This window comes from Duganella sp. Root198D2 (assembly GCF_001428585.1).
Lineage (GTDB): Bacteria > Pseudomonadota > Gammaproteobacteria > Burkholderiales > Burkholderiaceae_D > Rugamonas.
Genome location: NZ_LMIC01000001.1, coordinates 449,540 through 507,210, shown reverse-complemented (window position 1 = coordinate 507,210; position 57,671 = coordinate 449,540). Strand labels below are relative to the sequence as shown.

Sequence of the window (57,671 nt, the reverse complement as noted above, 5' to 3'; positions counted from 1 at the left end):
TAATGCCGCTGCCCACATAGTTGTCGCGCAACTCCCAATATCCGATACGGCTGCTGTCACGCGAAGTGACCGGATTTTTGACGTTCTCGAAATAGTTCGCCTCAATCAGCGAAATGCCATCCATGCGCACATTGATGCCGGACGTTTGCACATCATTGAAATAGTTATTGAAGATGTGCGTCATGCCGAAGCGCTGCAGCGGCAGGCGCGATTTAACGTGCTCAAAGCGATTGTTATGGTAGGTGGTGCGGGCATTCGCATTAGCCGTATCGCTGTCGCTGTAGCCGTTCAGCGCCACCTTCTGGTAGTTGTACACGTGGTTGTAAGACACCGTGATGTGGTGCGCCCCCTTCTTCATGTCGATGCCGCCGTCGAACGACGCATCGCCTGCGCCAGGGCAGGAAGTCAGCGACGCGAAGATGGTGTTGTGGTCGATCCAGATATTGCTTGGCTGGCCGGAGGACATGCCTTCGATCGAAATCGAATCAGCCGCCTCCCCGCCCTGCAGCAGGCCGATCATCATGTTCTGCACGATCACGTTGTGCGCATTGCCTGCAATGTGGATGCCGAAGTTGGCGCTCGAATCGCTGGCGCCGATGAGCGTGATGTTGCTCTTGTTCTTGATTTCCAGCGTCTGCGCCGGTTTTTGCCACTGCGCGCACACGTCGGTGATGGTGTTGTAATCGAATTTGCCGGTGTACCGCAGGACCAGGCCCGAATTATCGGTATAGGCGTTGATTTTCGCCTGGGCTTCGGCCAGCGTGGCGACATTGACCGGCGACTTACTCCCGCCGCCAGTCGTGGCGGCGCCATATCCAATCGGCCCTGCAACTGCAGATGTGGCTGCCGCGACTGCGGCCGCCAGGAAGACTACCTTGAGCTGTGTAACTTTCATGCGCTTGTCTCCTTCGCTTTCTGGTTTGAGGAGCGCACAGGATGCATTTAATTCAATTGATCGTCAATTGGCCGGACCAAAATACAACATTCGGACTTACCGCCTTTGTTTTGGCCGGACCAATATTCAAAAAGCAAACAAACTTTGCACTGTGTTATTGTTGCCGAATGAGAAAAATCTGGATCACCCTCTTCCTGCTGGCCGCCCTGCCCGCGAAAGCCGACCGCAGCGCTGACATTGACCGCCTCGCCGCCCGCTATCACGCCCTCGGCCAGCTGGATGGATCGGTATTGGTCGCCGACCACGGCAAGGTGGTCTACCACCGCGCCTTTGGCCTCGCCAACCGCGAATGGCAGATCCCGCACACCACGGACAGCGCCTTCCGCATTGCCTCCCTGACCAAGCAATTCACCGCCACGCTGATCTTGCAACTGGCCGAGCAAGGCAAGCTGCGGCTGGAAGATCCGATCGGAAAATACGTGCCGGAACTGCGTCCCGAAATTGGCAATCGCGTCACCCTGCACCAATTGCTGAACCATACTTCCGGCATCGTCGACTACGCGAACTACCCGGGTTTCTGGGCTAAGCGACTTGGCGAAAAAGTGTCCAGGGCCGACTTCCTCGCCATCATGAACCACCCATTGGAATTCGAACCGGGCAGCCAGGGCCACTACAGCAGTTCCAGCTACACGCTGCTCGGCTGGGTGATAGAAAAGCAGACCGGCAAGACCTACAGCGAAGCCCTGGACAGCATGATCCTGCGCCCGGCCGGCATGCAGCGCACTGCTTATGACGCGCCGGACCGCATCATTCCACGCAAGGCTTCCGGCTATGTGCGGGCGCTCGGCGAGTATCGCCCTGCCGACCCGCTCTGGATACCCAATATCGGCGCCGGCGGCGGCGTAGCCAGCACCACCGGCGACTTTTTCAAGCTTGATCGCGCACTGGCCGGCGACACCCTGCTCAGGCCAGAATCGAAACGCAGGATGTTCACCGCCTACATCAAGGACGATGTGTGGGGAGACCTGGGTTACGGTTACGGTTGGCTGGTTGGGACGCGCACCATTGCCGGCAAACCGCGCCTGGTGCACGAGCATGGCGGCAACGGTAACGGCTTCCGCACGCTGGTCACACGCTACCCGGAAGACGGCAAGCTGGTCGTCATCCTGCTCAACGAAGGCAATGGCAATAAGGGGCCGGAGATTTACCAGATGCGCCGCGATTTCACCGACGCGCTGTATGGGCAAGCCGTGGCACAGCCCAAACCGGCCCTGCATGACTTGCTGGCGGAAGAAATCCGCCGCACCGGCGCAGATGCGGACGCCGCTTTAGCGCGCTTCGGCGCCTTGCTGAAGCAAAGCGGCAAACCCCAGAATGGCGACGGCCTGAATCGGCTCGCCTACCAGTATGCCGAAGCGGGCCGCCCTGCCATCGGCATCGCGATCCTGCAACGCGCAATCGAGCTGTTCCCGCAAGACGGCAACCTGTACGATTCGATGGGAGAACTGCACCTGGGCCTTGGCGACCAGGCCAAAGCCCTTACCGCCTACCAGCGCGCACTGCAGCTGGATCCAGGCAACACGAATGCTGCCGCAATCCTGAAAAAGCTCGAGTCGGAATAGCGAGGCTCAATACTTGGCCTGGCAAGTCCGATACTTGTTGTCGACGATGTAGGAATTGGTGAGCGTTTTCTTGGCCTTGTTGACGGCCAGGTTGACAAACTCATCACCGCAGCGCGGCGCCAGCGCCACAAACTTCTTCTCCTTTGGCGAGTAGACGTAGACCTGCGAAATCTCATACGTTCCCATCCCGTCATCGGTGTGGGAAATGGCGAAGTCCTTGTAACCATCGAAGTTGTAATCTTCAACCTTGATGCGCAGCTTCTTCTCGGTTTCGACGGCTATCGTTTCAGTCGCCTGCATGCCCTCGCCGTCGAGATTGAGCTGCACCTCCTGCCCCTTCACGGTCAATACGGCCTGCACTCCCTTGGCGGGAGAAAACTCGGTCCGGCCTGGATCTGCCGCTTGAGCGCAGGCATTTGCCGAGCCGGCGGCGGCAGCGATTGCCAGCATGGCGGTAATTGTCTTCATCATTCCTTGCATGTCATGTCCTTGAAAAATTCACAGTGATAGCGTTCTTTGGCGCCGGCAGGGTAATCTGGCGCGTCACGTCGACTGATACGTCTTCCGTCAGGTAGCGCATCAGGTAAGCGGCGTATGCCTGCCGCTCGTAATAGCCATTGCCGCCGCCATTGACCAGGCGATTGACGCGCCCGACAACCGTCGTTGTAAACGCAGCATCGCAGGCCCGGTTGATATTGGTGTGGCCATCGAAGTGCTTGCTGATCCAATAATACCCTCCCGAATCGCAGGCAGAATGCGGATCTTCCCCGATAAAGTCCGGATCAAAACGCGGGCTCCACGTGATCAGCGTACCGCCGTCGTTTGGGTTGGACAGGTAATGCCGGGAAGTCGCCGTAATGCGATGCGACGCAGGCGTAAGGCGCTCGACATACGCCCCCGTATGGTTCGGCAAGGCGCGGAACTCGCCATACTCCTTGTAATTGCCGGCCCAGGTAAGCTGCATGATGCCGCGGCCATAGAAGGCCGTGTAGTACTGCGTGGCCGGATTGGCCGACGAATGCTGCCCGTAATACCACTCATGCATCAGGCGGCACATATTGCCGCCGCTGCGCCATTGCGCCGTCTCCAGCGTGACCTGCGCGATGAAGATTGCCAGGCGCTTGCGGCTGCTGCCGATATAGCGGCGAATACAGACGTTCAATGGCGTCCTGTGCGTCGCCATGCGCGTCGTTGCAGTCTGCCGCGTCAGCGTATAGGTTGCACCGGCAGTGGTAATCGCGGTGCGCGGATTACCCGTGGCGTTGTAGAACATGTGCTTCGGCAGCGTCAGCGCCATTTCGGCTGCGCTCAGCCAACTGCATTGGCGCATGTGCGCGATGAATTCCTGCGGATGGAAATGCCAGTGCGCGCCGCGCAGCGGCACCGGCAAGTCGGCAGCAGGAACAGTCAGTGCACTGACATGCTGCTGGAAGGTCGCCCAGTCTTCGGCGGAAAGGCCGGCATCCGGATCGGTTTGCAGCCAGCCCCAGCGCGCCGCGATGGTGTCGCGGTTCCATTCACTCGGGAATTTGCAAACAGTACGCGACAATGCCTTGCGCACGGCCGGCAGCGACATCTGGCGTATCAACTCGTCGCGCGTCAACCTGCCATCGGCGTTGGCTGCGTCCTCGATGCGCGCTACCAGCAGCGCGGAGTTGCTTTGGCTGTTATCGTCGACGTCGTCATCGATGAATTTCCAGCCGCGCCAATGAGGGAAATCGGCATCGCTGAATTTGAAGACGTGTTCCGCGTTCAGGTTTACCCATCCGCTGCCGCCGGGATAATTGACCTGGCGCCAATGCGGCGTGGTGGCAGGCGTCAGCGCATCGGGACCGATGATACGGCCGAAACGAAGCAAGTCGTAAACGGCACTGATTGTTGGCCGCGCGCCCGTTGCAGGGAAAGCAGCCCTGATGGCTGTAGCGCGTATCAGCAACTCGTATTCAGCATCGGCTACCCTGATCGCCGCTGCGCCAACTGTCGCGCCATCCAGCTTGTAAGTAGTCAACGTCATATCGCCGGGATGGTTGCCATCGCCTTCACCAAAGCGTATGCCGATGATCAAAGGATCGGTCGACGTATATGCGGCCGCCCCGGCTGGCGTAGTTCGGTTTGCCGCGGGCTCATTCTGGAAAAACCCTGTCCCTGCCGGCAGGTAGTAATAAATCTCGCCATAGACCGCGTCGCGCCGTCCATGCGCCGTGACAGCCAGGTCGCCGGTGATGCGCCCGGCAAGACGGCGCAGGGCGACGTCGTCGCACAGGATTTCGACATGGACGTGATCGGCCGCGCCATACACCCTGCCCGCAGCGCCAATTTCGTCCTTGCGCGAGATACGCCTTTGCGCGGGAGTCGCCGTACCATCCGCCACACGTCCGCAGGCTGCGCTGAGCGAAGACAGGTGGGCGATGAGCGAGTAATAGGTCACATCAGTCGCATTGGCGCCATCGCCAATGTCGGTGACGTGGCGGATGATGACCATGCCATTGTCCGTCCATGCCGCGGTCTCGCCGTAAGGATTGTAGTTCTGCGCATGGGCAGCATCCGCATTTGCCGCTGTCGGCCGGCGCGCGAACACAATCTCGCCGTCGGCAATGGCGCGCGCCGGCAGCACTGGCGTGGCGGTCGGCACGTGCACGTGCGTCCCGCCATGCCATCCGAGGTTCAGGCTGACGGGAAAGCTGCCTTCGGAGATCGAGGTTCCGGGGCAATTGGTTGCCGCCACGGGCATCGCGTTTTCAACGTATGTGCGATCCGCAACCGCGGCTGCGCGGGCGGGTAAGAATGGAGGGCTGATCAGCATCGTGTCGCGGCAATCTCTATTGCGGAAATGAATGATTATTTTTCTCGCAACTTTACCGCAAACAACTGTTGGTGGCGCGCACTGTTGAACTTGCGCACCACGTTTCGCACTAGAGCTGGATTTTCAACGTTCCGGTGGCCCGCGGCACCAGGTGGATCTCCTTGCCCTCAACCTGCCAGTCCAGCATGAAGCGCCCGGTTGGCGGGAACCTCAAGAACACCATCCCGCCGCGTTCCAGCATGTTCCGCACATTGTCGGGTAACGGCTTGTCAAGGCTTGCACAGCCGCCGGTATCCACCCTGCCGTCAATCGTGAGGTATTCGACGAAATCAACTCCTACTCCGCCCATGCTCCAGTACGAGCCCGGAACTAACACCTTCAACCCGTACGGCCTGAAATTTTCGTTGAGATTGCAGGCCTTCAAATAAACCGGAAGGTGCGGCAGGGTCCGGCCGCGCGCTTTTTCCTTGGCCGGGAACTGCGCCAATTGTGCTCGTCAACCAGCTCTTTGCAAATGCCTACTTCCAGGCGAGACGGTAGTTAGCAATCAATAATGGTATATAGACCACATACAGCGCGAGAGCCGGCCAGGGTATCTGATAGCCAGGCATCCGGTGCTGCATCACGAACAGAAGGAAATACAGTGCGTTGGAATGCAAAAAGCCCAACCGGTTAAGGCTGGGCTTTTCTATATTCTGGCTCCCCGACCTGGACTCGAACCAGGGACCTGCGGATTAACAGTCCGTCGCTCTACCGACTGAGCTATCAGGGATCATTCTCTGACCGCGTTGCGATCAGAGAGCAGCATATTAAAGTACCTTGGCGATGGCGTCAACTACCACATCAATATTCTTCGAGTTCAGCGCAGCCACGCAAATGCGGCCGGTGTCCACAGCGTAGATCGACTGTTCGCGCAGCTTGCCCACCTGCTCCTTGGTCAGGCCGGAGTACGAGAACATGCCAATCTGCTCACGCACGAAGTCGAAATCGTGGCCCGGAGCCTTGGCTTTCAGTTTCTGCACGAAGGTTTCGCGCATTTCCTTGATGCGCACGCGCATGCCGGCCAGTTCATCTTCCCACATCTGGCGCAGTTCCGGGGTTGCCAGGGCGGTTGCCACGACCTTGCCGCCGTGGACCGGTGGGTTGGAGTAGTTGGTGCGCACTACGCGCTTCAGTTGCGACAGCAAGCGCGAAGCCTCTTCCGCGGAAGCTGCCACCACGCTCAGGGCGCCCACGCGCTCGCCGTACAGCGAGAACGACTTGGAGAAGGAGTTCGACACCAGCAGCGCAACGCCGGTAGCGGCGAAGCGGCGCACTACGGCGCCATCTTCCGCGATGCCAGCGCCGAAGCCCTGGTAAGCCATGTCCAGGAACGGCACCAGGCCGCCGGCGACGACAGCCGCGATCACCTCGTCCCACTGCGACTGGGTCAGGTCGGCGCCGGTCGGGTTGTGGCAGCAGGCGTGCAGCACGACGATGGCGCCGCGCGGCATGGCCTTCAGCGCAGCCAGCATGGCGGCGAAATTCACGCCATGGGTGGTCTCGTCGTAGTAAGCGTAGTTGCTGACCTTGAAGCCGGCGCTTTCGAACAGCGCGCGGTGGTTTTCCCAGCTTGGGTTGCTGATGTAAACCTCGGAATCCGGCGAAAAGCGCTTCAGGAAGTCGGCGCCGATTTTCAGCGCGCCGGTACCGCCCAGTGCCTGCACGGTCACTGCACGTTTCTCTTGAATTACGGCGCTGTCGGCACCAAATACCAGCTCTTGCACAGCCTTGTCGTAGGCCGCCAGGCCTTCGATTGGCAGGTAGGTACGCGGGGCGTGCTGTTCGATCAGGATCGCTTCCGCCTTTTCCACGCACTTCAGCAGCGGCACTTTGCCATTGTCGTCATAATAGACACCTACGCCCAGGTTAATTTTCGCTGGGTTAGTGTCCGCATTAAAGGCTTCGGTGATGCCGAGGATCGGGTCGCGCGGGGCCATCTCGATGGCGCTGAAAACGGAAGAGTTCGTCATGGTCAGATTGGTAACGTTTCGGGGCGGGTCGAAGCAAGAACAAGCCGGCACCCGAAGAATATCCGGTCAGGGCCGCCGACAATCGCATATTCTATCAAAGGTCTGCATTAATGTCTGATTCCCAAAATACAGCCGCTCCGGCAGCGGAAGTTATCACTTTCCCAGATTCGCCGTACCGGCTGCACCAACCCTTCCCTCCGGCCGGCGACCAGCCGACCGCCATTGATGCGCTGTGCGAGGGGATCGACGACGGTTTGTCGTTCCAGACCCTGCTCGGCGTGACCGGTTCCGGCAAGACCTACACCATGGCCAATGTGATTGCGCGCAAGGGGCGCCCGGCCATTGTGTTCGCGCCGAACAAGACCTTGGCCGCACAGTTGTATTCCGAATTCCGTGAGTTCTTCCCGGAGAATGCGGTCGAGTACTTTGTGTCGTACTACGATTACTACCAGCCGGAAGCCTACGTGCCGCAGCGCGACCTGTTCATTGAAAAAGATTCGTCGATCAATGAGCACATCGAGCAGATGCGCCTGTCCTGCACCAAGTCGCTGATGGAACGGCGCGACGTGGTGATCGTGGCCACCGTGTCGGCGATTTACGGTATCGGTAACCCTAACGAATACCACCAGATGATCCTGACGCTGCGCGCCAAGGACCGCGTGTCGCAACGCGACATCATCGCGCGCCTGATCCAGATGCAATACACGCGCAATGAGATGGACTTCGGCCGCGGCACCTTCCGCGTGCGCGGCGATACCATCGACATTTTCCCGGCCGAACACGCCGACCTGGCGGTGCGCCTGGAGATGTTCGACGACGAGCTGGAATCGATCCAGCTGTTCGACCCACTGACCGGCAAGGTCAAGCAGAAGATCCCGCGCTTCACCGTTTATCCTGGCTCGCACTATGTGACGCCGCGCGCCACCGTGCTGCGCGCGATCGAGACCATCAAGGAAGAATTGCGCGACCGCCTGGATTTCTTCCGCCGCGAGAACAAGCTGATTGAAGAGCAGCGCCTGGAACAGCGCACGCGCTTTGACCTGGAGATGATGGCGGAAGTCGGCTTCACCAAAGGCATCGAGAACTATTCGCGCCACCTGTCCGGAGCCAAGCCAGGCGAGCCGCCGCCAACCCTGGTCGACTACCTGCCGCGCGATGCGCTGATGTTCCTGGACGAATCGCACGTACTGATCGGCCAGTTTTCGGCCATGTACAACGGCGACCGTTCACGCAAGACCAACCTGGTCGATTACGGCTTCCGCCTGCCGTCGGCACTGGACAATCGCCCGCTGAAGTTCGAGGAATTCGAATCCAAGATGCGGCAGACCGTGTTCGTTTCCGCCACGCCTGCCGAGTATGAGAAGAAGAATGCCGGCGCCGTGGTCGAGCAGGTGGTGCGCCCGACCGGCCTGGTCGACCCGCTGGTGATCGTACGCCCTGCCCGCACCCAGGTCGACGACCTGCTGGGCGAGATCAACGACCGCATCGAAAAGAACGAACGCGTGCTGGTGACCACGCTGACCAAACGCATGTCGGAGCAACTCACCGAATACCTGGGCGACCACGGCATCAAGGTGCGCTACCTGCACAGCGATGTGGAAACGGTCGAGCGCGTGGAAATCCTGCGCGACCTGCGTATCGGTACCTTCGATGTGCTGGTGGGGATTAACCTGCTGCGCGAGGGCCTGGATTTGCCTGAGGTGTCGCTGGTGGCGATTCTCGACGCCGACAAGGAAGGCTTCCTGCGTTCGGAGCGTTCATTGATCCAGACCATCGGCCGTGCGGCGCGTAACCTGAATGGTGTCGCCCTGCTCTATGCGGACAATATGACCGACTCGATGAAGCGCGCGATCGATGAAACCGAGCGGCGCCGGGCCAAGCAGATTGCCTATAACGAGAAGATGGGCATTGTGCCGCGCGGCGTGAAGAAGATCATCAAGGACATGATCGATGGCGTCTACAGCTCAGCGGCACGCGAGCAGCTGGAAGTTGCCGAGGAAGCGGCGAAGTACGAGGCCATGAGCGAGAAGCAGATCAGCAAAGAGATCAAGCGGCTCGAGAAGCTCATGCTCGACCATGCGAAGAACCTGGAGTTCGAGAAGGCAGCGCAGGTGCGGGATCAATTGCACCACCTCAAAGAGCAACTGTTCGGCGCACCTGGCGCCGACGCACTCTAAATGTCCACTTCGGGGTCAGGAACGAAGGTGGACAATGTCCACTTTCGTTCCTGACCCCAAAAGGGACATTTCTATCAGGAAGGCTGCTTAACGATCCGCAGGTAAGGCTTGGGCGCTTTCCAGCCGCCTGGGAACAGGTTCTTGGCATCATCATCGCTCACCGAGCCGGCGATAATCACATCTTCCCCATCCTTCCAGTTCACCGGCGTAGCCACTTTGTGCTTGGCAGTCAGCTGCATCGAATCCAGCACGCGCAGGATCTCGTCGAAATTACGGCCGGTGGTCATCGGATACGTCAGCATCAGCTTGATCTTCTTGTCCGGGCCGACGATAAACACCGAACGCACGGTTGCATTGGTGGCAGCGGTGCGGCCATCCGAAGAACCTGGCTCCTCGGCCGGCAGCATGTTGTACAGTTTCGCAACCTGCAGGTCCGTGTCGCCGATCATCGGGTAGTTCACCTTGGCGCCCTGGGTCTCTTCAATGTCGCTGGCCCACTTGCTGTGGTTTTCAACCGGGTCGATCGACAGGCCGATAATCCTGGTATTCCGTTTGGTGAATTCCGGCTCGATCTTGGCCATGTAGCCCAGCTCCGTGGTGCAGACAGGCGTGAAATCCTTCGGGTGCGAGAACAGGACGGCCCACTGGTCGCCAATCCACTCATGGAAATCGATCGGACCCTTGGTGGTCTGGGCTTTGAAATTTGGTGCGGTATCGTTGATGCGCAGGGACATGACAGCTCCTTTAATGAATGGCATGGCGGGATCAGTATCGTGCCATGTCGTCATTATCAAAGCAATATGTTTTAGTCCAGCAGCTTCCCCACCAGCGAGAGGCCATCGCCAATCAGATCAATGACATCGAGCCCCGTCGCCATGCCATCGACGACGTCCGCCGCCTTGCTGCCTTCCGCCTGCACGCGCGGAGGCTGGTACTGCGCCAGGCGCGCGCGGTTGGCCTCCAGGCGCACATGTTCTGCATCGCGCTGTGCGACCTGTTCGGGCGCAAGCCTGGCCTCGGCCGGCAAATCCGCGCCGCAGTACAGGCAACGCGCCACACTGCGATTCAATACACCCCGGTCACACCCCGTGCAGCGGAACTTCGGCTCAAGCTGTTTCATGCAGGCATCTTATCATGCACCAGCACTGCCCCGACCAGGTCGCCCTGCGACATCAGCGAGGAACGGCCCTGCGCATCCAGTGCAAACAGGCCGCGGCCATTGCTGTAGACGATGGTGCCGTTTGGCGTGATATCGAAAGAGCTGACATTGCTGGCAACGACGGACTCGGCGCCGGCGCGCGTGCGGCGCACCAGTTGCCACGAGGATGGCACCAGCGAAGGAATCCCGCCAATGCTGGCTTCCTTGCGCAGCGCGCGTTCCGCATCGATACGTTTGCCCTGCAGGACGATGTCCTTCATATCCGCCTGCGTCGGCATGCCGCCCGCACCGGTCAACGGCTTGCGCGAGTACATCAGCGAGAAGAAGTTCAGGTAATGGAACACTGCGCGCAGCAAGCGGAATGGGAAGAACAGCGTATCGAGGGCGACATTTCCCGCGTTGTACTGCGGCAGTTCATATGGGCGGCGTATGAAGAACAGCGCACCATCCGGCGCCACGCGGGGCGACAGGAAATCGTAGCGCGGGTCCTCCAGCACTGGCGTAATGCGGCCGGTCGCAGCATTCAATTCCTGCAGCGTCACATGGCCGGTCGCAGCCCAGCCGCCATGCTGGTCACGTCCGATCGCTGCCGACTGGTAAATCACGGTGGCTTCATCGCCCGGCACCGGCGTCGGCGCCGAGTCGATCGTGTCGCCGCCGGTCAGTTCGCGCAAGCCATCGCCGTTGCTGCGCATGGTGGCGATATGGCTGACGCCACCGCGCCCATGCAGCGTGCACACGATGGTCTCGCCGGACGGCGACAGGCACAAGTCATCAAGCTGCAATTGCTGGCGGTGCAGCAAACGTTCTTCATGGCCGCTGGCGATATCGTAAGAGAACAAGCCACCCATGCCATGGTCGGCCTGAAAGTACAGCAGCTTGCCCTCGCCAATAAACAAGGCCGACGAGATCAGGAAAGGATCGGTATGGCGCTCGAAATCACGGTAGTTGCCCTGCGCGGCGACGCCGAAGGCCGTGTCCTTTTTCCAAGCATTCTTTTCGCGGCTGCGCTCTGCGCGCTCCATCGCCTGCTGCGCGTAGGGGCTGGTAATTTCCTGCACCGTACCGTAGCCGCCCTGTACGAACAGCTTGCCGTTGGACACCCAGCCGATCTGCACCGGCGGCGCGTTGCCGCCCATGGCTTGCGCCGGCGGCGGGCTTTGCGCACCGGCTGGCTGAACGTACTGGTTGGTCGACTTATAGAACAGCACAACCAGCAGCACAACGATTCCCAATATGATCAGGACATGCATGAATCACCTTCACTGAAAAGCCGCAGTACGGCAAATTCCGATGATTATATTGTCATTGCCTGACGGAAAAAGTCACAGAAAATCACGCCGCACCTTATTCCTTCACCGGCAAGCGATAGGGGTTTATCGGCCCCCTGCCCCAGGATCCTTACCTTCAATTCGATGGCGGCCACAATCTTGGCACCGAATTGCTCATCAGTCGACGTTGGGATTGGCTAGCAGCTTTGTCTGATATGCCTGCAATGGCTTTGCGTCCGCCAAGTCGCAGGGCGGTGAAAACTCGATCCTGATCGATGGCCTCAGGGCTTTCGGGAACCTCGTCACCTTGAGCACACGCTTGCCATGGGATTGCAACACCGGGACCAGGGCAGCATCGTCAGGCAAATCAAACCCGGCATGCGTTTCCAGCAAGATGTCATACAGGCGGGGAGACTTCGCCAAAATTGCGAAGTCGATCTGCCGCGTTTCCAACCACAAGCCGGCGCATTCCAGAAGCGGCATGTTGGCGATCCAGGCCAAATCGGTTTGCGTTGCTTGCTCGGCTTCTATAAACAGGTAGCGCAGTTTTTCAAGGGAATGAACCGCGCTGATATCGCGCAGCTTCTTCGCCTCGTCGATTTCGAGGATCTCAAGATTCCTCGCTTGGCCGATTTCCGACACATCTTCAAGTTTCTTCGCGCCCAACAGGCGCAATTCCCTGAGACCGTTCAGTGCTTTGCTGCCCTTCAGACCAGTCAGGACACAGCGGCGCAAACGCATTGCCTCCAGATCCTGCGCCTCCGAGAGGAAGGTGAGATCGGACACTTTCAATCCTTCCAGGTCCAGGTAGCGCAGGCGCGGATGATTCAAGTGCCGTTTATCCAAGCCCGATGCATCCTCACACTGCACGACTTCCAGCGCTGGTAACTGGCGCAAGTCAAATTTTGGCTGAGGCAGCTCGTCCCCGAAGGTAATGCGCCGCACAGCCGTCAACCGCTCAAGGCCCGCCGACGAATCGACGTCAGGGTAGTACAGCCAATGCACCCGGTCAGCGAAATCAGCCAGTGGTTCGAAGCTGCCTAAGGCGCTTTTAGGCTCAACGCCATCGTACTTCCATTGTGCAACAGCCTGGCGGCTTGCGTCATCCCAGTCGAACAATCGCAGGATTACACGACCGGGCTGCCCATTCAATTCACACATCTCAGCGCTCATCTAACCCTCAAATCTTTGGACACATCAATTTTTTGAAGACATTGTAATCGCGCTTCAGTGGATTGTCGGGTCCAATTGCACGGTTCTTGTTCAACAGGTCGTGGCCCGATTTTTCCAGGATATCCATGACCAGCTGTTCAACCTTGAACAATGCTTCCTTTCCGCCCGGGACATTGAAACGCATCAGGATCTTTGCGTTCGCCTTCCAAAGGTTCTTGCCTTTCTTGACCGCTTCGTCGATGTGCTGCTGCAAGCGATTTTCGATGCCAACCGACTGGCCAACATACAGCCCTCCACTCGCCATATCGATCAGGATGTAGATGCCGTAATCAACCGCTTGTTCTGCAATAGCAGCACCCAGGTCACAGCCAAAGCGGGAGAACGCCTGGCGGATCCCGGCGACCGCGCTGTTCTGCATCGAACTCTGGCCGTCCAATGCGGCCATCTGCCCGCCCAGCGTTTCATTTCCGCTCGGGTCAACCATGTTGACCGGATCGTCATTCGCATACGCATACCGATGCAGCGAAATCGGCTGGCTAGGGACACCGGTAAACCGGTCCATGGAAACAAAGCGGCCGCTTTCCAAGTCAACCCAGCGCGCACGGTTGTACTGCAGACCTGCGAGCGTATCGAAGTATTCGCCGGTATAACGGTAAGCAGTATTCGTCGTGCCGCTTTGCTCCAGCACCTGGCCGAAGGCATCGTAGCGGTAGCTCCCTGCTGCTTGTCCGTCGTCGCCGGTCAGGATCCGCACGCTGCCGTGCGGATCAGAGTGGTAGAACGTGCCCTGCCCGCCGCGGACTTCACGAATCAGTTCGGTGCCCCATACATAACGGGTAGACTCTGTGCTGTCTGCCGCAACTTCCGTTTGCTCCAGCACCTGGGCAAACGGGAACGTGGAATCAACCAGGAAGGTGGTCTGCCTGGTCTTTTCACCATTCTCGCCAAACTCGGCCTTCGCTACACGATTGCCATTGCCGTCGTAGGCAAATTGCGCGACCGTCCTGGCCTGGGCCTGGGACGTACCCCGTTTGACTTCAACCAGGCGATTATCGCCATCCCAGCCATAGAAGTTTTGAAGCCCGCCTACCGCTTTGCTCAGAAGGTTGCCGTTAGCGTCCCAGGCATAGGTGGTCTCCATCCGGCTGCTGCCGGTGCTCGTCGTTTCCGATAGCAGCCGGTCGTTGCTGTCGTAGTTGTAGTTCGTGATCGCAGTCACTGCGCCACTTGTACGAGTGCGCTCGATGCGGTTGCCAACCTTGTCATACTTGTATTGCGTATCACTGTCGGCAGCCGGGTTGCGGGCATGGACCTGTTCACGCGTCAGACGACCATAGGCGTCGAACTCAAAATCATTCGTCACGACAGGGTTTGACAGTGTTTCTCCGGCCAGCGTGCTGCCTGCATCGAATTCCGCGATCTGGGTGCGGCGGCCGTTTGCATCAAGCACGTACCGCACGCCGAACACAATGGAATTGTCGCCGCGGGACTGCAGCCCCTGCACCAGGCGGCCATTCGCATCGTAGCTGTAACGCGCTGTGATGCCGTCCGGCGTAGCTACCGTCGCCAGCTTGCCGTCCGCCGCATACTCGTAGGTAGTTGCCTTGCCATCGACATCGGTCACCTTCTCGAGGCGGCGCTGTTTATCGAAGCTATAGCGCACTGTGCCAGCTGCGGTGGAGCGGGCCACGATATTGCCAACCTGGTCGTACTCGTAAGCGATGAAGCCGCCATCCGGATTGGCCTGGCGCGCGAGGCGATCCGCATTATCGTAAGTAAATGTCGTCGTACCAGCAGCCAGCCCCTTGCCTGCCAGCGTCACGGCAGCAGGCTTGCCGGTCGCGGTGTACGTCGTACTGATGGTGCCGCCATCCGGGCGCACTACCATGTCAGTGCGGCCCACAACATCCACAGCGAAACGTGTCACCTTGCCTGCGAAGTCGGTCTTGCCCGTCTGGTTGCCTGCGGCATCGTATTCGAAGCGCTCCAACTTCCCATCCGGCAGCTTGCGTTCAGTCATGCGGGCGTTGCCATCATAGGTCCAGCGCGTGACCCGCCCTTCGGCGTCAGTCTGGCTGGTCTTATTGCCCAGCTCATCGTACTCGAAGACAGTCGCCTGGCCGCTGGCCGCGGCAGTCATGGTAACTTTCTTCAGGCGCCAAGCGCCATCGTACTCGTAGGTCTTTTCATTGCCGGCGTAGTCTTTCTCAGACTGCTTGGTGTTCGCCACAGTCCATACCGTCGTAGCAAACTTCCCATCCGGCAGCGAAGCCTTCACCAGGCGATCCAGGCCGTCGTACTCATACTTCGTTACGCGGCCCGAGGCGTCCGTCATGACGGAGACGTTGCCGTTTTTGTCGTATTCGAACTTGGTCTCTGCGCCACCCGGGGTCTTAAGGCTGGTCAGACGGCCGGCCGCGTCGTAGCCGTTAGCGGTGCGCTGGCCCAACTGGTCGGTCACGCCCACCAGGCGCCCTGCTGCGTCATACTCGCTGTTGATCGTGCCGCCATCCGGGAGAATTGTCTTGGCGCGGCGGTTCAATGCATCGTATTCGTGGCGCGTGACGCGGCCAGCCCGGTCGGTGCTGGCGACAAGGTTGCGCTCCGCGTCGTACTCGTTGAGCTCCGAGGTGCCGTCCGGATAAGTGATCTTGCTGACCTGTCCGCGCACCGTGTAAGCAAAGCTGGTACGGCGGCCAAGCGCGTCGACCTTTGCCAGCACCTGCCCACCGGCGTTATATTCAGTCTTGGTCACGAAGCCCAAGGCATCGGTTTCCTCGATCGCACGACCTTCTGCATCCAGCTTGCGGGTGATGGTGTAAGTCTTGGGCGCACCATCCTGAATGACCGTCCAGCTACGGCTAGTTTCCTGGTTATTGGTGTTATAGCCGTAAGTTATCTTGGTGCCGGCACCGTCGGTCTCTGTGGCCGGGGTGCCCTTGAGGTTATAGGTGAACGTCCTGCTGCGACCAGCCACTCGCACCGAAGTCATATTGCGGGCGCCGTCATACCCGACCGCACTGACCCGCCCCATCGGCTCGGTCACCGACTGCGACCCCATCAAGGAATAACCGAAACTGGTTATATTGCCATTCGGGTCGACGATCTTCTCAACATAAGTGCCGGAAGTGCTGTCGTATTCCCATTTCGTTTCATTGCCGACAGCGTCGGTTTCCGAGGTCTGCTTGCCGGTGCGCTGATTGAATACGCGGGCGGTACGGCCGCCTAATGGATCGGTCAGGGACGATTCATTGCCAAGCGCGTCGTACTCAAAGCTAGTTTTATTTCCAAGCGCATCGATCTTCTCAGTGACATTCCCTTTGGCGTCGTAAGCGTAGACGGTCTTGTTGCCGCGGCGGTCGGTGATCGTTTCGCGGTTGGACGTACCATCATGCTGCAACTGGATTGCCTTGCCTTCTGCGTCGTACGCAGCAACCAGCCTGCCCTCTTCGTCATACACGTAGCGCGCAGCGACATTCCCGTTCGGATCCGTGTACTGCACCAGCCCATGCGCACGGTTATAGGCATAACTCGAGTCGGCATTGACACGGTTGGTGGCTTTCACGAGGTCGCCGGCCGCATCATAGTTGTAGGTGATCGCTTTGCCGGAAGGATCGGTCACCGCCGTTATACGGTTCTGCGCGTCACGGGTGAAGCTGACCGACTGGCCGCCGCTGTGCAGAATGCCATTACGGCCATAGGTCAGCGTATTCCCGGCCGGATCCTTGACCTGTACGATGCCGATGCCTTCTGTGATGTAGTAGCTGAAGTTATCTTCGGTGACAAGCTTGAATTGCTTGGGGTTCCAGGTCTCCAGCGCATCCATGTCGAACAGTTGGCCACCCTGGGCGACCAGGTTCGGCACGTTGACGATTTCGAGCGTGCTGGTGGTGCCCGGCAGCGGAGTGAAGTAGACATCCACTGGTGGAATTGTTCCCATCGCACATTCCTGGCGATTGGCAGCGGTGAAGCGCTCTACTTTGCCGTCAGGAAGGGTAATGTTTATCTTGCGCTTACCAGCCGGCACGATGCACAACAAGAGCTGGGTTGAGCGTGCAATGACGTCCCATTGCAAGCCAATCACCATGTTCTTGCGCACCTGGACGTTCTGGTAGTCGACGCTCCAGCCGTAGCCAAAGTCCAGTTTCTCGTCCTTGCGGCGAGTATCGTAGGTACGCGAGACGCGGATTGGGACGCCGGCAGCTTCCAGGTCAAGGTCGATATACGTCAGTGCGAACTGGCCGATTTTCAGGTCGCGGTAGATATCGACGGTGATCATCTGGGTCTGCTGGCGGCCGTTGGCGTCGACCACGCTCAGCACCAGCTCATAGATGCCGTTTGCCAGCTGGGTCGGATCAAGCTTGCCCAGCACGCCGTTGGTCACTGCGCTGGTACCGCGCGCAATCTCGCTCCAAGCGCTGCCGCCGGAAGGGCGCAGCAGCAGCTGGTAGTAGGCCAGGCTGGCAGCCGTGGCGGTACCGGTCACGTTGACTGGTGCCGTCACTTCGGCGTCATCCACCGGGGCGGTAATCTGCGCCACTGGCGTGCTGCTGTCTGCCGGGTCACGCACGCTGTAGGTGCCAACGCGGGTGATGGTGCCCTGGCTGTCGGCGACCCTGGCGGTGATCTGGTGCGCGCCAATGGCGGCACCGGTCACGACCGCATGGCCTTCGACCGTCAGCGGCACGTTCTGGCCGTCGATGGACAGGGTGCGCGTGACGTTGCCGCTGCCGCCGGTGCTCAGCACGTCAACGGTCACGGTTTCGCCCAGGTTGATGACCTGTGGCGCAATACGCAGGCTGGCGTCGAGCGGGACTTCCTGGCCGACAGTCAGCTGGTAGCGCTGTTCTGCGTAAGCGCGGCCGTTGTCGGCGCGCACGGTGACGTTCCAGGTGCCCGACACCGGCTTGCTCCAGCTGATCACGCCATCGGCGGAAATCGCCATGCCGGTCGGCGCGTCGCGCAATGTGTACACCAGTGCCGCGCCCTTCGGATCGGTGGCCAGCACGGCATAGTTATACAGCTGGTTGGCGCCGCCGCTGATGACCGGGGCGCTGGTAATGACCGGGGCGCCGGTGACGGCGCCGGCATCGAAGCCACCGCTGGTGTCCAGTCCCGCGGCGATGGTGCCGGCCAGGATGTCGCAAGCACTGCTGCCCTGCACTGAGGCCAGGCGTGCCAGGAACAGGCCGCTGGCCACGTCGGCCTGGCCCGCATAGAAACTCCAGCGGGTGGTGCTGCCGGCCTCGCCCAGCACACTGGCCAGCGTATCGTTGACCGGTTGCGCGGCTTGCGCGGCTGGTACCGCGGCGGCGGCGCCTTGCAGCGGGCTGGCCAGCGCCAGCCAGGTGGTGCCATTCGGCAGGTACAGGGCGGAAGTGGCATAGCCGGTCTCGCCATTCAGGCGATAGCTGCCGGCGCCGCTGGCATCTTGCATTGCCAGGCCGTGACCGTTCCAGTTGCCGATATTGACCGGACCTTGTGCCACCAGCACGCGGCTGCCCGCTGCGGCGGCATTGCTGATGTCGGCGGCTGCGGTAGCGGCAATGTCTACCTGCGGCAGGATCGCCGCTGCGTTGGCGCCGGTCACGGCAAACACTTTGCTGCCTGCGCTTGCGGCGGCATTCAGTGCTTTAACCGGCGACGCTGCCTGGCCTGGCGTTTGTGCGCTGGTGAACAGCTTGGCCAGCACCAGGTGGCCGTATGCGGCATTGCGCTCGTTGGCTTGCTTGATATATGCCGATGGCGCCAGGCCGCCGCTGTTCTGCGCTACGGCGCTGTCCAGGCGATCGATGTCCAGCACTACGCCTGGGAAGCGCACCTTGTTGACAATGCCCATCACCATTTCGGGCTGGGCCTGCGCAACCGCGCGGCCGTACGACGGCTGGCGTACATCCACCACGCGCGCTGCGCGCTGGAACACGCCGGCATTGGCGTCCACCGTGGCGAAGTAGCCCAGTGCAGCGTGGTACAGCAGGTCGCCGCTGACGTCGTCGCGCGCCAGGCTGGCGCCCTGCCCGCCTGCCAGCTTGGCCTGGGTGGCGTTCAGGCGCGCCTTGACGGCGGCAAGTTGGCCGGCCGAGATGCCTTGCGCATCCACCGCGATGGCGTGGTAGTCGCCGGCGTGCGCGCCGAACGACGACTCGTTCCAGTCGCCGCTGGAGGGGTCGAAGCTGGCGATGCTGCCAGCCAGCTCGCTGCCCAGCACGAAGCTGCCGCCGCTGGCGACGACTGCGCCGTCAGCACGGATTTCCGCTTTCACGCGCACCAGGTAGCCCGGTACTTCGAGCGGCAATTCGTTCGGCTGGATCGGGCTGCCGTCGGCGTGCGGCTTTGGCATATAGGACGCCAGCACATCGGCATCGGCCTGGCTGGCCGGCACGAAACTCAGGGTCAGGCGTTTGTTGGCAACCGAAGCCAGGCTGCCGCTGTAGCTGACGGCTGGGCTATTGGCGGCCTGCTGCGCAGCCCCCGCAAACAGTTGCAGGCGCAGCTGCCAGCGCAGGTTGTCGGGCAGCGTGTTGACAATGGTGCCTTGCGCCACCTTGGTGTACGGCAGGCTGCCCAGCAGGATGCTGTAGTTGCGGGCGGCGATGCTGCGGTTGCCCAGCACATCGCCTACCGTCAGGTCGGCACCCTTCTGGCCCAGGTAGTTGTTCAGGCGCGATTTATAGTCGGTATAACCGGCTTGCAGGTTTGCCAGGTTCAGGTTCTGCGCATAGTCCGCGGTACAGACGGCGCCCTGGCGCACTTGGCCAAGCAGTCCGGTCTCATTCAGGCTGACGGCATTGACCAGGTCCAGGCCCGGCTTGCTGTCCATTTGCTTGAAGCTGGCGTCCAGTGGCACCCAGGCGCCCGGCGCCTTGTTGACGCCACCGCGGCTTGGCGAGAAGTCGACAAACGCTTCCACCCACACGTGCTCAAGCTGGATGGCGCCCACCTGGCCGGCCTGGCTCACGGCGCGATTCGGGATGCCGGCCTGCGCCAGCAATGCCTGCGCGGCGGCGGCATTGTCTACGCCCAGCCAGTTATTGACTTTCGCGACCGGGACTTCAATGGTGCCATATACATAGCGCGAGGCGATGCCGGCGGCGCGGTTGAGCGCGATCAACAGGCTGGCGGTGTCGGTGGCGCTGCCGCGGCGCGCCAGCAGCGTGGCGTCCGCGTCCTGCCTGGCGCCGAAGCCCGGCGCATAAGCGACGTTGTTGCGTACCCAGTTGTAGATGGCGACCGGATTGTTGCCCAGCTGTGCCGCCAGCGCCCGCACGGCCGGCGACAGCACGACTTCACCCTGCTCGGCCAGGTCGCCCGGCTGCACGGCTTGCGGCAGGATCGCATCCGGCAGCGTAATGCCGCTCAGCGAACCGGCGGCGGCCAGCAGCACGGAGCGCGGGAAGCGCTTCTCGTGCTGGCGCTCGGTCATCGCAACATCCGGCGGCGCCTTTTTCTTCTTGCCCCATGCATGGCCCTTGCCCTGCTCACCCCGCCCCGGCAGGCTGGAATGGCGTTTCATCAGCCTGGCCAGGTCGGCCAGCGCAGTTTGCACCGCGCCCTTGCCGCCTGCTGCCGCATCGAGGGCAGCCATTGCAGTTTTCAGTTCCGCATTGCGGGCGCCGAATTCCTGCATCGCCGCCTGGTGGCGCGCCAGGATTTCGCCGCTGGCCAGGCCTGCCGCGCGCAGGTGCGCTTCGGTGGCGGCAAAGGACTGCGCCATCACCGCCTCTTCCTTCCTCAGGCGCAGGTACTGCGCGCGCAGTGCATTGACCTGCGCCAGCGCATCGGCGCCGCGGCCGGCTGCCAGGTCGGCATCCGATTTATTGGCCATCTCTTCCATCTGCGACAGCGCAAAGCCATAGGTCTGCGTCGGCGCGGCCACGGGAGCTGCCTTGGCTGCGGTGGCTGCGGCGAGACGCCGCCAGCCTTTGCCGGTGGGGATGCCGTTGCTGTCCACGCCGGGCTGGCTGCCGCCCGTTGCGCCGGCCAGCGGCTGCAGTGTGAAGGGAGCTGGGGTCTGAGCAAAAGCGACTACCGGCGCTACCGTGCTGCTGGCAAAAGTGGCCAGCAGGGCGGAGGCAATGATGCGTTGCATGGTGCTGTTACGGAACATGGTCTTTTCCTGGCTATCTTCGTTCGTGTTTTCTTATTGCTGCGGCTGCAAGCGGCTCCAGCGCCATTCGGCTTCACGCAGGACGCAATCGATTTGCTGGCGGATCGCTGCCGTGTCGTTCGGCAGCGCCAGCAGGTTGTCGCTCGCGTCCAGCAGCGAGGCGATCGCTGCCGCGTAACCGGCCTGGGTACCGGCACTGAAGTAGCCCATGCCCGCCCGCACTGCATTGGCAGCGTTGTCGCGCGGCTTGCGGTACTTCGGATGGGTTACCGTCAGCTTGTCGATCGCACCCAGCGCCGCGTTGCCGTACAGGCTGGCGCTGTTGACGGTCACGCCGCGTTGCAGCTTGTCGCCGTACTGCACGGCGCTGCCTTTATCCAGCCAGCTCACCGTGGTCTCCAGCAGGTACTGGCCGGCCGTCTCCGGCGCCCTCACTTGCAGGTCCAGGTTGGCCGCCTGGCCGGCCGGCAGCGCCAGCGTCCAGTGTACGGTGTTGCTGGCCTGGTCGAATACAGCCTCCGGTGCCGACGACTGGTAGCTTGCGCCAGCCGGCAGCTTGACCGTCACTTCCAGTTCCACCGCTTCGGACTGGTTGCTGATTGTCGTGCGCATCGGCACCAGGGCGCCGCCCATCGGCACTTCGGCCACATTCGGCATGACTGCGGCCAGCGCCGAGCGCAGTACCGGCAGCCAGCCCTGCTCCCCGGCCAGGCTGCTGGCCAGGTCGAAGGCAAACAGCATCGAATGGCCGTTGCCATACGCATTGCTGAACACCGCAGGTCCGGCGTTCTGCGGCAGGACTGCGTCGAAGTCGGCCTGCGCCGTGCTGCCGTTCGCAATCGGCTTCAGTGCCCGGCCTACGGAAACCAGGCGCTGGTTCTCGAACAGCGGACCATTGAAGCGCACCGCCAGCCCGGTCTGGCCGATCTTGCCGCGGTACAGGATGCCGGTCACGCTGTCGAACACCTTGTTGCGGTTGTCGTGCACGCCGTCCACGATCAGGCCTTCGCCGCCGTTGATGCGTTCGCGCAGTTCGGCTACCTGCTGGGCATTCATCTTGTCCTCCTTGCCGGAGATCCAGTAGGTGTTGAACATGCCGCTGCGCAGCTTGGCCTGGAATGCTGCAGGGCTGGTCACCACCAGGTGCGGCACTTCCAGCTCGCTCAGCGCGGCATCGATCGCGTGCATGCGTTCGGTCTCGCAGACCGGCGGCTTGCCGTCATTGCCCGGCGCATCGTTCTCGTCGTCGTTGCAGGACACCAGGGCCAGCACGCGGTTGCCTGCCACCAGGTGCTGCTCGATGCCCAGCTTGACGTCAGGCCTGGACTTCGGCAGCAGCTGGAAGGCATCCTGGGCCAGCGTCATCTGCTTGCCACCGACAGTTGCACCCAGCTTGGCCACGTAGTTGCGCCCTGCTTCGCCGTCGGCCAGCCAGTTGCCGGCGCCGTTGTAGACGCCGCCCACGGCCACGCTGGCGCTGTACGGGAATTCCGCCCGCACTTGCTGCGCCACCGGATCGAGCAGGCTGACGGTCAGCGGCAGGTTATCCAGCGCGCTGTTGCCGTTGTTGACCACCTGGAAGGTGAAGGCCAGGCTGTCGCCGATCGGAACCATCTTGGGCATGGCGGTAATGCTGCCGCCCAGGCCGTAGCCGGTTTCCGCGCTCGAGCTGACGGCATAGGATGCGCTGCGGCGGTCGAGCACGCGGCCCGCGCTGTCGCGCAGCTGCTGCTCGACGCGGTAGGTGCCCGGCAGCGCATTCACCATGCGGAACGGCGAAGCGAAGTCCAGTTTTGTCCCAGGCGCCAGTTGCACGATGGCGTGCGCCTTGCCGAAGACCTGGGCATTGGACTGGTCGTAGACCTGGATCGCCAGCGTCAGGTTTTCCATCGTCACGTTGGCCGACTGGCCGATCACGCGCGAGGCGATGGCCACGCGGTCGGTTGGAGCGTAGTTCTGCTTGTCCACTGCCAGCGTGGACACGGCAGCCGCCTGCGACAGGTCGGCCAGCACGCGGAAGTCGACGCTGGCGCTGGCCACAGCCTGGCCGTTTTCGCTCAGCATGGCGCGCGCTGTATAGATGCCCGGCTGCAGCTGGCCGGCTGCATAGGCGCCGTTGACCTGCAGCGTGCCGCCGGCCGGAATGCCGACAGCCTGCTGCGTCACCGTGTTCACCAGTTCGCCGCGCGCATCGTAGACATCCACGCGCAGGTCGCCGTTGGCCACTTCGGTATTGGCGTTGCCCAGCGAGGTGGTGAGCAGGGCGCTCTCCCCTGCCAGGTATTCAGGCTTGTCGGTGGTGGCGCCGATATTGACCACGTTGGTCGCGCGCACCATCGGCACTTTCAGCGGCACGGTGACGTCGCCGGCTGCGAAAGTATTCTGGAAGCTGATGAAGCCCGAATCAAGGGTGGCGCGTACTTCGCCCAGCTTCATGCCATCCTGGTTGGCAGAGAAGCAGACCTGGGATCCCTGCGCAGTCACGTCGCGCAGGTTCCAGACGTACTCGGTGCGTCCATCAGGCAGCGGCACTACCGCGCTCGGCGGCTTGCTGGCGCCGGTCAGCTGCTGGCTTGGCTTGGCCACCAGGTGGGCTTGCACGCCGATCGCGCCGCAAGTCACCGGCACCTGCCAGATCGACTGGTCGTTGTCGTTCCACATCAGGATGCGGTTGTTGAAGCGGTCGAACGCCAGGTAATCGATGTCGGCCAGGTTCGGTGCGATGGTGCGGGCATCGAACAGGCGCGCGATCTGGCCAGTGCGCGGCACCACCTGGGCCAGCGAGTATTCCTCGCCGCTCTGGCCGATGCGCGACCACTGGTATGGCGCGATATAGAAATTGTCGGCGCAGTCGGCCGCGATGTTCGGGTAGCCGTCGCCTTCGAAGTATGGATGGTCGTTGCCGTCGGCCTTGCTGAAGATCGCCACCGAGCTGCCGTCCGGCTTGACCATCGACACCGAGTGGTTCTCGTTTTGCACGTACACGTTGTCGCGGCCGTCGACCGCAATGCCGCGCGGGCTCGGGAAGCCGCTGGTGGCAACTGTCGACACCACGCCCTGCTGGGTGACCTTGAGCAGCTTGCCCACGGTACCGACCAGCACCTCGTCGCGGCTGTTGACCTGCACACCGGCGGCGTTATTCACGCCCAGGTCGGCCACTACCGTCTTCACGCCCTCGCGGGTGATGCGCAGCACCTCGTAGCGGCTGGTGCTGTTATTGCGCGAAGCGACGTAGAAGTTTTCCTGCGAGTCGCTGGCCAGGCCGAACGCCAGGTTCATGCCGCTGGCGACCACGGTGCTGCTGCCCGAGGCGTCGGTGCGGTACAACTGGCTGGAATCGGTCACATACAGCTTGCCGGAACGGTCGCTGGCCATGCCACGCGGGGTCAGGCTCTTGCTGACGGTACGCACCTGGCCCATCTCGACGCGCGAGATGGTGGTGTAGTCGGCGCCCTTCAGGTCCAGGCACATCTGCAGTGCGCTGTCGCCCGGCGGCAGTTCGCTGCGCGCGGCGGTCAGCTGGCTCTGGGCGTTCGGGCCCACGTGCAGGAAGTTCTGCATGGCGCCGTCGATGCCGCTGCGGCTCATCTCGATGCGGAAGTCGCCGCCGTACGGCGGCACCCAGGTGCCAAAGTTCAGCTTCTGGTAGCTGCCGTCGATGCCCAGCTCCGCCATCGGCACAGTGGACTCGAATACCACGCTGCCGACGGCAGGCGGCTGCGCCGGTGCGCTTTGCGTCATCGCATACAGCACACCGACCGAGCTGTCGTTCTGCGCCACCAGGTAGGACTGGCTGTCGCTGGCCACGGCCACGCCGTTCAGTTGCCAGCGGTTGACCAGGTTGTTCACCAGCAGGTCCGAACCCACGCCATCGGTGCCGACGCGCACCACCGCACCATTGCTGCCGACGGCCAGCATGCTGCCGTCCGGCGCCAGGTCGAAGGCCGACATGCCGGAAGGGACATTGGCCAGGTGGTCCACCTTGCCGTCCTGGAAGCTGACGATGGTGTTGTTATTGATGTTCAGCATCAGCGTCGCACCGCCAGGGGTCTGGCGCAGCGCGACCGGGTTGGACAGGCCGGAGGCAAATACCTCGGCCACCCAGCCCGCAGGCTGGCTGCGCAGCTTCGTCAGCTGGCTGGTGCTGCGGTTGGCCATCAGCAGCTGGCCGCCCTCCGCCAGCAGGCCGTTGATGCCGCCCATGTCGGACAGGTTGCTGACGATGCCGGCGGTGCTGATGCGGTCCACGCCGCTGGTGCGCGAGACAAACAGTTCGCCCGCGCTGTTGAACGCCAGGCCGACCGGAGATGTCAAGCGCGCGTAGATGCTGCCCGCCGGGCCGGCCGCCGGGTCGAAGCGCAGCACCATATTGTTGGAGTTGCTGGCCGCGTACAGCTTGCCGCTGGCGTCAAAGGCCAGGCCCTGCGGCGCGCGCAGGCCGGCAAAGTCGAGTTCCACCGTCTTGCCAGGCGACAGGACGACAACGCGGCCGTCATCCCAATACGAATATGCCAGGCCGCCGTCGTTGCGCAGCGCCAGGCCGCCCAGGGTGTAGCTGCCCGGGTTGTAATACTGCTCGTAGACCTTGGCGCCGCCCACGTATTTGTTGATGCTGCCGCTGGAGGCCGTGCCATAGGTCACGCCGTTCACATGGGCCAGGTAGCGCGCCTGGAACTTGCCCATATAGCTTGGGTAGGCATCGCCGGCGTACCACATGAAGCGTTCGGCGTTGTCGGAGAAGCGCATCTCGCTGCCGCTGAACACGATTGCGGTCGGGTTCTCGAAACCGTGCAGGCGCGCCACTTCCTCGCCGGCCATGGTGTGCGCGGTAAGCATGTACAGGCTGTCGTCCACCACCCACAGCTTGTTGTCCGGACTGACGGCGCCGAAGGAAATATTCCCGTTCGGGCCGACGGTGCCGCGCGCCATCAGCAGCGTGCTGGCGCCGGTCAGGGTATTGACGCGGTAAGTCTTGTCGTAGTTGAAGATGATGATCTCGTTTTCGCCGCCGGCGGTCCAGTTGTAGATATAGGACGACGAGAACGTGACCGGGGTCAGTGCGCCTTCCGGCGACACGCGGTAGAAGCCGCCGCCGGTGCGCAGCACCAGGTTGCCTGCGGTATCGGTCTGCAGGTCGGTCATGCTGGCGGTGGACGGATAGTTCGCCAGCGTCACCAGTTCGCTCAAGGTGCCCGCGGTATCGAGCTTGTGGATCTTGCGGTTGGAATAGTCGCTCAGGTAAATATTGCCGGCCGGGTCGACTGCCACCGCGTAGGGGGTGAACGGCAGGTTGCTGCGCACGGTCGTCACCACGCCGGCCGAGTCGACACGCACCAGGGTGGAGCCGCTCAGGGCCAGCACCGAACCCGGGGTGATATCCGGCGTCCAGTTGGTATAGTTGAAGCCGCGGTGCCAGTATTTGTACTCGCCGCCGGCATAGCGCACCATGCTGCCCGAGTTGCGGATATAGATGTCGCCGTTGGCTGCCGCGCGCACCTGGTAAGGACGCACCAGCAGGCTTTCGGTTGTCCCGAGCTTGCCGCCGTCCGGCGCGAACCTGGTGACGCGGTTGCCGTTGTATTCAGTCACGTGCACATTGCCCGAGCCATCCAGCGCAATGCCGAGCGGACCGCTCAGGCCAACGGCGAAGTTGCTTTTCACACCGTTGCTGATGCGGGTCACCTTGCCGTTGCCGTATTCGGTCACCAGGTAGTCGCCGTTAGGCAGCACCACCAGGTTGTACGGCTGCGACATGCCGTTGGCGACGAAGCTGACATTGTTCTGCGCATCCTTGCGGCGCAGCGTGCCGTCGCCGGAGTTGAGCAGCAGCAGGTCGCCGTTCAGGTCATACGCCATGCCGCGCGGCTGGTAGCCGAAGCCGCGTGCGAACAGGCGCACCGTGCCGTTCGGCTGCACGCTGTGGATCGAATCGTTGTTGGTGTCGCTGACGTACAGGATGCCGCTGCCGTCGAAGGCCAGTCCGTACGGCGTGCCCAGGCCGGTGGCATACACGCTGGCCTCCCCTGCCGGCGTAATCTTGGACACGCGCGCCAGGTCTGCCTCGGCCACGTAGAAGTTGCCGGCCGCGTCGCGCGCGATGCCTTGCGGGTTGCGCAGGTTGCGCACGAACGGCGAGATCTTGCCGTCGCTGGCCGAGACCTTCACCAGGGTACCGTCGCTGCTATTGGTCACCACGAAGTTGCCGGCATCGTCCTTCACCAGCGCCACCGGCGCCGAGAAGCCGTTGCGCGCCAGAATGGTTTCCTGGCCGTTGTCGGCGCGCAGCACCAGGCGGCTCTCGCCGTTGAAGCGGCCGGCCATCAGCAGGCCATCCGCAGTGGCACTCAGCGCCGCGATGTCATTGATCTGCGTAGTGTCGAAGCGCGTCTGCACACCCTGCGGCGTCAGGCGGTACAGCACCGCGTTGTAAGCGGCCCAGATATTGCCGGCCGCATCCAGCGTGACGTCGGCGAACGGCACATTGTTGGGCAGCTGGCCCAGCACTGTCTGCGTGCCATTGGTATCCAGGCGCAGCACCTTGCCTTCGTAATAGTTGACGGTGTACAGCCAGCCTTCCGGTGCGATCTTCAGCTTGCGCGCGCGCATCAGCGGCGCGCCGCTGGCCAAGGTGCGTACATTGGCTTCGGTCTGGCCGTTGACAGGTTCCTGCGCCGCCAGGATGACCTTCAGCTGCATATCGCCCGAGGCCAGCGCCTGGTTGCCGTTATTGACCACGTCGCCGGTGAAGGTGACCACGGTCTTGGCGCCAGCTTGCGCCAGCGGCGGGTCGGCCAGCACGCCGCCAGCCAGGCGCGGCGCGGTCAGCACTTCGAAATCGCCGTCCGCCTCCGCCACCACGCGGCCCGATTCGTCGAAGGCGCGCGCCTTGATGGTGTAGGCGCCGCCCGGCAGGCGCAGCGTATTCCACTCCAGCATCAGCTCCAGCGTGCTGTTGGCGCCCAGCGCCAGCGGACGGTTGTCCGGTTCCTGGCCGCGCCAGCTCACGCCAGGGTTGCCCAGGTAGGTGTGGACGATATTGCCTTCCTTGTTGATTACCTGCGCCGTCACCAGCACGGTGGCGGCCTTGGCGGCATTGTTGGCCAGCAGGATCTCGAGCGGAATCATGCCGGTCGCGTAATAGCTGTGCTGCGGTGTTGCGACCTTGATGAAGCTGATGTCGGCCGCGCTGCTGTCGCGCTTTTGCAGCTTGACGTCGACCGTTGCATTGCCCGGCTGCGGCAGCGCCACGTTCAGCACTTGCGAGAAATAGTCCGCCGCGCCCACGTTCAGTGCGAAGCCGGTGCCGCTGATGCCGGCGATCTGGTACTTGCCCGCCGCATCGGTGACCACCGGCGTACCCTGCCCTTGCACCGCCACGCTGGCGCCGGCTACCGGGGCGCCGGTGGCGCCATCGGTCACCACGCCGCTCAGGGTGGAGGAAGTGGGCATCGGCGACAGCGCGATGTCGCCGATCGAATTCGGGCCGGCTACCGCCATGCCGCTGCCGCTGACTGCCTGGTAGCCTGCCGCGCTGGCCGCAATGGTGATTGCGCCCGGCGTCACATTGGCCACGCTGAAGGCGCCGCCGGCGGTGGTGGTTACAGTCTTGCCGGCCACTTGCACCGTGGCGCCGACGATGCCGGCCTTGGTGGCGGCGTTGACCACCTTGCCGCTGATGGTGGCGCTGGTCGGTTCAGGCTTGGAGGCCGGGGTCATGCCGGGCGAGAAGGTGTAGCTGGTATTGGCCACCACATCCAGGTTGACGCTGACCGTACGATAGTTCGGCGCGGTGACCGTGACCGTCAGCGGGCCCGGGCTCAGGTTGGTGATGGTGAAGGCGCCGCTGGCATTGGTGGTAGCCGCAGCGGTGCCTGCCGCCACCACGGCGCCCGCCAGCGGTTGGCCGCTGTCGTTGCGCACAATGCCGGACAGGGTCGCGCTCAGCGAAGCAGGCGCCAGCGCCACGGTGCCGATGCTCAGACTCTGGCCGGTGCCGACACTCAGGCTGACATCGCGGCTGGCATAGCCCAGGCGGGCAAAGCGCAGCGTCAGGTTGCCGGCGCTGATGCCGGACAGGGTGAAATTGCCGTTGGCATCGCTGCCGGCAGCGGCGTCGCCGCCCGCCACCACTTGCACGCTGGCGCCGGCCAGCGGCAGACCGCTGGCGGCATCGGCCACCAGGCCGCGCACGGAGGCGCTGCCATTGCTTGCCGGCGGATGGTTGACCAGGTACAGCGCACGCAGGGCCACCGCGGTCAGGTAAGGATCGTCGTTCCAGCTGCCGTTGGCCAGCTGGGTGGCCAGCAGCGCATCGGAAGCAGGTTTCAGAATGGCCTGGTCGGCGGTCTGGGTGGCCAGCACCCACAGCGCCAGGGCATTGTCGAAAGGATTGCCGAAGTTGCCGGCCACATTGCGCTGCGCCAGCAGCCAGTTCAGCGACTGCGCGCTGAAGGAGCCCGCACCCTGCTGGCTGGACCAGGCGGCCGACGCCAGCATGGCTTTCAGCGTCGCGTACATGCTGGCCTGGCGGTTGACGGCAAACGAACCGTCTGCCATGTGGTTGGCATCGAGGAAGGCCAGCGCGCGCGTCACCGCAGCCGCGTCGGGCTGGGCGCCGCCGGCACGCTGGGCCAGCAGCATCCACGAGGTGTCGGCAATGTTCGAGCTATAGCCGCCGTCGCCGCCGTAACCGCCGTCGCTGTTCTGGCGCTTTTGCAGTTCTTCGATCAGGGCCGGCTGCGCCACGCCGCCGTAGCCCAGGGCCCAGGCGCGCCGTGCCATGTATTCGGTGCTGAGGTCCTGCTCGGCCGTAAGCGCCTGCCGCAGCGGCGCCTGGCTGGCGGCCGCTGCGCCCAGCAGCTTGAGGGTGTACAGCGATTCGCTGCGGGCCTGCAGCGGCGTTGCTATCGATGCCGCCTCGCCGCCCAGCGAGCCGTCAGGCTGGACCTGGGCTTGCAGCCAGACCAAGCCGCGGCTCAGGGGGGTGTCCTGCGCCGTGGCGGGCGCACTGAACAGCATGAGTTGGAGGAGCAATGCAAACGACAGGAGGCCGCTGGCGGCCGTGCGGACGAGTTTCACGTTCATTCCCTGGCTAGTAAGGTATTAATGCCTTTTGGCAATATCGCCCGCTAGCTTAGCAGAATGTCTTTTATGATATTTTTTTAAAAAGATAAATTTGTATTCTTCCCAGCACTAAAAAATAGTGCTAGGACTGCCTTTCCCTAGGGAAAAGGACGGATTACATACTTTGCAACTTGCAATGTGATAGTGTTGCAAGAACGCTAATCGTACAGGCTCGGCGAACCGCCGCCGGCGCGCAACACCGTGGACGGAGTGTTTCCGGCCGCAGCCCGCAGCACCACATCGGTTTCGCCGCCGTCCGGCTGGCCCGGGCGCGCCAGTTCATAGGCGATGGTGGCGTCGTCCAGCCACAGGATCTGGTCGTCGATGCTGCGCGTTTCCTGCAGCACCCATTCGCGCCCGCTGGCCGGCTCGTAAATGGCAGGCAGCCAGCCGCCTTCGGGCTTGCGGCGCTTGAAGGCGATGCGCTTGCCGTCCGGTGAAAACGATGGGCATTCCATCTCCTTGCGCAGCAGCACCAGGGTTTTCGCCGCCAGGTCGCCCTGCGCCAGGAACACCGCGCCGCCCGCCCCCACCGTGGCCACGAAGCGCCCCTGCGCATTCGGGTCGAAGCTGACGCCCCAGACATTGAAGCGCCGTGCCGGCATCTGCAACGTCGCGCTTTCTACCACGCGGAAGGTGGACAGATCGGCCAGCAGGCGCTTGCGCGCCACGTCGATCACATAAGTGCGGGTGGTGAAGTCGGTCCCGGTGTAGGTATGGCCGCCGGAAAAGCCGGTGAATGCAGCCAGGGCGCCGTTTGGCGCGACGCGCACCCGGCTCGCCAGCAGCACGTTCGGGAACGACAGCGTCTGCGTCACCTGCCCTGCCTTGTCGGCCAGGTCCAGCTTCAGGCCCTGTCCCGGCACAGCGCGCAGGCAGGCCAGTACGCCGGCGCTGTAATGCAGGCGTTCGCAGCGCAACCCCAGCTGGCCCTGCGCCTGCCCGCCGGGCATTTTCAGCACGTCGACCCGGCCGGCATCGGCGCCCAGCGTGTGGCGCGCCAGCAGCGAGGCTGCGGAAGCAGGCGCGACGGTGAATGACAGGCAGGCAAGTGCGGCTAGCAGCGTGGACTTCATGGCGTTTCGGGCAGCAGTTGGGCCGGCAGGCCGGCAAGGCGCAGCGGATTGAACAGGGCGAACAGGGCGAGTGCGCACAGCAGGCCGGCGCCGTATACCAGCACGGCGCCGTTCACGTCATAGCGGTCCCACAGCAGGCCAAACAGCACGGATGACGCCAGCTTGGCGGCAGCGATGCCGGCCGCAAACAATGCCAGGCTCATGCTGCGCGCCGCTGGCGGCACGGCAGCCGCGACGGCAGCCATCAGCACGCCATCGGTGGCGGCCACATAGCAGCCAAGCAGCAGCACCAGGCCGGCAGCCTGCCACACCGGCGGCGTAGCGCCGGCGGCGCCGCACAGCAGGCCATACAAGGGCAGCAGGACGATGTGGGCACCAAGGAAAACGCGCAAGCGGCCGGCACGGTCGGCCAGCCAGCCGATCGGCGCCGCCAGCAACAGGAAGGCCGCTGCAGTGCCAACCGGCAGCAAAGGCTGCATATAGGGTTCCAGCGCAAAGCTTTGCTGCATCTGCGCGTAGATCATGCCCTCGCTGACTGTGAACAGCGACAGCAGCATGGCAGCGGCCAGCAGCTTGCGGCAAGCCGGCGGCAGGCAGCGCTGCCAGTGCGCGCGCAGCGACAGGCGCTCCCGCGCGGCTGGCGCAGTCGCCGATTGGAAAGCGGGGGCAGCGGCGGGCACCAGCCGGCCGAAAATGGCGATGCCGGCCACGGCAAAGGCCAGGGCAACCAGGAATAACAGGGTGTACTGCTGCGGCGCCAGCCACAGCAGGCCCGCTGCCAGCAACGGCCCGGCCAGGGCACCTGCCCCATCCATCGCACGGTGCGTACCGAAGGCCAGTCCCAGCTGGTGCGACGGCACGCTGGCGGCCAGGATGGTATCGCGCGGCGCAGCGCGCAGGCCCTTGCCCATGCGGTCCAGCGCCAGGCAGGCAACGATGGCGGCAAAAGTGCCGCTGGCCAGCAAGGCCAGCTTGGCCAGCACCGACATCGCATAACCGGCGCCTGCAATCAGTTTGCTGCGCCCGCTGCCGTAAGTAAGCGCGCCGCCGAGCAGCAAGGCTGCCACCGCCGCGCCGCCGCGGAACAGGCCGTCGGCTACGCCGAATTCGGCCGGCGACAGGTGCAGGGCCAGCATCAGGTAGACCGGCAGCACGCTGGCCACCATCTCGGTCGAAACATCCGTCAGCAGGCTGGTGGCGCCCAGCGCATACACCGTACGCGGCAAGGCCTGCCCGGGCTGGCGCTGCGCGCCGCGGCGGCTGCGCCACTGGTTGTAAATCTCGGCGAAATACATCGGCATTCCTGATTAGCCCGGCGGGCGACGCGCTAGCTTAGCAGAAGAGCCACAACTCTCCCAAAGGCGCTGTTGTAAAAACTGGAATCGAATCGCTGCCGCAGTCCTGCCTGCCGCGCTTACAGCGTCTTGACGAATTCGCGCACGCCGCCCAGCAGCATTTCGATCGACATCGCGGCCAGGATCAGGCCCATCAGGCGTTCGAAGGCCGTCATCACCTGCGAGCCAAGGGCTTTCTGCAGGCGTTCGGCGCCCAGGAACACCACCAGCCACACCACCACCACGGCTGACAGCGCAGCCACGTGCGTGAGCACCTCGCCGGTGCTCTCGCGCGAGAACAGCAGCACGGTCGCCAGCGCGGAAGGTCCGGCCAGCGCAGGAATCGCCAGCGGCACGATGAACGGTTCGCCGCCCTCCTGCCTGCCCAGCACCCCGTCCGGATGCGGGAACACCATGCGGATCGCGATCAGCAGCAGGATCACGCTGCCGGCAATGCGCAGCGACGCTTCCGACAGGCTCAGCGCCTTGAGGAAGTGGCTGCCGAAGAACATGAACACCAGCAGCACCACAAAGGCGATCAGGCATTCGCGCACGACGATTTTCGGGCGCCGCTTGGGCGGCACCGTGGCCAGCGCCGATGCAAAAATGGGAACATTGCCGAACGGGTCGGTCACCAGCATCAGCAGGATGAAGGTCTGGAAGAAGTCTTGGGTCATGAGTGCGAGTTTACACCACTGGCTTGCGTCGGCGAAGTGGCAGCTGAACCGCCCTTGCCCAGCTTGCGGTCGCACGCTTCGACGCCGGCCACGTCCGGCCATAGCTCGGGCAAGATCCGCTCGCCCAGCTCCTGGCGCAGTTTGAGGTAGGTTGCGCGGTCATTGGCGCGGCAGGCGAAGGATGCGAACTTGTTGCGGCCGCGCAGGTCTTGCGGATGGCGCTGCAGCAGGTCTTCGAAGCCGCTCTTCACCATGCGCCAGTCCGGCAGGCCGCGCTGCTCGCGGAACTGGATCGCCTCGCTGCCATTGCCGTCTTCGCGCCAGTACAGGCGCGCATACATGGCGCCGCCCTCGACCGCCTTGGTGAAGAACATGGCGCGCCGCGCAAACTGGTCGAACTGCACCGCGCTGCCGCCCGAACGCGGACTGTAGGCGCGCGCCATGGCAAAGTGGATCTGCTGGTCATTCGGGAAGGCCTGCACCGCGTCCAGGTAGGCGCTGGCGGCGCCGCGCCGCGAGCCGGCGCCTTCCAGCTGGAGGCTGATGTTCAGGCTATGCCACAGCGGACAGGCATTGGCCTGCGCCTTGACATGCTGCAGGCGGGCGATGCCGCGCCCCAGCTGCTCCTGGTAGAACTGCATCGCTTCCTTCGGCAGGTGGCCGATAGCGCCCAGCCGCAATTGCGCGGCATAGGCGCGCCAGTAGATGGCCTCCACCAGGGCCTGCGCCAGCGCTTCGGGCGCCTGCTGGCGCCATTGCTCCAGCGCGTTGCGCTCCGCTTCCCAGGTTTGCGTGGCGCGGAAATAGCTGTCGAACTGTATTTCGAAAGCGGCTGCATCGGCTGCGCAGGTTTCGCGCAAGCCGCGCTCGATGCTGTCGAATTTGCGCTCGGCCCACTGCTTTTGCAGCACGGCCGGCTTCGCGGCCGGAGCGCCGCCTGGCTCCGCGGGAGACACCGCCAGCATCACAGAGAACAACATCGAAGGAAACATCGCAATCCCGGCAACTTGCAAAATGATGCCAAGAATTGTATAGGCATTTCTTTACGGAAATATCTCGAATTGCCACTGCCTGCCTTTTTTTTCGCACTTTGTGGCGGATTCAGTACACTCGCTTCTTTCCGTTTATTTTGAAAGAAAATAATGAAGCGATTGTTCTCCTCCTGCCTTATCGGCGTCGGCCTCACCCTGGCTTTGGCAGGCTGCGACCGCGGCAAGGCGCCTGCCCCCGCCTCCTCCCAGGCCGAGGCGCCCGCCATTGCCCTGCAAAAGATCGATACCGTGGTCGGCACCGGCAAGGAAGCGGTCGCAGGCGCCAACGTCGCAGTCAACTACACCGGCTGGATTTACGAACCGAACTCGCCGCAGCAGCACGGCGCGCAATTCGACTCCTCCATCGGCCGCAGCCCGTTCAACTTCCCGCTCGGCGCCGGGCAGGTGATTCCCGGCTGGGACCAGGGCGTGCAGGGCATGAAAGTCGGCGGCAAACGCACCCTGATCGTGCCTGCCAGCCTGGGCTATGGCAGCAACGGCGTCGGCCCGATCCCGCCCAATTCCAACCTGGTCTTCGACGTCGAATTGCTGGAAGTACGCTGAAAAAAAAAGCGGAAGGACTTTCATCCTTCCGCTTTCATTTGAGACTGGCTGCTATTACGCGCCAGTTTCGCCTTTCTTGATCCAGGCCGCCAGCTGGTGCGGGCGCAGGCCGTCGTAGTCTTCGAACGGCTGGTGGATCCATGGGTTGTGCGGCAGTTCTTCCATCTGGTAGTCAGGCTTGAACGCGGAGCAGCCCTTGGTCCAGATCACGGCCGAACGCACTTCGGTCACGCCTTCGAAATTCTCCTTCAGGTGCTTCATCACCTTGGTCAGGGTCACGCCGGAATCTGCCAGGTCGTCGACCAGCAGAATCTTGCCGGACAGCGGGCCCTTGGTCATGGTCATGTACTTGGCGATATCCAGGTCGCCGCGCACGGTGCCGGCTTCTTCGCGGTAGGAGCTGGTCGACAGGATCGCCAGCGGCACGTCGAAGATGCGCGAGAACACGTCGCCCGGACGCACGCCGCCGCGCGCCAGGCACAGCACCATGTCGAACTTCCAGCCCGATTCATGGACCTTCAGCGCCAGGCGCTCGATCAGGCGGTGGTACTCGTCCCAGCTAACCCACAGGTGCTTTTGGTCGGATACAGGAGTGGTCATGCTCTTTTTCTTTCTTATTCAAATGGGTGGCGCAGGACGATGGTCTCTTCGCGGTCAGGGCCGGTCGATACCATGTCGATCGGCACGCCGACCACTTCTTCGATGCGCTTGATGTAGGCGCGTGCGGCTGCCGGCAGCGCGTCCATCGACTTGGCGCCGACGGTGCTTTCACTCCAGCCTGGCATCTCTTCGTAGATCGGCTGGCACAGCGCCGCATCTTCAGCGCCGACCGGGAAGATGTCGGAGTGCTTGCCGTTGATGGTGTAGCCGGTGCAGATCTTCAGGGTTTCCAGGCCGTCCAGCACGTCCAGCTTGGTCAGGCACATGCCCGACACGCCGTTGATCTGCACCGAGCGGCGCAGCAGCGCTGCATCGAACCAGCCGCAACGGCGGGCACGGCCGGTCACGGTGCCGAACTCGTGGCCCACGGAGGACAAGTGGTGGCCAACGCCTGCATCGGTCGGCAGTTCGGATGGGAACGGGCCGGAACCAACGCGGGTGGTGTAGGCCTTGGTGATGCCCAGGATGTAGTGCAGCATGCCAGGACCGACGCCGGCGCCGGCAGCGGCATTACCCGCCACGCAGTTCGACGAGGTGACGAACGGGTAGGTGCCGTGGTCGACGTCCAGCAGCGAGCCTTGCGCGCCTTCGAACAGCAGCGAGCCGCCGGCCTTGTGGGTGGCGTACAGGGCGGACGAGACGTCGGTCACCATCGGGCGCAGGCGCGGCACGTAGGCCAGCGCGTCGTCCAGGGTCTTCTGGTAATCGATCTTCGGTGCTTTGAGATAGTTTTCCAGGACGTAGTTGTGGTAGTCCAGGTTCTCTTTCAGCTTCTCGGCAAAGCGCTCTGCGTTCAGCAGGTCGGCCACGCGGATGGCGCGGCGGGCGACTTTGTCTTCGTATGCAGGGCCGATGCCTTTGCCGGTGGTGCCGATCTTGGCGGCGCCGCGCGCGGCTTCACGGGCGGCATCCAGTGCGGTGTGGTAAGGCAGGATGACCGGGCAAGCCTCGGAGATCTTCAGGCGGGAAGACACTTCCACGCCGGCCGCTTCCAGCTTGTCGATCTCGCGCAGCACGTCGGGCACGGACAGCACGACGCCGTTACCGATGTAGCAGGCCACGCCTGGGCGCATGATGCCCGAAGGGATCAGCTGCAGGGCGGTCTTGACGCCGCCGATCACGAGGGTGTGGCCCGCGTTGTGGCCGCCCTGGAAGCGCACCACGCCCTGGGCGTGTTCGGTCAGCCAGTCGACGATCTTGCCCTTGCCTTCATCGCCCCACTGGGTGCCGATAACAACAACGTTCTTTGCAGTTTTGTTTGACATCACAATTAACCTAAGTTTTTGAGAATCCAGTTACTACCACTTTCGTCGAGCACCAGCGCGCGATCGCACTCGAACTCGTCCTGTTCATCGTTGTGACCCGGCAGCGACTGGATCACAACTTCGCCGCACTTGCGCAGTTCGGCGATTTTTTCCTTCAATTCCGGTGCATTGCCCCACGGCGCGCGGATCGAATGCTTGCGCTCCGCGGTGGGCAGCAGGCGCGCCAGCTCGCGCAGGTCCAGCGAGAAGCCGGTGGCCGGACGGGCGCGGCCGAATGCTTCGCCCACGTGGTCGTAGCGGCCGCCGCGTGCCACAGCGTTCGGCAGGCCCGGCACGTACAGCGCGAACATGGCGCCGCTCTCGTACTGGTAGCCGCGCAGGTCGGCCAGGTCGATCGCCACTTCGGCGCGGCCGATGGCCGATGCCGCCAGCGCGGCCAGTTCGGCCAGCGCATGGGTGATGCCCGGCAGTGCCGGCAGCACCTCGCGCGCTCGCTTCAGCACGTCCACGTCGCCGTACAGGTTCGGCAATGCCAGCAGCGCGGCGCGCGTCGCGTCGTTGTAGCTGGCGGTCTGCTGCTGCAGGCCCGGCACGTCCTTGCCGCGCAACAGCGCCACGATGGCGTCGTAATCCCTGGTCGCCGCCGGATCCTGCGCCAGGATCGCGCGCAGCACGCCGACGTGGGTCAGGTCCAGGCGCATGTCGGTAAAGCCGGCCAGGGACAGCGAGCCAAGCGCCAGCTCCTGGATTTCCGCATCCGCTTCCAGGCCGGCATGGCCGTAGATTTCGGCGCCGATCTGGTACGGCTCGCGCGTCGAATGCAGGCCGGATGGACGGGTATGCAATACGGAGCCGGCGTAGCACAGGCGGGTCACGGTGGCGCGGTTCAGCAAGTGGGCGTCGATACGCGCCACCTGCGTCGTCATGTCGGCGCGCAGGCCCAGCATGCGGCCGGAGATCTGGTCCACCAGTTTGAACGTGCGCAGGTCCGTGTCGGTGCCGGCGCCGGCCAGCAGGGACTCGACGTACTCCAGCATCGGCGGCATTACAAGCTCGTAACCGTACAGCCGGAAGTTATCCAGCATCTGACGGCGCAGCTCCTCGATCTTGCGTGCTTCCGAAGGCAAGACGTCGGCAATATATTCGGGCAAAAGCCAATTCGGCATGGTTGGTGCTATTGAATTAAAAACAATGCAGGCGCAACGACGCCACCCACAAAAGTGGATGACCAAACCGCGTATTTTACGCGAAATTGTTACGGTGCAGGTAAAAAAAAATGGCGCCGCAGAGCGGCGCCACAGGTGCTGAATCGCTTACTTGCCCGAGCCTGCGCTCTTGAAGTATTTGAAGAAGTCGGACTGCGGATCGACCAGCATCACGTCAGCCTTGCTCTTGAAGGAAGCGCGGTAGGCTTCCAGCGAGCGGTAGAACTTGTAGAACTCCGGATTGCGGCCAAACGCCTCGGCGTAGATCTGCGACGCCTTGGCATCGCCCTCGCCCTTGATCTTCTCCGCTTCGCGGTAAGCCTCGGCCAGGATCACGGTGCGCTGCTTGTCCGCATCGGCACGCACCTGCTCCGACTCGGCGGCGCCGGTGGAGCGGGCTTCGTTGGCCACGCGGGCACGCTCGGCCTTCATGCGTTCGTACACGGAATTGTTGATCTGCTCAACGTAATCCACCCGCTTCAGGCGCACGTCGACGATTTCCACGCCTATCTGCTTGGCCTCGTCCACCACCTTGCTGCGGATCGATTCCATCACCTTGCCGCGCTGGCCGGAAATCACTTCGCGCACGGTGCGCTTGGTGATCTCGTCGTTCAGGGCCGCCTTCACGATCTGCTGCATGCGGTCGCCCGCCCTGCCCTCATCGCCGCCAAAGGAGACGAAGTACAGGCGCGGATCGGTGACCTTCCATTTGACGAAGGCATCGACCAGGATGTTCATCTTTTCGGCGGTGATGAAGCGGTCGGCCTCTTTCGGGTCCAGGGTCTGGATGCGCTTGTCCAGGTACACCACGTTCTGGAACGGCGGCGGCAGCTTGAAGTGCAGGCCAGGCTCGGCAATCACCTGCTTCACTTCACCCAGCGCGAACACGATGGCGTACTTGCGCTGGTCCACCACGAACACGGTGGACGACAGCAGCATCAGGGCGATAAAGCCCGTAATCAGGATAGTTGCAAAGCGATTCATTAACGGCCCTCCCGCTCACGGGACGATTCACGCGAACGGCTATCACGGCGGTTCGTGTCAGGTGTCGGTTCTGGCGGCAGCAGCACGGCCGCCGGCGGCGGCGGGGTCACGCTGGCAGCGCGTCCCTCGGTGGCAGCGACCTGGGCGATCAGCTTGTCCAGCGGCAGGTACAGCAGGTTGCTGCCGGCCTTGGAGTCCACCATCACCTTGCTGGTGTTGGAGAAGATCTGCTGCATGGTGTCCAGGTACATGCGGTCGCGCGTCACGCCCGGCGCCTTCTGGTACTCGGTCAGCACGGACTTGAAGCGGTCGGCATTACCGGTCGCGTTCTGCACCGTCATGGCGCGGTACGCCTCGGCTTCCTGGATCAGGCGGAACGCCGCACCGCGCGCTTTCGGCACGATGTCGTTGGCGTAAGCCTGGCCTTCGTTCTTCTGGCGCTCGCGGTCCTGGCCCGCTTTCACGGCATCGTCGAACGAAGCCTGCACCTGCTCCGGCGGCTGCACGCCCTGCATCGTCACATTGGTCACCTGAGCGCCCGAATTGTAGCGGTCCAGGATCGACTGCATCAGTTGCTGGGTATCGGTGGCAACCTTTTCGCGCCCTTCGTACAGCACGAAGTCCATCTTGCTGCGGCCGACGATTTCGCGGATAGCCGTTTCGGCCACCTGGCGCACCGTGTCTTCCGCATCGCGGTTGGCATACAGCCATTTCACCGGGTCGCTCAGCTTGTATTGCACGGCGAACTGGATATCGATGATGTTCTCGTCTTCGGTCAGCATCAGCGCTTCCGAAGCCATCTTGGTCTTCGCGCTGCCGCGGTAGCCCACCTCCACCGTGCGCACCTGGGACACGTTGACGATTTCATTGCCCTGGAACGGATACGGCCAGCGCCAGTTGAAACCGGCCGGCGTGGTGTGGCTGAATTTACCGAACGTGGTGACAACGCCAGTCTGGCCTTCCTGCACGATGAACGCACCGGAAGCGAGCCATACCAGCGCCGCCACCGAAGCGACCGCCCCAAAGGTGAAGCCGGCGCCCTTCATGTCGCCGCCGCCATTGCCGCCACCGCCGCCGCCCGAATTGCTGCCGCGGTTTTTGCCGCCGCCAAACAGGCCATTCAGGCGCTGGTTGAAATCACGCCAGAGTTGATCGAGGTCCGGCGGTCCTTCGCCGGGCTTTTTGCCTTCCTGGGCAATATAGTTGCCGAGTCTTTTCTTGAGAGAGGAAAAAGGCATATTTTTCTTTTAGTGAGATCCTACTTGGGTAAAGGTGAGAATACTGTCCGGCGCCACCTCTTCTTTGGGGTTGGCGAGCGCCTCCTGCTCATCCCGTGCTGCCTCACAGATTGCATCGCGCAGCAGGTTCAGGCCTTCGCCCGTGCGTGCACTGATGAATACGCGGGAAATCTTATCATACTCATTACGTTCCACCGCCGGCTCAAGGCCCGCGGCATCGATCTTGTTCCACACCAGAATCTGCGGGATATGGTCGGCGCCGATTTCGCGCAGCACCAGGTTGACCTGCTCGATCTGCTCCATGCGGCTGGGCGAAGCGCCATCCACCACATGCAGCAGCAGATCGGCGTGGATGGTCTCTTCCAGCGTGGCGCGGAAAGCGGCCACCAGCTGGTGCGGCAGTTCGCGCACGAAACCGACCGTATCGGACAGCACCACGTTGCCGATTTCCTCGCCCATGTAGACGCGGCGCGAGGTGGTGTCCAGCGTCGCGAACAGCTGGTCCGCCACGTAGACGCCAGCCTTGGTCAGCGAATTGAACAGCGTCGACTTGCCGGCGTTGGTATAGCCGACCAGGGACACCGAGAAAGTATGGTTGCGGCCGCGCGCACGGCGCTGGGTCTCGTGCTGCTTGCGCAGCTTGGCCAGCTTGGCACGCAGCATCTTGACCCGTTCGCCCAGCAGGCGGCGGTCGGTTTCGAGCTGGGTTTCGCCCGGGCCGCGCAGGCCGATACCGCCCTTCTGGCGTTCCAGGTGGGTCCAGCCGCGCACCAGGCGCGTGGCCAGGTGCTGCAACTGCGCCAGTTCGACCTGCACCTTGCCCTCGTGGCTTTGCGCACGCTGCGCAAAGATATCGAGGATCAGGCTGGTGCGGTCAAGCACCCGCACGTTCAGGCGTTTTTCCAGATTGCGCTGCTGGGCTGGGGACAGCGCATGATTGAAGATAACGATCTCGAGCTTGTAGTCCCGCACCGCATGGCCGATTTCGTCGGCCTTGCCGCTGCCCACGAAATACGCGGCATCCGGCGCCGACCGCTTACCGGTGATGGTGGTGACCGGCTCTGCGCCCGCGGAGCGGGCCAGCAGCATCAACTCCTCGATACTGGCAGCAAAGTCGCCCTGACCGAAATCTACCCCGACTAAAGCTGCACGCATACGAAGTGTCTTACTCCGCTGCCTCGGAGGAGTTATCCATGTTCAGGTTGACGGCGCGGGCAGGCACCACGGTGGAAATGGCGTGCTTGTAAACCATCTGGGTTACGGTGTTACGCAGCAGGACCACGTATTGGTCGAAAGACTCGATATGGCCCTGCAGCTTGATGCCGTTGACCAGGTAGATCGAGACTGGAACGTGCTCTTTGCGCAGCGCGTTCAGGAATGGGTCTTGTAACAATTGCCCTTTATTGCTCATAACAGCTCCGTTTTATGTTGTTGTGTACGAATTGGAGACGCTGCGCCTGTTTTTCAAGTGCTGGGGATGCTGCTCCAAAGACACTGTACCTTGTTTTTTTAAATCTTGCAGCCGGATAAACCTTAAGATCGACTTATTCCGGGGTCGGGTCCGATCAAACTCGTCTGATTAAGACTTTTCCCGTTTATCGAAAGGGTTTTTGCCGTTGCGCAACTCAATGCGCAGCGGGGTACCGACCAGTTTGAAGCTATCGCGGAAATGCTTCTCCAGATAGCGCTTGTACGGTTCGGACACCGCATCCAGCGAATTACCGTGGATAACGATGATCGGCGGGTTCTGGCCGCCCTGGTGCGCGTAGCGCATCTTCGGACGCACGCCGGCTTTACGCTTCGGCTCCTGCTTCTCCAGTGCTTCCTGCAAGGCGCGGGTCAGCTTGGGGGTCGGCAGGTCGGCCGTCGCGGCGGCATAGGCGCCGTTCACGGACTTCATCAGCGGGCCGATGCCGGTGCCGCGCAGGGCCGAAATGAAGTGGGTGTTGGCGAAGGACAGGAAGTCCAGCTTGCGGTCCATGTCCATCTTCACCTGGTCGCGGTCGTCCGACTGCAGGCCGTCCCACTTGTTGACCGCCACCACCAGGGCGCGGCCGGTCTCCAGGATGAAGCCCGCGATGTGGGCGTCCTGCTCCGAGATGTCCTGCTGCGCATCGAGCATCAGGATCACCACGTTCGCTTCCGAGATCGACTGCAGCGTCTTCACCACCGAGAACTTCTCGATCGCTTCGAACACCTTGCCGCGGCGGCGGATGCCCGCCGTGTCGATCAGGGTGTATTGCTTGCCCTCGCGCTCGAACGGGATCTCGATCGAGTCGCGGGTGGTGCCCGGCATGTCGAAGGCGATCACGCGCTCTTCGCCCACCAGGGTGTTGATCAGGGTCGACTTGCCCACGTTCGGGCGGCCTACCAGGGCGATCTTCACGCCGCGCTCTTGCGGCAGCAGCTCTTCCTCATCGGCCGGACGGGAGGCGAACGCCTTGTCCAGCGCTTCGGCCACCAGGTCGTGCACGCCGTCGCCGTGGGCGCCGGAAATCGCATACGGATCGCCCAGGCCCAGCTCGTAGAAGTCCGACACGGCAGCGGTGTAGCGCATGCCTTCGGCCTTGTTCACCACCAGCAGCACCGGACGGCCGGATTTACGCAGGAAATCGGTAATCGTCTTGTCGTGCGGGGTCATGCCCTGGCGCCCATCGACCAGGAACACCACCACGTCGGCTTCGGCCACGGCCTGCTTGGTCTGCAGCGCCATCTGGAACATGATGCCTTCCTTGGCGACCGGCTCGAAGCCGCCGGTATCGATGACCAGGAACGGGCGTTGGCCGACCCGGCCCTCGCCGTAGTGACGATCGCGCGTCAGGCCAGGGAGGTCCGCCACCAGCGCATCGCGCGAGCGGGTCAGTCGATTGAATAAGGTCGATTTCCCGACGTTCGGGCGACCTACAAGTGCAATTACCGGCTTCATATTGTTTTTATTCGACCGCGATAGCGGTCACAGTCCCATTCTGGGTTTGGAAAATCACATTCGGACCCGACAACAGCGGCGCCGACTTGATGGCGCTGCCGTCGGTGCTGATCCGACCTAATACCGTGCCATCTTCCCGCGACAGGAAATGCACATAGCCTTCAAGGTCGCCCACGGCCACGAAGCGGCCATAGGAAACCGGAGCGGACAAGCGGCGATATGCCAGCTTCTCGTTCTTCCATGCCGATGCGCCGCCTTCGCGGGCAAAGGCTTGTACGGCGCCCTTCTCGTCCGACACGAACACGAAGCGCTGGTCCACGCCCACGCCCACGTCCGACGACGCCGGTTTGGTCCAGCGCGCCACGCCGGTGTTCAGGTCCAGGCAGCCTACCTTGCCCTGGTAGCTTACGGCGCACAGGTCCTGCTCGAACACGGTCGGCGTGCCGCTGATATCGGACACGCGTTCCAGTTCGGTGGCGCCGCGCGGTTCGGACAGCGGCACTTCAAAGCGCGGCACGCCGTTCGACAATGCCAGCGCCAGGATGCGGCCCGCAGGCTGCGCCGCGTACACGTTGCTGTTGGCGATCACCAGGCCCGGCATGTTGCGCAGGGTCAGCGGCGGCGTCACGCGCTGGATGAACCAGCGCTTCTTGCCGTCGGCCGCGTCATAGGCGGTCACCTTGTTGTCCACGGTGCGCACGATCACCACGTCGTTGCCGACAGCCGGCGCCGACAGGATCTCGCTCGAAGCCTGGATCTTCCACAGCGCCTTGCCGCTGCCATCGAAGGCCATCAGCTGGCCTTTGACCGCGCCCACAGCCAGCAGCTTGCCGTCCGGGCTGACGCCGACGCCGGCAGTCAGGTCGGCGCCGGTCTTGCTGCGCCACTGCACCTTGCCGTTAGCCGCGTCCAGGCGTTCGATCACGCCATCCGCATCGGCCACGAACACGCTGTTGTCGGCCAGTGCCGGCGTGAAGACGCTGGCGCCGGCCTTGCCGGTGCTGTGTTTCCAGACGATGCGGGCCGGCACGCCGCCCTTCATTTCTTCCAGCTTGGCCGGTGCGAACTTGTCTTCCTTCTTGAACGGATTCAGGCTGCCGCAACCGCTAACCAGCACCAGTACGCCCAGCGCAATGACAGACCGGCGAGTTATCACATTAATGGCGCGCATGGCTTAGGCCTTCACTTCCGGCACGCTGCCGCCAATGGATTCGAGCTTGAGCTGGATCAGCTGGCGGCCAGGATAGTTCTTGTCGGCTGCTTCCAGCGCGGCCTTGTAGGCGCTGCGCGCTTCTTCCATCTTGTTCTGCGCGGCCAGGATGTCGCCCTTGCGGTCTTCCACGGAAGGCTTGAACTGCGGCAGTGCGGCCACGCCCAGCGCCTTCAGCGCAGCGTCGTAGGCTTTCTCGTCCAGCAGCACGCCGGCCAGGCGGATCGAAGCGATATTCTTGTGTTCGTCGTTGCCGTGCGCAACCACCCACTCCAGCTGGGCCTTGGCGGACTTCAGGTCATTGGCATCGAAGAAGGACTTGGCTGCGCTCAATGCAGCCAGCGAGGCGTAAGCCGATTTGCCGAACTTGCTCTCGATATCGCCGGCTACGCGCGCCACCTTGGTGTTGTCCTTGGCGGAAACAGCGGTCTGCAGTTCATCGAACAGCACGGAAGCCTGCGCCGCCTGGTTACGCTGATAGTAGTTCCAGCCGTTCCAGCCCGAATAGGCGGCCAGGCCTGCGATCACCACCCAGGTGCTCACGTTGCCGTACTTCGCCCACCAAGCCTTGAGGTTAGCAAGCTGTTCTTGTTCGTCGAGATCGTATGCCATGTTTCAGTCTGCCTGTTTCTTTAATTAATGGTGGTGGTGATGGTCGTGGTCACAATCGTCTCCGCATGTGATCTGGTCCACGACGTAATCGACAACGCCTTCAAACGCGACGGTCTGTTGCTGGCCCTCGCCTTCTGCAGCGCGCATTGCCTTGACGACGGCAGTGTTGTTGGCCACTTCGTCTTCGCCGATGATGACCGCGAAGGTTGCGCCGGAGCCGTCGGCTTTTTTCATTTGCGACTTGAAGCTGCCGGCGCCGCTGGCGCTGCCGCAGTGCAGGATCACGTCCAGGCCGGCGTCGCGCAGGCGCTCGCCGATGATGAACGCTTGCATGCGCGCCGCTTCGCCCTGGTGCACCAGGTACACGTCGCACTGGCGCGGCGCGGCGGTGTCGCCGGCGCCCTTCATCAGTTCGATCAGGCGCTCGATGCCCATGGCGAAACCGACCGCGGGGGTTGGCTTGCCGCCGAACATTTCGATCAGCGGGTCATAGCGGCCGCCGGCGCAGACGGTGCCCTGCGCGCCCAGTTCGTCGGTGACCCACTCGAACACGGTGCGGTTGTAATAGTCGATGCCGCGCACCAGGCGGGTGTTGACGGTGTACTGGATCGCGTTGGCGTCCAGGATCTTCTTCACGCCTTCGAAGTGCGCCAGCGATTCCCCGCCCAGGTAGTCCAGCAGCTTCGGTGCGCTGTTGACGATGCCCTGCAGGTCCGGGTTCTTGGTGTCCAGGATGCGCAGCGGGTTGGTATGCAGGCGGCGCTTGGCGTCGGTATCCAGGTGCTCTTCGTGCTGCTCCAGGTAGGCGATCAGGTCGACGCGGTGGCGTGCGCGCTCCTCGGCGTCGCCGATGGAGTTGATTTCGAGGCGGATGTTTTCCAGGCCCAGGTCATCCCACAGGCGGCGGCACATGGCGATCATTTCTGCGTCCACGTCCGGGCCGGTGAAGCCCACGGCTTCCGCGCCGAACTGGTGGAACTGGCGGTAGCGGCCGCGCTGTGGACGCTCGTGGCGGAACATCGGACCCTTGTACCACAGGCGCTTGGGGCCTTCGTACACCAGGTTGTGTTCCAGCACGGCGCGCACCACGCCTGCGGTGCCTTCCGGGCGCAGGGTCAGCTTGTCGCCATTCATGGAGTCTTCGAAGGAATACATTTCCTTCTCGACGATGTCGGTCACGGCGCCGATGGCGCGCGAGAACAGGCGGGTCTCTTCCACGATCGGGGTGCGGATCTGCTGGAAGCCGTAGCTCTGCACCACGGACTGCGCGGTGTTCTCGAAGATTTCCCACAAGTGGGCGTCGGCCGGCAGGAGATCGTTCATCCCCTTGATGGCCGTGATTTTGTCTGCTTTATTGGACATGTTCTTTACGCTGCTTTGCTGTAGTTTTTCTGTACATAGTCGAGCACGATCGCCTGGAATTCCTGCACGATATTATCGCCGCGCAGGGTCGCCACTTTCTGGCCGTCGACGAAGACCGGAGCGGCCGGCGATTCACCGGTGCCCGGCAGGCTGATGCCGATATTGGCATGCTTCGATTCGCCCGGGCCGTTGACGATGCAGCCCATCACGGCCACGTTCATCGCCTCCACGCCCGGGAAGGTCTTTTTCCATTCCGGCATCTGCTCGCGCAGGTAGCTCTGGATATCGTCCGCCAGTTCCTGGAACACGGTGGACGTGGTGCGGCCGCAGCCCGGGCAGGCAATCACCATCGGGGTGAACTTGCGCAGTCCCATGGTCTGCAGGATTTCCTGGCCCACCACCACTTCCCTGGTGCGGTCGCCGCCCGGTTCCGGGGTCAGCGAGATGCGGATGGTGTCGCCGATGCCTTCCTGCAGCAGCACCGACAGCGCGGCGGTCGAGGCCACGATGCCCTTGCTGCCCATGCCGGCTTCGGTCAGGCCCAGGTGCAGCGGGTAGTCGCAGCGCTTGGACAGTTCGCGGTAGACGGCGATCAGGTCCTGCACGCCGGACACTTTGCACGACAGGATGATCTTGTCGCGCGCCAGGCCCAGCTCTTCGGCACGTACCGCGTTCTCGATCGCGGAGGTGATCAGTGCTTCATACATCACGGCCTGCGCGGTCCATGGATTTTCCCGCGTCGCGTTTTCGTCCATGATGCGCGCCAGCAGCGCCTGGTCCAGCGAACCCCAGTTGACGCCGATACGTACCGGCTTGTCGTACCTGGCCGCCACTTCGATCATCTGCGCGAATTGCGTATCGCGCTTGGCGCCCTTGCCCACGTTGCCCGGGTTGATGCGGTACTTCGACAGCGCCGCGGCGCAGTCCGGGTACTCCGTCAACAGGGTATGGCCGTTGTAGTGGAAGTCGCCCACCAGCGGTACGTCGATGCCCATCTTGTCCAGCTGGTCGCGGATGTAAGGCACCGCAGCCGCCGACTCGGGACGGTCCACCGTCAGGCGCACCAGCTCGGACCCGGCGCGTGCCAGATCCTTGATCTGGATCGCCGTCGCCACCGCATCGGCGGTGTCGGTATTGGTCATCGACTGCACCACTACCGGCGCGTCGCCACCGACCCAGATCTTGCGCTCGCCGTGCTGCACCAGCACGCGGCGGCTGGCACGGCGTGCCAGTGGTCCGGATGGGATCGGGTTGTTCGAAGAAGACATGCTTGGCTACTCTTATTACTTGATGTTCACGAGGGCATACGGCTTGCCCGCACCTTGCGTCAGTTCCAGCTTGCCGCCGGCCAGGCTGGCGCTTACCGCGCCTGGCTTACCGACGATCAGCACGTCATCCGCACGCACATTGAAGGTTTGCGTGCTGCCGGCCCGCACGGTACCGCGCGTCACGTTGGGCTGGCCGACACGGCGGATCTCGACCCACGAGTCTTCCTTCACAGTCAGCACCAGCTTGCCGCCCGCAGCACCTACCGCTGGAGCAGCACCCGCAACCGTCGCCGGCGCGGCCACCAGCGGCGCAGTACCCTGTGCCGGCGCCGGAGCCGGCGCAACTGCCGGCGGCTTGACCGGAATCAATCCTGGCGAAGCGGGAGCCGTGCCTGCCGCCGGTACGGTGCCAGCGGCCGGTGCGCCGCCAACGGTCGGCGCGGCACGGTTGGCTGGCGCCACGCCCGCAGCAGGCGCACCTGCGGCATTGCCCGGCGCTGCAACGGCACCGGTAGTCGCGGCGCCCGGGGCAGCCGCCGGCGCAACGCCGCTCGCCTGCGCCGGCGCGCCGACACCGGCCACCGCGTCCGGCGCAGAATTGCTGCCTGGCTGCGGCGGAACGGAAATCAGCGGCACGTTCTGTGTCTGCATCGGCGCCTCAGCGGGCTGCGCGCTCGGCTGCGCCACCACCGGCACTGGCGGCTCGGCCGGAGCGGCTGGCCCCGTCAAGCCACCACGGGCCGCCAGCGTCAGCGGCGCCAGCACGCCCATCTGCCAGGCGGCAGCCAGTCCGACCAATGCCAGCACGCCCACGCCGGCCACGATGGCGCCCAGCGGCTTGCCGTTATTGCGTTCATTCAGCGAAGGGAAGCGCGACTCCTGGAACGATGCCTTGACCCGGGTCGGGCGCACGGTCGCGTCGGCGTGCCCGACTGCCCCTTCCACTTCCACCATCGCCACCAGCGGCGCCGGATCAAGCCGCACCGCCTTGGCGTAAGCACGGATGAAACCACGCGTCACTGCGCGGTTCGGCAATGCATCGAAATCACCTTGCTCGATCGCCAGCACCTGGCGCGGCGCCAATTTCAGTTGGTCGGCCACCTGCTCGACCGACAGCCCCATGGCCTCGCGCGCCGCGGCCAGTTCTGCCCCGGGCGCGGAGGCATGCTGCTGGCTGGCCGGCTTGTCCTGCTCAGAATCCATTGGTTCCCCGTTCTCACTCATCAAACGCCCCACGCTGATACGCTGCATATTCCGGCGACTGGGCGTGATGACGCCGCAATTGCGTCGCAAAGCTCTGCTCCAGGGCCTGGTCGCCCATCCTGTGCTGTACCTTGATCGCCAGCCACAGTACGTCGGCAGGCAGGCTATCCACTTTCGCCACCTTGTGCAACTGCGTGATAAAGAAGCTCGCGCGCGGGTAGTCGCGCCGCGCATAGTACACCTTGGCCAGGCCGATATTCGTTTCCGGCACTTCCGGGGTCAGCTTCAACGCATCCAGCAGGTAGCGCTCGGCCAGGTCGATATCCTTGATCTTCAGCGCGCAATTGCCCGCATTGTTCAAGGCGCCGGCCGGCGAGCGGTAATTGCGGTTCGCCAGCGCGGCATCGAAATGCTTGAACGATTCCTTGACGCGCTCGTGCTGGCACAGGAAGGAACCGTAATTATTGTTCAGGTCGGGATCGTTCGGCGCCAATTTCAGGGCTTGCAGGAAGTTGTCGTTCGCCAGTTCCTTTTCGCCCATGCGCATGTAGATGATGGCGCGCAGGCTGTAGCCGTTCACGCCCTGCGGATCGGCGGCGATCGCCTTCTTCACCTCATCGAGCGCGATCGGGTAGTTACCCTGCTCGAAATAGCCGATCGCTAGCTGCATGCGGATCTCGGCGCGCTTTTGCGCCGAAGTCTGGTCGGAAATGGTCTTCAGGTCTTCTCTGCCGCTGGGGCCTTGCCCCAAAGTCGCGCAGCCCGCCAATAAACTGGCCAGCGCGACCGCGGCCAGGCACTTGAAGCGGCGCTGGGCGAAATCGGTCATCAGGAACGAATCTCCACTATCTTGCCAAAATCGGCGCCGTACTTCTTCTGGTATTCGGTCATCTTTTCCATCCGTTCAGCCACGCGGGTGCGATCTTTCACTTCGCCCGCCAACTGTCCGCAAGCTGCGTCGATATCATCGCCGCGCGTCTTGCGGATGGTGGTTACGATGCCCGCATTCATCAGAATTTCAGCGAAGGCCTTGATGCGCGGGTTCTTGGAGCGCAGCAGGCCCGATTCCGGGAAGGGGTTGAAAGGAATCAAGTTGAACTTGCAATTGACACCGAACTCCGGATGATTCACCAGCGCGATCAGCTCGCGCGCATGCTCATCCGTGTCGTTGTAGTTATCGAGCATGCAGTACTCGAATGTGATGAAGTCGCGCGGTGCGAACTCCAGGTAGCGTTTGCACGCCGCCAGTAGCTCCTTCAGCGGGTACTTCTTGTTCAGCGGGACCAGTTCGTCGCGCAGCTTGTCGTTGGAGGCGTGCAGCGATACCGCCAGCGCCACCGGCACGTCCTGCGACAGCTTGTCGATGTTCGGCACCACGCCCGAGGTGGACAGGGTCACGCGGCGGCGCGACAGGCCGTAGGCGTTATCGTCCAGCATCAGCTTGAGCGCGGTGGCGGTTGGCCCGTAATTCAGCAGCGGCTCGCCCATGCCCATCATCACCACGTTGGTGATCTGGCGCTCGCCCTTCGGGCCGGGTTCGATGCCTTTGGTTGCGCGCAGCGCGAATTCAGCCATCCACAGCTGGCCGATGATTTCGCCCACGGTCAGGTTGCGGTTGAAGCCCTGCTTGCCGGTCGAGCAGAAACGGCAATTCACGGCGCAGCCGGCCTGGGTCGAGATGCACAGCGTGCCGCGGTTTTCTTCCGGGATGAACACGGTTTCCACGGCATTGCCATTACCCACGTCCACCAGCCATTTGCGGGTGCCGTCGGTCGACGTATGGTCGCTGATGACGGCCGGCGCCACGATGTGGGCGCGCGTCTTCAGCTTCTCGCGCAAGGACTTGGCGAGGTCGGTCATGCTGTCAAAGTCGGAGGCACCGAACTGGTGGATCCAGCGCTGCAGCTGTTTGGCACGGAAAGGCTTCTCCCCCAGCTCGGCGCAGTAGGCGACTAGTTGTTCCGGATCGAAATCCAGCAGATTGGTGAGGGACGTTTCCATGCTTTTTTACTCAATTTCAAAAACGGCTTTGCCCCGGACCGAAGACCCGGGGCAAGGCGCAATACTACTTTACTACTTTTCCGTAAGATTAACGGGAGTAGACGTTCAGTGCTGGGAAGTAGTAGGCGATTTCCACGGCAGCGGTTTCAGCAGCGTCGGAGCCGTGAACAGCGTTGGCATCGATCGAATCAGCGAAATCAGCACGGATGGTGCCTTTTTCTGCCTTCTTCGGATCGGTAGCGCCCATCAGGTCGCGGTTCTTCAGGATTGCGCCTTCGCCTTCCAGAACCTGGATCATGACAGGACCGGAAACCATGAAGTCAACCAGGTCCTTGAAGAAAGGACGCTCGCGGTGCACAGCGTAGAAGCCTTCTGCTTCAGCGCGCGACAGTTGAGCCATACGGGCAGCGATCACTTTCAGGCCTGCGCCTTCGAAACGGCTGTAGATCTGGCCGATCACGTTCTTGGCTACTGCGTCAGGTTTGATGATCGACAGGGTGCGTTCGATTGCCATTATGAAAAACTCCAATAAAAAGAAAGGTTTAAAAGAAGAAATTAGATTCTCGATCAACCCTAGATTTTAACATAGTTCATTCTCTATGCCCAAGGAAACACTTCCAGGGCATATATAAGGGCTTCCCCTAAGCGTTTTTAAGTATTTCCTAAGCCAGGAAGCCCCCATCTGGTCAGCGGCATGCTATGCTTTTTGGTAAAGGAGGCATTTAAATATGCAAAACGTACATCATTTTGGTAGCTCTGTCGCCACCGACAATGCGCTGATCCGCAACCGCGTGCTGCGCAACACCTACTGGCTGCTGGCCCTGTCGATGATCCCGACCGTGCTGGGCGCCGCCGCCGGCCTGTTCTTCAACATACCGATTCCACGCGGCTTCATCGGCTTCATCGTGTTCATGGCAATCGCCTTCGGCTTCTTCTGGGCCATTGAAAAGAACAAGGATTCCGGCGTGGGCGTTGCCCTGCTGCTGGGCTTCACCTTCTTCATGGGCCTGATGCTGACCCCGCTGCTCAGCCGCACCCTCGGCTATTCCAACGGCCCGACCCTGATCATGACGGCCTTTGGCGGTACCGGCGCGATCTTTGCCGCACTGGCCAGCTACGCCACCGTGACCAAGCGCGATTTCTCGATGATGGGCAAATGGCTGTTCGCCGGCGTGATCGTGCTGATGCTGGCGTCGGTTGCCAACATCTTCCTGGGCATGAGCGCACTGTCGATCGTGATCTCGGTGCTGGTGATTGCCGTCTTCTCGGCTTACATCCTGTTCGACGTGCAGCGCATCGTCAACGGCGGCGAGACCAACTACGTCTCCGCCACCCTGGCCCTGTACCTGGACGTGTACAACATCTTCACCAGCCTGCTGAACCTGCTGGGCCTGGCCGGCGACCGCGAATAAGCGCATCCCGCACCAGCAAGAAGGCCGGCCCTGGTGCCGGCTTTTTCTTTGCCCGACCGCTTGTGGCACGGTGTTATCATAAACTCATGAAAACCCTGCCTTTAGCCGCCTTCACCGCCCTGCTGCCGTGCGCCCTGCACGCGGCGACCATCACCGCCTCCGACATCCAGCGCCCCGAGGGCGCCCGCCACTACCTGCTGGCGGAGCCGCAGCAGCCGGCAGCAGGCAAGCGTCCGCTGGTGCTGGTGCTGCATGGGCACGCCGGCTCGGCCAGCCTGGTATTTGGCCGCGAACGCCTGCGCGTGCCGATGCAGCAATGGCTGGCGATCGCCGACCGCGAGCAAGTCCTGGTCATCGCGCCGGATGGCGCCAAGGGCAGCGACAACAAATCCGGCTGGAACGACTGCCGCGCCGATGCCAGCACCAGCCCTAAAACCGACGATGTCGGCTTCATCGCCGCGCTGGTCGACAAGGCGATTGCCGAACACAACGCCGACCCGTCGCGCATCTACGTGATGGGCATGTCCAATGGCGGCGGCATGACTTACCGCCTGGGCGTGGAACTGGGCCCGCGCCTGGCCGGCATTGCCGCCATGGCCGCGGTGTGGCCCGCCAACAGCCTGTGCGCCCCTCCCGGCACGCCCTTGCCGGTGATGGTCATCCACGGTACGGCCGACAAGATCGTGCCGTACGGCGGCGGCGAAATCGGGGGCATGCTGCTGCGCGGGCGCGGCACCGCGCTTCCCGTGGAGCAAACGCTGGCACTATGGCGCAAGCTGGACCAGTTGCCGGATGCGGCAACGCAGGACAGCACCCTTTCCCATCGCAAGGAATCGGGCGACACCACCGCCCACCACTATGTATGGGGCAGCGATGCGCGCGGCTTGCAGGTGGAGTTTTTCAAAGTTGCCAATGGCGGGCACACGGAACCCAGCATCCAGCACCGCTTGCAGTGGTATGCCGGTTTCCTGCTGGGCGCGCAGAACGCCGATTTTGAATCGGCGGAAGAAGCATGGCGCTTCTTCCGCGACAAGCGCCGCCCGTAGACCGGCTTAGGCCAGGTCGAACACCGCCATCGACTCCACGTGGGAGGTATGCGGGAACATGTTCATCACGCCGGCCTGTGACATGCGGTAGCCGGCACGGTGCACCAGCACGCCGGCATCGCGCGCCAGGGTCGATGGCGAGCAGGAAACGTAGACGATGCGCTTTGGCAGCATGTCCGGATTGCTTTCCTTCAGCTCGGCCAGCGCCAGCGACAAGGCCATGGCGCCATCGCGCGGCGGGTCGATCAGCATGCGGTCGAACTTGCCGAGGGCGAGCAGGTCGTCTTTGGTGATTTCGAACAGGTTGCGGCACTGGAAGGTGGTGTGGCCGTCGACGCCATTGACTTTGGCATTGGCCAGCGCGCGCTCGGTCAGCGCGGTCGAGCCTTCAATTCCCACCACCTCGCGCGCCTGGGTCGCCAGCGGCAGCGTGAAGTTGCCCAGGCCGCAGAACAGGTCGGCCACGCGCTCTTCCTTCTGCGCGTCCAGCAGGCGCAGCGCCTTGTGCACCAGCACGCGGTTGATGTGATGGTTCACCTGGGTGAAGTCGGTCGGCTTGAAGGGCATCTTGACGCCGAATTCCGGCAGCGTGTAATACAGCTCCTTGCCGGCCGGGTAGAACGGATAGGCGGTGTCCGGGCCTTTAGGCTGCAGCCACCACTGGATCTTGTACTCGTCGGCGAAAGCCTTCAGCTTGTCTTCGTCGCCCGCGCCCAGCGGCCCCATATTGCGCATCACCAGCACGGTATTGTCTTCGCCGACGGCCAGTTCGAGCTGCGGCACCTTGTCGAAGATGCTCAGCGAGTGGATCAGGGCGCGCAGCGGCATCAGCATGTCCGACACGTGCTTGGGCAGGATCTGGCAGCTTTGGATATCGGCCACGAACACCGATTTCTTTTCATGGAAGCCGACCAGCACCGTGCCCTTCTTGGCCACATAGCGCGAGGACAGGCGCGCGCGATAGCGGTAGCCCCAGGTCGGGCCGTACATCGGGCGCATCATGGTGTCGGACTTGACCTTGGACAGGTGCCACAGGTTGTCTTCCAGCACGCGCTGCTTGATCGCCACCTGGGCCGAAGCTTCCAGGTGCTGCATGGAGCAGCCGCCGCAGATCTCGAAGTGCTCGCACTTCGGCTTGACGCGCATCGACGATTCCTTGTGCAGCGCCGTCATGCGGCCCTGCTCCCAGTTCTTCTTCTTCTTCTGCAGTTCGAAGCTGACTTTTTCACCCGGCAGCGCGCCTTCGATGAAAACGACCTTGCCCGGCGAGCCGTCTTCGTTCTCGATGTGGCCAACGCCACGGGCATCCATGTCCAGGGATTTGATTTCGACGATAGTGTCTTGCATAGCGGTTAAGGTTGCAGCCGGCGCGTTGCGCGCCCAAAGCCCGCTATGATAGCAGAGAAGCTGCCTCTTAAAGCAGCGAATCGCGGACCACGCCGCGCGCCGCCATGGCCCGCTTCAGCTTGACCAGCGCCTCCTGCTGGATCTGGCGCACCCGCTCGCGCGTCACGCCCATTTCCTCGGCCAGGGTCTCCAGGGTGGCGGGATCGTCGTTATCCAGCCCGAAGCGGCGCATGATGACGATGCGCTGCTTGTCCGGCAGCTTGGTAAGCCAGTCGCGCACCAGCACCGTCATTTCGTGGTGCTCGGCGCGCGCATCGGGCGCATCCTCGGAATCGCCCGGCAGCATGTCCATCAATGAAGACTGGGGATCGTTATCCAGCGGCGCATCGAGCGAGGTGGCATGCTCGGATAAGGCCAGGATGTCCTGCACCTCCTCCACCGGCCGCCCCACCAGGTCGGCGATGTCCTCCGCCGTGGCGTCCTTGCCATTGTGGTGCTGCGCCTCCAGGTGGTACTTCCCGCGCAGGATCTGGTTCAGTTCACGCACCATATGCACCGGCAGGCGCACCGTGCGCGCCTGGTTCATGATGGCGCGCTCGATGCTCTGGCGGATCCACCAGGTGGCATAGGTGGAAAAGCGGAAACCGCGCTCCGGTTCGAACTTGTCGATGGCGCGCATCAGGCCGATATTGCCCTCCTCGATCATGTCGAGCAGGACCACGCCGCGGTTGATGTAGTGCTTGGCGATCGACACCACCAGCCGCAGGTTATGCTCGATCATGGTCTGGCGCGCGGAGAAATCGCCCTGCTTGGCCAAAGTCGCGAAATGCACCTCCTGCGGCGCCGTCAGCAAGGGACGGGTGCCGATCTGGTTCAGGTAGTGCTGGGTGGTGTCGGTGGAGAGCTCCGCCGCCAGCACTTTTTTCAGCTCGTCGACGGTTTCGATGACGGCACTGCTGCCCTCCACCGCAACCTCGCCGTCCGACTCCATGGAATCGATGGCTACTTCATCGACCGGCTCGTCCGGGAATTCCTCAGGAATCGAGTCGTCTTCCAGTTGGTCATTCGGCGAGCGTGTCATGGGTGCTTATCTAGCGGTTAGGCAGGAATTTCGATGGATCCACCGGCTTGCCCTGCTGCCTTATTTCAAAGTGCAGCTTGACCGTGTCGGTATCGGAGTCCCCCATTTCAGCAATTGCCTGGCCCCTGCGCACTTCCTGCCCCTCCTTCACCAGGATGGAGCGGTTATGGGCATAGGCCGACAACAGGCTGTTACTGTGCTTCACAATGACGAGATTACCATATCCGCGGATGCCGCTACCGGCATACATCACTTTTCCTCGTTCGGCTGCCAACACTTGTTGCCCGGAGCGGCCGGCAATGTCGATACCCTTGTTCTTGCCTTCATCAAACTGGGCCACCACGCGGCCATCGGAAGGCCAGGTCCACGACAGGTCGCGGTCTTCCGCGCTGACTGCCGCCGCCACAGCCGGCACCGGGACCGGCGCCGCGCTGGCCACCTGGGCCGGTTTTTCCGGGCGCTCGTCGGTTTTCTGCAAATCCGCCACCGCGGCATCGGAATATGGACGCTTCTCCCCCTTCGGCGCCGACTTGCGCGGCGGCGGCGGGGTTTTCTCGATCTGCGGCGGGGTCGGCACGGCGGCCACTTGCACCCCTTCCGGCTGCGTCAGGCGCAATACCTGGTCGACCTTGATATCGTCCGGGTTGGCCAGGTTGTTCCAGGCCGCCAGGTCGCGGTAGTTCAGGCCGCGGTCGAAGGCGATGCGGATCAGGGTGTCGCCCTTGTGGACGGTGTAGTAGCCTTCCTTGTCTTTCGCTGGCTCCTCCGAGGCCGGTTTCGGCGACGTCGGCGCCAGCGGCGTCGAGCGATCCTCGACCGGGGCCGGCTGCGTCATGGTTTCACATGCGGTCAGCATGACCAGCGAGGCGGCCATCAGGAAAAGGGAATATTTCTTCGTCATTCTATTGATCTGTGTGTTAAACGGTGCCAGGGCGCAGCGGCACAAAATGGCAGTCTTCCAGCGTCTGGCGCACCCATTCGTTCTTGCTGACACGGGTCACCAGTTCGAGATGCTGGGTGCGAGCCCCGACCGGAGCGACCAGGCGGCCGCCGATATTCAGTTGATCCAGCAAGGCCTGCGGCACTTCCAGGCCGGCGGCGGCAAGGATGATGCCATCGAAAGGCGCCGCCTGCGGCAAGCCTAGCATACCATCTCCGTAGTGCAAACGCAGGTTCGGCACCCGCATCGGGCGCAAGTTGGCCTTGGCCAGTTCGTGCAGGGACTTGATACGCTCGATCGAATACACCTCTTTCGCCACGCAGGCCAGCACCGCCGCCTGGTAGCCGCAGCCGGTGCCGATTTCCAGCACGCGGTGCACATCCTGCCCGGCGCGCATCACCTCGATCATGCGCGCCACGATATAAGGCTGGGAGATGGTCTGGTGGTGGCCGATCGGCAGCGATGCGTCGATGTAGGCCTGGGGCGCCAGGCCTTCGTCCATGAACATATGGCGCGGCACGGTGTCGAGCGCGCCCAGCACCACCGGGTCGCTGACGCCCTGCTTGGCCACCCGCTGCACCATGGCGCGGCGCACCCCGTCCGACACCAGGGCATTCTGGCGCGGCGCCGGCATCGAGCCAAGCTGCACCTGGGCGCGCTCCTGGGCGTAGGAATGAGCGCGCGAAGGCGAGGCAACCGGCTGCGGGCGCCAGCCGCCGGCGTTGGCAGCGGCCGTGCGCGCGGCGTTCTGGGTTGCGGTTTGTGGCGTGGCCACGGTGTTGTAGACCGGCTTCTTCGCCGGGCTCTTGTCGGTAACGGATGACAGGGGCAGCGGGAAAGTGCGGGTCTTTTCGCTCATGCGATGGCCTTTGCCAGGGAATCGAGTT

41 protein-coding genes and 1 tRNA gene (2 of these 42 running past the window's edge) are annotated in these 57,671 nt (G+C 62.8%); 5 read left to right on the top strand and 37 right to left on the bottom strand.

What is annotated here, in order from left to right:
• Positions 1–895, bottom strand: partial view of a polysaccharide lyase family 1 protein gene (locus tag ASE26_RS02325; protein ID WP_057245516.1) — the 5' portion only. 155 nt of this gene lie to the left of the window's left edge; 895 of the gene's 1,050 nt are visible here — the first part of the coding sequence; the start codon lies at positions 893–895; its stop codon lies beyond the left edge, outside the window.
• Positions 896–1,062: 167 nt separating this feature from the next.
• On the opposite strand from ASE26_RS02325, the gene ASE26_RS02320 reads away from it, so the two are divergent.
• Positions 1,063–2,517, top strand: a complete 1,455-nt coding sequence (locus tag ASE26_RS02320; RefSeq protein WP_055931695.1) for a serine hydrolase — start codon at positions 1,063–1,065, stop codon at positions 2,515–2,517.
• 6 nt (positions 2,518–2,523) lie between these two features.
• Here the strand turns inward: ASE26_RS02320 and ASE26_RS02315 are convergent, their stop codons facing one another.
• The 5 genes from ASE26_RS02315 to ASE26_RS02295 all read right to left on the bottom strand — a co-directional run bounded on the left by ASE26_RS02315 (position 2,524) and on the right by ASE26_RS02295 (position 7,332).
• Entirely contained in the window at positions 2,524–2,988 is a 465-nt protein-coding gene (locus ASE26_RS02315) for a hypothetical protein (protein WP_057245515.1), read from the bottom strand.
• A 10-nt stretch (positions 2,989–2,998) separates the two neighbouring features.
• Positions 2,999–5,248, bottom strand: a complete 2,250-nt coding sequence (locus tag ASE26_RS02310; RefSeq protein WP_057245514.1) for a M23 family metallopeptidase — start codon at positions 5,246–5,248, stop codon at positions 2,999–3,001.
• A 181-nt stretch (positions 5,249–5,429) separates the two neighbouring features.
• Positions 5,430–5,807 (bottom strand): hypothetical protein, encoded by a 378-nt coding sequence (locus ASE26_RS02305; protein ID WP_055931686.1) that lies wholly within the window; start codon positions 5,805–5,807, stop codon positions 5,430–5,432.
• A 209-nt stretch (positions 5,808–6,016) separates the two neighbouring features.
• Positions 6,017–6,092 (bottom strand) — tRNA-Asn (locus tag ASE26_RS02300).
• Between the two features lie 37 nt (positions 6,093–6,129).
• Complete coding sequence (locus ASE26_RS02295; RefSeq protein ID WP_057245513.1) at positions 6,130–7,332, bottom strand: amino acid aminotransferase; 1,203 nt, start codon at positions 7,330–7,332, stop codon at positions 6,130–6,132.
• A gap of 110 nt (positions 7,333–7,442) precedes the next feature.
• Here ASE26_RS02295 and uvrB point away from each other — a divergent pair, with 110 nt between their 5' ends.
• Positions 7,443–9,509 carry an excinuclease ABC subunit UvrB gene (gene uvrB / locus ASE26_RS02290; protein ID WP_055931680.1) on the top strand — a complete coding sequence of 689 codons (2,067 nt, stop codon included), beginning with the start codon at positions 7,443–7,445 and terminating at the stop codon, positions 9,507–9,509.
• A gap of 74 nt (positions 9,510–9,583) precedes the next feature.
• Here the strand turns inward: uvrB and ASE26_RS02285 are convergent, their stop codons facing one another.
• The 10 genes from ASE26_RS02285 to ASE26_RS02240 all read right to left on the bottom strand — a co-directional run bounded on the left by ASE26_RS02285 (position 9,584) and on the right by ASE26_RS02240 (position 34,421).
• Positions 9,584–10,243, bottom strand: a complete 660-nt coding sequence (locus tag ASE26_RS02285) for a peroxiredoxin (RefSeq protein ID WP_055931677.1) — start codon at positions 10,241–10,243, stop codon at positions 9,584–9,586.
• A 71-nt stretch (positions 10,244–10,314) separates the two neighbouring features.
• Positions 10,315–10,566 carry a hypothetical protein gene (locus ASE26_RS02280; protein WP_055931672.1) on the bottom strand — a complete coding sequence of 84 codons (252 nt, stop codon included), beginning with the start codon at positions 10,564–10,566 and terminating at the stop codon, positions 10,315–10,317.
• 59 nt (positions 10,567–10,625) lie between these two features.
• Positions 10,626–11,921 carry a hypothetical protein gene (locus tag ASE26_RS02275; RefSeq protein WP_055931669.1) on the bottom strand — a complete coding sequence of 432 codons (1,296 nt, stop codon included), beginning with the start codon at positions 11,919–11,921 and terminating at the stop codon, positions 10,626–10,628.
• 195 nt (positions 11,922–12,116) lie between these two features.
• Positions 12,117–13,112, bottom strand: a complete 996-nt coding sequence (locus tag ASE26_RS02270) for a hypothetical protein (RefSeq protein WP_055931666.1) — start codon at positions 13,110–13,112, stop codon at positions 12,117–12,119.
• A gap of 7 nt (positions 13,113–13,119) precedes the next feature.
• A complete protein-coding gene (locus ASE26_RS02265) occupies positions 13,120–21,219 on the bottom strand; it encodes an RHS repeat-associated core domain-containing protein (RefSeq protein ID WP_057245511.1) in 8,100 nt (2,699 codons plus the stop codon).
• Positions 21,220–21,252: 33 nt separating this feature from the next.
• A complete protein-coding gene (locus ASE26_RS02260) occupies positions 21,253–30,297 on the bottom strand; it encodes a carboxypeptidase regulatory-like domain-containing protein (protein ID WP_162259157.1) in 9,045 nt (3,014 codons plus the stop codon).
• A 203-nt stretch (positions 30,298–30,500) separates the two neighbouring features.
• Positions 30,501–31,418 (bottom strand): PD40 domain-containing protein, encoded by a 918-nt coding sequence (locus tag ASE26_RS02255; protein WP_057245509.1) that lies wholly within the window; start codon positions 31,416–31,418, stop codon positions 30,501–30,503.
• Complete coding sequence (locus ASE26_RS02250) at positions 31,415–32,719, bottom strand: MFS transporter (RefSeq protein ID WP_057245508.1); 1,305 nt, start codon at positions 32,717–32,719, stop codon at positions 31,415–31,417. The genes ASE26_RS02255 and ASE26_RS02250 overlap by 4 nt, the downstream gene beginning before the upstream one ends.
• Positions 32,720–32,832: 113 nt before the next feature.
• Complete coding sequence (locus ASE26_RS02245) at positions 32,833–33,429, bottom strand: MarC family protein (RefSeq protein WP_055931634.1); 597 nt, start codon at positions 33,427–33,429, stop codon at positions 32,833–32,835.
• Positions 33,426–34,421 (bottom strand): hypothetical protein, encoded by a 996-nt coding sequence (locus tag ASE26_RS02240; protein WP_055931630.1) that lies wholly within the window; start codon positions 34,419–34,421, stop codon positions 33,426–33,428. Before ASE26_RS02240 ends, ASE26_RS02245 begins: the two co-directional genes overlap by 4 nt.
• A 150-nt stretch (positions 34,422–34,571) precedes the next feature.
• Here ASE26_RS02240 and ASE26_RS02235 point away from each other — a divergent pair, with 150 nt between their 5' ends.
• Positions 34,572–35,024 carry an FKBP-type peptidyl-prolyl cis-trans isomerase gene (locus tag ASE26_RS02235; protein WP_055931627.1) on the top strand — a complete coding sequence of 151 codons (453 nt, stop codon included), beginning with the start codon at positions 34,572–34,574 and terminating at the stop codon, positions 35,022–35,024.
• 54 nt (positions 35,025–35,078) lie between these two features.
• On the opposite strand, the gene ASE26_RS02230 is transcribed toward ASE26_RS02235, so the two are convergent.
• The 16 genes from ASE26_RS02230 to ndk form a co-directional block, all read right to left on the bottom strand.
• Positions 35,079–35,624 (bottom strand): phosphoribosyltransferase, encoded by a 546-nt coding sequence (locus tag ASE26_RS02230; RefSeq protein WP_055931624.1) that lies wholly within the window; start codon positions 35,622–35,624, stop codon positions 35,079–35,081.
• 14 nt (positions 35,625–35,638) lie between these two features.
• Positions 35,639–36,949: an adenylosuccinate synthase gene (locus ASE26_RS02225; RefSeq protein WP_055931621.1), complete on the bottom strand. Its 1,311-nt coding sequence runs from the start codon at positions 36,947–36,949 to the stop codon at positions 35,639–35,641.
• 5 nt (positions 36,950–36,954) lie between these two features.
• Positions 36,955–38,115 (bottom strand): ATP phosphoribosyltransferase regulatory subunit, encoded by a 1,161-nt coding sequence (locus tag ASE26_RS02220; RefSeq protein WP_055931618.1) that lies wholly within the window; start codon positions 38,113–38,115, stop codon positions 36,955–36,957.
• A gap of 147 nt (positions 38,116–38,262) precedes the next feature.
• Complete coding sequence (gene hflC, locus ASE26_RS02215) at positions 38,263–39,138, bottom strand: protease modulator HflC (protein WP_055931615.1); 876 nt, start codon at positions 39,136–39,138, stop codon at positions 38,263–38,265.
• A complete protein-coding gene (gene hflK, locus ASE26_RS02210) occupies positions 39,138–40,376 on the bottom strand; it encodes an FtsH protease activity modulator HflK (RefSeq protein WP_055931612.1) in 1,239 nt (412 codons plus the stop codon). The genes hflC and hflK overlap by 1 nt, the downstream gene beginning before the upstream one ends.
• Positions 40,377–40,385: 9 nt before the next feature.
• Positions 40,386–41,531, bottom strand: coding sequence for a GTPase HflX (hflX, locus tag ASE26_RS02205; protein ID WP_055931609.1), 1,146 nt, complete (start codon positions 41,529–41,531; stop codon positions 40,386–40,388).
• Between the two features lie 10 nt (positions 41,532–41,541).
• Positions 41,542–41,787 (bottom strand): RNA chaperone Hfq, encoded by a 246-nt coding sequence (gene hfq, locus ASE26_RS02200; RefSeq protein ID WP_055931606.1) that lies wholly within the window; start codon positions 41,785–41,787, stop codon positions 41,542–41,544.
• Positions 41,788–41,955: 168 nt separating this feature from the next.
• Complete coding sequence (der, locus tag ASE26_RS02195; RefSeq protein ID WP_055931603.1) at positions 41,956–43,302, bottom strand: ribosome biogenesis GTPase Der; 1,347 nt, start codon at positions 43,300–43,302, stop codon at positions 41,956–41,958.
• A 7-nt stretch (positions 43,303–43,309) separates the two neighbouring features.
• A complete protein-coding gene (bamB, locus tag ASE26_RS02190) occupies positions 43,310–44,473 on the bottom strand; it encodes an outer membrane protein assembly factor BamB (protein WP_055931600.1) in 1,164 nt (387 codons plus the stop codon).
• Between the two features lie 3 nt (positions 44,474–44,476).
• Positions 44,477–45,124 carry a tetratricopeptide repeat protein gene (locus ASE26_RS02185; RefSeq protein ID WP_055931597.1) on the bottom strand — a complete coding sequence of 216 codons (648 nt, stop codon included), beginning with the start codon at positions 45,122–45,124 and terminating at the stop codon, positions 44,477–44,479.
• 24 nt (positions 45,125–45,148) lie between these two features.
• Positions 45,149–46,486: a histidine--tRNA ligase gene (gene hisS / locus ASE26_RS02180; protein WP_057245507.1), complete on the bottom strand. Its 1,338-nt coding sequence runs from the start codon at positions 46,484–46,486 to the stop codon at positions 45,149–45,151.
• 5 nt (positions 46,487–46,491) lie between these two features.
• Positions 46,492–47,754 (bottom strand): flavodoxin-dependent (E)-4-hydroxy-3-methylbut-2-enyl-diphosphate synthase, encoded by a 1,263-nt coding sequence (gene ispG / locus ASE26_RS02175; protein WP_055931590.1) that lies wholly within the window; start codon positions 47,752–47,754, stop codon positions 46,492–46,494.
• A gap of 15 nt (positions 47,755–47,769) precedes the next feature.
• Positions 47,770–48,957 (bottom strand): helix-turn-helix domain-containing protein, encoded by a 1,188-nt coding sequence (locus ASE26_RS31925; protein ID WP_057245506.1) that lies wholly within the window; start codon positions 48,955–48,957, stop codon positions 47,770–47,772.
• A gap of 13 nt (positions 48,958–48,970) precedes the next feature.
• The gene (gene pilW / locus ASE26_RS02165) at positions 48,971–49,786 is read right to left on the bottom strand and encodes a type IV pilus biogenesis/stability protein PilW (protein ID WP_055931584.1); all 816 of its coding nucleotides are present in this window, start codon (positions 49,784–49,786) and stop codon (positions 48,971–48,973) included.
• Positions 49,786–50,958: a 23S rRNA (adenine(2503)-C(2))-methyltransferase RlmN gene (gene rlmN, locus ASE26_RS02160; protein ID WP_055931581.1), complete on the bottom strand. Its 1,173-nt coding sequence runs from the start codon at positions 50,956–50,958 to the stop codon at positions 49,786–49,788. The genes pilW and rlmN overlap by 1 nt, the downstream gene beginning before the upstream one ends.
• 88 nt (positions 50,959–51,046) lie before the next feature.
• Positions 51,047–51,472: a nucleoside-diphosphate kinase gene (gene ndk, locus ASE26_RS02155; protein ID WP_050412223.1), complete on the bottom strand. Its 426-nt coding sequence runs from the start codon at positions 51,470–51,472 to the stop codon at positions 51,047–51,049.
• Between the two features lie 214 nt (positions 51,473–51,686).
• Here ndk and ASE26_RS02150 point away from each other — a divergent pair, with 214 nt between their 5' ends.
• Both ASE26_RS02150 and ASE26_RS02145 read left to right on the top strand, forming a co-directional pair.
• Positions 51,687–52,370, top strand: a complete 684-nt coding sequence (locus ASE26_RS02150) for a Bax inhibitor-1/YccA family protein (RefSeq protein ID WP_055931578.1) — start codon at positions 51,687–51,689, stop codon at positions 52,368–52,370.
• An 86-nt stretch (positions 52,371–52,456) separates the two neighbouring features.
• Positions 52,457–53,416, top strand: coding sequence for a PHB depolymerase family esterase (locus ASE26_RS02145; protein WP_055931575.1), 960 nt, complete (start codon positions 52,457–52,459; stop codon positions 53,414–53,416).
• Between the two features lie 6 nt (positions 53,417–53,422).
• Here the strand turns inward: ASE26_RS02145 and rlmD are convergent, their stop codons facing one another.
• From rlmD to surE, 5 genes are all read right to left on the bottom strand, one after another.
• A complete protein-coding gene (gene rlmD / locus ASE26_RS02140; protein ID WP_055931572.1) occupies positions 53,423–54,763 on the bottom strand; it encodes a 23S rRNA (uracil(1939)-C(5))-methyltransferase RlmD in 1,341 nt (446 codons plus the stop codon).
• Between the two features lie 67 nt (positions 54,764–54,830).
• On the bottom strand, positions 54,831–55,844 hold the full coding sequence (gene rpoS, locus ASE26_RS02135) for an RNA polymerase sigma factor RpoS (protein ID WP_055931568.1): 1,014 nt from the start codon (positions 55,842–55,844) through the stop codon (positions 54,831–54,833).
• 10 nt (positions 55,845–55,854) lie between these two features.
• Positions 55,855–56,745, bottom strand: coding sequence for a peptidoglycan DD-metalloendopeptidase family protein (locus ASE26_RS02130; RefSeq protein WP_055931565.1), 891 nt, complete (start codon positions 56,743–56,745; stop codon positions 55,855–55,857).
• Positions 56,746–56,761: 16 nt separating this feature from the next.
• Complete coding sequence (locus ASE26_RS02125; RefSeq protein WP_055931563.1) at positions 56,762–57,643, bottom strand: protein-L-isoaspartate(D-aspartate) O-methyltransferase; 882 nt, start codon at positions 57,641–57,643, stop codon at positions 56,762–56,764.
• Positions 57,640–57,671, bottom strand: partial view of a 5'/3'-nucleotidase SurE gene (gene surE / locus ASE26_RS02120; RefSeq protein WP_055931561.1) — the final stretch only. 706 nt of this gene lie beyond the right edge of the window; only the last 32 of its 738 coding nucleotides appear in the window; its start codon lies beyond the right edge, outside the window; the stop codon is at positions 57,640–57,642. The genes ASE26_RS02125 and surE overlap by 4 nt, the downstream gene beginning before the upstream one ends.

Excerpts from the sequence above, each read along its gene's own strand:
- ASE26_RS02320 (WP_055931695.1), top strand. The coding sequence starts at position 1,063 with ATGAGAAAAATCTGGATCACCCTCTTCCTGCTGGCCGCCCTGCCCGCG.
- ASE26_RS02315 (WP_057245515.1), bottom strand. The coding sequence starts at position 2,988 with ATGATGAAGACAATTACCGCCATGCTGGCAATCGCTGCCGCCGCCGGC.
- ASE26_RS02310 (WP_057245514.1), bottom strand. The coding sequence starts at position 5,248 with ATGCCCGTGGCGGCAACCAATTGCCCCGGAACCTCGATCTCCGAAGGC.
- ASE26_RS02295 (WP_057245513.1), bottom strand. The coding sequence starts at position 7,332 with ATGACGAACTCTTCCGTTTTCAGCGCCATCGAGATGGCCCCGCGCGAC.
- uvrB (WP_055931680.1), top strand. The coding sequence starts at position 7,443 with ATGTCTGATTCCCAAAATACAGCCGCTCCGGCAGCGGAAGTTATCACT.
- ASE26_RS02285 (WP_055931677.1), bottom strand. The coding sequence starts at position 10,243 with ATGTCCCTGCGCATCAACGATACCGCACCAAATTTCAAAGCCCAGACC.
- ASE26_RS02275 (WP_055931669.1), bottom strand. The coding sequence starts at position 11,921 with ATGCATGTCCTGATCATATTGGGAATCGTTGTGCTGCTGGTTGTGCTG.
- ASE26_RS02270 (WP_055931666.1), bottom strand. The coding sequence starts at position 13,112 with ATGAGCGCTGAGATGTGTGAATTGAATGGGCAGCCCGGTCGTGTAATC.
- ASE26_RS02265 (WP_057245511.1), bottom strand. The coding sequence starts at position 21,219 with ATGTTCCGTAACAGCACCATGCAACGCATCATTGCCTCCGCCCTGCTG.
- ASE26_RS02255 (WP_057245509.1), bottom strand. The coding sequence starts at position 31,418 with ATGAAGTCCACGCTGCTAGCCGCACTTGCCTGCCTGTCATTCACCGTC.
- ASE26_RS02250 (WP_057245508.1), bottom strand. The coding sequence starts at position 32,719 with ATGCCGATGTATTTCGCCGAGATTTACAACCAGTGGCGCAGCCGCCGC.
- ASE26_RS02245 (WP_055931634.1), bottom strand. The coding sequence starts at position 33,429 with ATGACCCAAGACTTCTTCCAGACCTTCATCCTGCTGATGCTGGTGACC.
- ASE26_RS02240 (WP_055931630.1), bottom strand. The coding sequence starts at position 34,421 with ATGTTTCCTTCGATGTTGTTCTCTGTGATGCTGGCGGTGTCTCCCGCG.
- ASE26_RS02235 (WP_055931627.1), top strand. The coding sequence starts at position 34,572 with ATGAAGCGATTGTTCTCCTCCTGCCTTATCGGCGTCGGCCTCACCCTG.
- ASE26_RS02230 (WP_055931624.1), bottom strand. The coding sequence starts at position 35,624 with ATGACCACTCCTGTATCCGACCAAAAGCACCTGTGGGTTAGCTGGGAC.
- ASE26_RS02225 (WP_055931621.1), bottom strand. The coding sequence starts at position 36,949 with ATGTCAAACAAAACTGCAAAGAACGTTGTTGTTATCGGCACCCAGTGG.
- ASE26_RS02220 (WP_055931618.1), bottom strand. The coding sequence starts at position 38,115 with ATGCCGAATTGGCTTTTGCCCGAATATATTGCCGACGTCTTGCCTTCG.
- hflC (WP_055931615.1), bottom strand. The coding sequence starts at position 39,138 with ATGAATCGCTTTGCAACTATCCTGATTACGGGCTTTATCGCCCTGATG.
- hflK (WP_055931612.1), bottom strand. The coding sequence starts at position 40,376 with ATGCCTTTTTCCTCTCTCAAGAAAAGACTCGGCAACTATATTGCCCAG.
- hflX (WP_055931609.1), bottom strand. The coding sequence starts at position 41,531 with ATGCGTGCAGCTTTAGTCGGGGTAGATTTCGGTCAGGGCGACTTTGCT.
- hfq (WP_055931606.1), bottom strand. The coding sequence starts at position 41,787 with ATGAGCAATAAAGGGCAATTGTTACAAGACCCATTCCTGAACGCGCTG.
- der (WP_055931603.1), bottom strand. The coding sequence starts at position 43,302 with ATGAAGCCGGTAATTGCACTTGTAGGTCGCCCGAACGTCGGGAAATCG.
- bamB (WP_055931600.1), bottom strand. The coding sequence starts at position 44,473 with ATGCGCGCCATTAATGTGATAACTCGCCGGTCTGTCATTGCGCTGGGC.
- ASE26_RS02185 (WP_055931597.1), bottom strand. The coding sequence starts at position 45,124 with ATGGCATACGATCTCGACGAACAAGAACAGCTTGCTAACCTCAAGGCT.
- hisS (WP_057245507.1), bottom strand. The coding sequence starts at position 46,486 with ATGTCCAATAAAGCAGACAAAATCACGGCCATCAAGGGGATGAACGAT.
- ispG (WP_055931590.1), bottom strand. The coding sequence starts at position 47,754 with ATGTCTTCTTCGAACAACCCGATCCCATCCGGACCACTGGCACGCCGT.
- ASE26_RS31925 (WP_057245506.1), bottom strand. The coding sequence starts at position 48,957 with ATGGATTCTGAGCAGGACAAGCCGGCCAGCCAGCAGCATGCCTCCGCG.
- pilW (WP_055931584.1), bottom strand. The coding sequence starts at position 49,786 with ATGACCGATTTCGCCCAGCGCCGCTTCAAGTGCCTGGCCGCGGTCGCG.
- rlmN (WP_055931581.1), bottom strand. The coding sequence starts at position 50,958 with ATGGAAACGTCCCTCACCAATCTGCTGGATTTCGATCCGGAACAACTA.
- ndk (WP_050412223.1), bottom strand. The coding sequence starts at position 51,472 with ATGGCAATCGAACGCACCCTGTCGATCATCAAACCTGACGCAGTAGCC.
- ASE26_RS02150 (WP_055931578.1), top strand. The coding sequence starts at position 51,687 with ATGCAAAACGTACATCATTTTGGTAGCTCTGTCGCCACCGACAATGCG.
- ASE26_RS02145 (WP_055931575.1), top strand. The coding sequence starts at position 52,457 with ATGAAAACCCTGCCTTTAGCCGCCTTCACCGCCCTGCTGCCGTGCGCC.
- rlmD (WP_055931572.1), bottom strand. The coding sequence starts at position 54,763 with ATGCAAGACACTATCGTCGAAATCAAATCCCTGGACATGGATGCCCGT.
- rpoS (WP_055931568.1), bottom strand. The coding sequence starts at position 55,844 with ATGACACGCTCGCCGAATGACCAACTGGAAGACGACTCGATTCCTGAG.
- ASE26_RS02130 (WP_055931565.1), bottom strand. The coding sequence starts at position 56,745 with ATGACGAAGAAATATTCCCTTTTCCTGATGGCCGCCTCGCTGGTCATG.
- ASE26_RS02125 (WP_055931563.1), bottom strand. The coding sequence starts at position 57,643 with ATGAGCGAAAAGACCCGCACTTTCCCGCTGCCCCTGTCATCCGTTACC.